We start from the raw sequence: 56,388 nt of genomic DNA, 5'->3' as shown, positions 1-56,388 counted from the left end.
GGGGCCTTGCCCTTCGGCACGCGGGCCTCGAACAGCTCCTGCACACGCGGCAGACCGGTGGTGATGTCGTCACCCGCGACACCGCCCTGGTGGAAGGTGCGCATCGTCAGCTGCGTGCCGGGCTCACCGATGGACTGGGCGGCGACGATGCCGACGGCCTCGCCGACGTCCACCAGCTTGCCGGTGGCCATCGAGCGGCCGTAGCAGACCGAGCAGACCCCCACGCCGGACTCGCAGGTCAGGACGCTGCGGACCTTGACCTTCGTGACCTTGGCGGCGAGCAGCTTCTCGATCGCCGGGTCGCCCAGGTCCGACCCGCGAGCCAGCACGATGTTGCCGTCGGCGTCGGTGACGTCCTCGGCGGTCGTGCGGGCGTACACGCTGGTCTCGACGTACTGGTGACGGATCATCCGGCCGTCGTGCAGCACCTCGGCGATCGGCATCTTGACACCGCGCTCGGTGCCGCAGTCGGTCTCGCGGACGATGACGTCCTGCGAGACGTCGACCAGACGACGGGTCAGGTAGCCCGAGTCGGCGGTGCGCAGCGCCGTGTCGGCCAGACCCTTGCGAGCACCGTGGTTGGAGATGAAGTACTCCAGCACGGACAGGCCCTCGCGGAAGTTCGCCTTGATCGGGCGCGGGATGTACTCACCCTTGGGGTTCGACACCAGACCACGCATACCGGCCAGCTGAACGACCTGGGTCATGTTACCGGCCGCCCCGGACTTCACGATCGTGCTGATCGAGTTGTCCTCGGGGAAGTTGGTCTCCATGGCCTCGGCGACCTCGTCCTTGGCCGCCGTCCAGACCTTGACCAGCTCGGCGTTGCGCTCCTGGTAGGACAGCGCACCTCGGCGGTACCGCTTCTCGACCTGGTCGGCCTTGGTCTCGTAGCTGTCGAGGATCTCGGTCTTGTTCGGCGGCACGACCACGTCGGTGATCGACACGGTCACACCGGAACGGGTGGCCCAGTGGAAACCGGCGTCCTTCAGCTTGTCCAGCGTCTGGGCGACGGTGACCATCGGGTACCGCTCGGCGAGGTCGTTGACGATCGCGGCCTGCTTCTTCTTCGGCAGCAGGTCGTCGACGAACGGGTAGTCCTCGGGCAGCAGCTCGTTGAACCAGACGCGGCCCAGCGTGGTCTCGGCGATCCACTGCTGACCCGGCTCCCAGCCCTCCGGCATCTGCTCGGCGTTGGGGACGAGGTCCCGCAGCCGGATCTTGACCTTGGCCTGCAGGTCCAGCACGCCGCGGTCGAAGGACATGATCGCCTCGCCGACCGACGAGAACGCGAGGCCTTCGCCCTTGGCGCCCTCGACCAGGCGGGTCAGGTGGTACAGGCCCGTGACCATGTCCAGACGCGGCATCGCCAGCGGCCGGCCGGAGGCCGGCGACAGGATGTTGTTGCTGGACAGCATCAGGACCCGGGCCTCGGCCTGGGCCTCGGCCGACAGCGGCAGGTGGACCGCCATCTGGTCACCGTCGAAGTCCGCGTTGAACGCCTCGCAGACCAGCGGGTGCAGCTGGATGGCCTTGCCCTCCACCAGCTGCGGCTCGAAGGCCTGGATGCCGAGGCGGTGCAGCGTGGGAGCGCGGTTGAGCAGCACGGGGTGCTCGGCGATGACCTCTTCCAGCACGTCCCACACCTGCGGGCGCTGGCGCTCCACCATCCGCTTGGCGGACTTGATGTTCTGCGCGTGGTTGAGGTCGACCAGCCGCTTCATGACGAAGGGCTTGAACAGCTCGACGGCCATTTCCTTCGGCAGACCGCACTGGTGCAGCTTCAGCTGCGGGCCGACGACGATGACCGAACGGCCCGAGTAGTCGACTCGCTTGCCCAGCAGGTTCTGGCGGAAACGACCCTGCTTGCCCTTGAGCAGGTCGGACAGCGACTTCAGCGGCCGGTTGCCCGGGCCGGTGACCGGACGTCCGCGACGGCCGTTGTCGAACAGCGCGTCCACGGACTCCTGCAGCATCCGCTTCTCGTTGTTGACGATGATCTCGGGAGCACCGAGGTCGATCAGTCGCTTGAGGCGGTTGTTGCGGTTGATCACGCGGCGGTACAGGTCGTTGAGGTCGGAGGTCGCGAAGCGACCACCGTCGAGCTGCACCATCGGACGCAGGTCCGGCGGGATGACCGGCACGCAGTTGAGCACCATGCCGCTCGGGTCGTTGCCGGTGGCCTGGAAGGCCGCCACGACCTTGAGCCGCTTGAGGGCGCGCAGCTTCTTCTGGCCCTTGCCGCTGCGGATGGTCTCGCGCAGCGACTCGGCCTCGGCGCCGATGTCGAAGTTCGCCAGCAGGGTCTGGATGGCCTCCGCGCCCATGCCACCGGTGAAGTACTCGCCGTACCGGTCGTAGAGCTCGCGGTAGAGCGACTCGTCGGCGATGAGCTGACGAGGCTCCAGCTTGGTGAAGGTGTCCCAGATCTCGTCGAGCTTGTCGAGCTCGCGCTGCGCGCGGTCGCGCAGCTGCTTCATCTCGCGCTCGGCGCCTTCCTTGACCTTGCGGCGCTGGTCGCTCTTGGCGCCCTCGGCCTCGAGCGCGGCCAGGTCGGACTCGAGCTTCTGGGCCCGGGCCTCCAGGTCGGCGTCGCGCTGGTCGGCGACCCGCTTGCGCTCGACGCTGATCTCGCTCTCGAGCGTGGACAGGTCGTTGTGCCGCAGCTCGGTGTTCACACCGGTGATCACGTAAGCCGCGAAGTAGATGATCTTCTCGAGGTCCTTCGGGGCCAGGTCCAGCAGGTAGCCCAGCCGCGACGGAACGCCCTTGAAGTACCAGATGTGCGTGACCGCGGCGGCCAGCTCGATGTGGCCCATCCGCTCACGACGCACCTTGGCGCGGGTGACCTCGACACCGCAGCGCTCACAGATGATGCCCTTGAAGCGGACCCGCTTGTACTTGCCGCAGTAGCACTCCCAGTCCCGGGTCGGACCGAAGATCTTCTCGCAGAAGAGCCCGTCCTTCTCCGGCTTCAGGGTTCGGTAGTTGATGGTCTCGGGCTTCTTGACCTCGCCGTACGACCACTGGCGGATGTCGTCGGCCGTGGCGAGGCCGATGCGGAGTTCATCGAAGAAGTTGACGTCAAGCACGTCGGGTCTTCTCCCTTGGTCGAATGGTGCTTCCCCCGGGTGCCACCGGTTGAAGCAAGTGCCAGGTTGGGTCGGTCGCCGGCCCGCGGGACTGAGCCCGCGGGCCGGCGGCGAGGGTCAGTGCGCGATGTCGTCCACCGACGGGTTCTCGTTGCGGGACAGGTTGATTCCGAGGTTCGCGGCAGCCCGCTCCAAGTCCTCGTCCTCGGTGTCGCGCATCTCGATCGCGGCGCCATCGCTGGAGAGCACCTCGACGTTCAGGCACAGCGACTGAAGCTCCTTCAGCAGCACCTTGAACGACTCCGGGATACCCGGCTCGGGGATGTTCTCGCCCTTGACGATCGCTTCGTAGACCTTGACGCGGCCCACCACGTCGTCGGACTTGATCGTCAACAGTTCCTGCAGCGTGTAAGCCGCACCGTAGGCCTGCATGGCCCAGCACTCCATCTCACCGAAGCGCTGACCACCGAACTGCGCCTTACCGCCCAGCGGCTGCTGGGTGATCATCGAGTACGGGCCGGTGGAACGGGCGTGGATCTTGTCGTCCACCAGGTGCGACAGCTTGAGGATGTACATGTAGCCGACCGCGGTCGGGTACGGGTACGGCTCACCGCTGCGGCCGTCGAACAGCTGGGCCTTGCCGTCGCCGCCGACCATCCGGTCGCCGTCGCGGTTCGGCTTCGTCGAGCTCAGCAGACCCGTGATCTCTTCCTCCCGCACACCGTCGAAGACGGGGCTGGCGGTGTTGGTCCCGGGCTCGACGTCGAGCAGCTCCTCCGGCAGGCGCTTGGCCCACTCGGCATCGGGGTCGATCGTCCAACCGCGCGAGGCGATCCAGCCGAGGTGCGTCTCCAGCACCTGGCCGATGTTCATCCGTCGCGGAACACCGTGGGTGTTCAGGATGATGTCGACCGGGGTGCCGTCGGACAGGAACGGCATGTCCTCGGCGGGCAGGATCTTGCCGATGACGCCCTTGTTGCCGTGGCGGCCGGCGAGCTTGTCGCCGTCCTGGATCTTGCGCTTCTGCGCGACGTAGACCCGCACCAGCTGGTTGACGCCCGGGGGCAGCTCGTCGTCGTCCTCGCGGTTGAACACGCGGACGCCGATGACCTTGCCGGTCTCGCCGTGCGGCACCTTCAGGGAGGTGTCGCGGACCTCGCGGGCCTTCTCGCCGAAGATGGCGCGCAGCAGCCGCTCCTCCGGGGTCAGCTCGGTCTCGCCCTTCGGCGTGACCTTGCCGACCAGGATGTCGCCGCCCTGGACCTCGGCACCGATGCGGATGATGCCGCGCTCGTCGAGGTCGGCCAGCACGTCGTCGGAGACGTTCGGGATGTCCCGGGTGATCTCCTCGGCACCGAGCTTGGTGTCGCGAGCGTCGACCTCGTGCTCCTCGATGTGGATCGAGGTGAGCACGTCGTCCTGCACCAGGCGCTGGCTCAGGATGATGGCGTCTTCGTAGTTGTGCCCCTCCCACGGCATGATCGCCACGAGCAGGTTCTTGCCCAGGGCCATCTCGCCGTCTTCGGTGCACGGTCCGTCCGCGATGACCTGCCCGGCCTCGATCCGGTCGCCCTCGTTGACGATCGGCTTCTGGTTGATGCAGGTGCCGTGGTTGGACCGGGAGAACTTCTCCATCCGGTACGAGCGGCGGCTGCCGTCGTCGGCCATGATCGTGACGAAGTCGGCGGTCAGCTCCTCGACCACACCGGCCTTCTCCGCCGTGATCACGTCACCGGCGTCGACCGCGGCGCGCAGCTCCATGCCGGTGCCGACCAGCGGGGACTCGCTGCGCAGCAGCGGCACCGCCTGACGCTGCATGTTCGCACCCATCAGGGCGCGGTTGGCGTCGTCGTGCTCCAGGAACGGGATCATCGCGGTCGCGGCGGAGACCATCTGCCGCGGCGAGACGTCCATGTAGTCGATCTCGGTGGGGGCGAGCAGCTCGACCTCGCCGCCCTTGCGTCGACCCAGGACCCGCTCGTCGACGAAGTTGCCGTCGTCGTCGATGACCGCGTTGGCCTGCGCCTTGACGTAGCGGTCCTCTTCGTCCGCCGTCAGGTAGTCGATCTGGTCGGTGACCTGGCCGTCGACGACCTTGCGGTACGGCGTCTCGATGAAGCCGAACGGGTTGACCCGCGCGAACGTGGCCAGCGAGCCGATCAGACCGATGTTCGGGCCTTCCGGCGTCTCGATCGGACACATGCGGCCGTAGTGCGAGGGGTGCACGTCTCGGACTTCCATGCCGGCGCGCTCACGGGACAGACCGCCCGGGCCGAGCGCGGAGAGACGACGCTTGTGCGTCAGACCCGCGATCGGGTTGGTCTGGTCCATGAACTGCGACAGCTGCGAGGTGCCGAAGAACTCCCGGATCGCCGCCGTGATCGGGCGGATGTTGATCAGGGTCTGCGGCGTGATCGCCTCGACGTCCTGCGTGGTCATCCGCTCGCGGACGACGCGCTCCATGCGCGACAGGCCGACGCGGACCTGGTTCTGGATCAGTTCGCCGACGGTGCGCAGGCGGCGGTTGCCGAAGTGGTCGATGTCGTCGACCTCGACCGGGATGTTGTCGCCGGCGTCCTCACCGCGAGCGGGCATCTCCATCTCACCTGCGTGCAGGCGGACGAGGTACTCGATCGTGGTGACGATGTCCTCTTCGGTCAGCACGCCGGTCTCGTAGGACTGCGAGAGACCGATCTTCTTGTTGACCTTGTAGCGACCGACGCGGGCCAGGTCGTAGCGCTTCTCCTTGAAGAACAGGTTCTCCAGGAGGGTCTGCGCGCTCTCCTTGGTCGGCGGCTCGCCGGGGCGCAGCTTGCGGTAGATGTCCAGCAGCGCCTCGTCGGTGCCGCCGGTGTGGTCCTTCTCCAGGGTCGCCATCAGCGTCTCGGAGAAGCCGAAGCGCTCGCGGATGGCCTCGGTCGACCAGCCCAGCGCCTTGAGCAGCACGGTGACCGGCTGACGGCGCTTGCGGTCGATGCGGACACCGACGGTGTCGCGCTTGTCGACGTCGAACTCGAGCCACGCACCGCGGCTCGGGATGATCTTGACGCTGAAGACGTCCTTGTCGGTGGTCTTGTCGACCGACTGGTCGAAGTAGACACCGGGGGAACGCACGAGCTGGGAGACGACGACCCGCTCGGTTCCGTTGATGATGAAGGTGCCCTTGTCGGTCATCATCGGGAAGTCACCCATGAACACCGTCTGGCTCTTGATCTCGCCAGTCGAGTGGTTGGTGAATTCAGCCGTGACGAACAGGGGCGCAGCGTAGGTCATGTCCTTGTCCGTGCACTCCCCGACGGAGGCCTTGACCTCGTCGAAGCGCGGATCGGAGAAAGACAGCGACATCGATCCGGAGAAGTCCTCGATCGGGGAGATCTCGCTGAGGACCTCCTCAAGACCACCAACCGGGTTGTCCTCGCCGGCGTCGACCCGGCGCTGGAACCAGGCCTCGTTACCGACGAGCCATTCGAAGGACTGGATCTGCAGGTCTAGCAGGTTCGGCACGTTCAGCGGTTCGCGGATGTTCGCGAACGAGACCCGCTTGGGTGCCCCAGGGATCCCCGACGTGTAGTTGGAAGCTGCAGAGACCTTGGTCGCGCGGGAGACTGCCAAGATGCGTCCTTCCGGGACTCTGAACTGGCTACAGCCATGCTCACCGCAAAAAGCACGCGTCAGGCAAGCGCGCAGATCGCTAGCACAGCTGTCAAGGGTGCAATGGCGCCGACCAGCCTACGGTCCAGTGCGGGCAGACCAATAGGAGGGCAGCGCAAAGTAGCAGTCTAGCCGGAAGGACGCCAGCTGTCGAGGGGGCCCACCGATGGCGGCCCAGCCTCGCGTTGAGGACCAGAGTGAACCCGCACGCGCTTTCAGTCAAGAGATCACCGATCGATCACTCTCGTGGCGGAAAACACGATCACTTCACGTGAGCACCGAGGGGTCGATTTAACCTGGTCAGGGGCATTTGATCATCCCATGTGGCACTTCGATCAAGCCCTCAGCGAACCCCCTCCGATCGGCTCTTGACAACCTTCTGAACGCCTGGCCCGGACCACAGAGGAGGGACGCGGAACGCGCTCCCGAACAGCCCGGAGTCACCGCGGATCGCGCCGGACCGCGCCGGCGGCGGTCGACCGGCACCCGAAAGGGGCCATTGCGAGCCGCTCACCCCTTCCGCGACGCACGACACACAATTCACTCGCGCCCCGAGAGCCCCAATTCGCGCACCTCTCGATTGGAGTCACCCCAGAAGGGAGCGAGCGAATTTCACGCGAAGCTCTTTCGCGATCTTGAAAACATTGGTCCATGCCAATTCGCGAGACCACCCGAGACCACTCGTGCGACTCCCGCAATCTGGAAACGCGCGTTCACGTACGACTACTCTGAGTATCCCCAGTCGGCTTGACCTGGACGGCCGTCGCCCGAACGTCGTAACGCTTCGGGGCTCATCATCGACACCGGGCGAACCCCCGCGCGGCTTGACCACATCGAGACCCCGAGATGCCGCAAACATTCCCCTACGGGGCTGAAGCCGTCGCGCAGAGCTAGTAGTTTCTTCGATCGAAGCTCTGCAAATGCATCCAACGGGGGGATGCGTCACCTCTGGGGGCGATCCCACCCAGTAACGCATGGGCTACTCGACAATTACCTCCGCCGGTAACGTGAGACGACCACCGGCTCCCCGACCGGTGCCCGGCAGGCCACAGGAGAAACGACCGATGACAGACGATGCAAACCGCGCGAGCGAACGGTTCCGCGGGCTGCAGCGTTGGACCGGCGGCAAGGACCAGAGCGGCCCTCAACCCCCACAATCCAGTTGGTTCGCCCCGGAGGACGACGGCGACGCCAGCGCGGACGCACCGGGCGCAAGACCGGGCGGTCCGCACACCGGGACCAACCCGGGTGTCGGCGGTGGGCCCGCCACGGGCGGCCAAGCCCCGGTCGGACCGCGATCCGGCGGCCCCAAACCCGGAGGACCCGAGCGTCGCAGCGCCGAGCAGCGCTACGCCGACGCCATCGCGGCGATGAACCAGATCGTCACCACGCTCGACTTCAGCAACCTCGGCTGGGTCACCGAGGTCTTCCGCACCACCGCGGGCGTGCTGCGCGAGGACGACCCCGCCCGGGCGGGCGTGCTCAACAACCTCGGCAGCGCCGCGCAGCTCACCCACGTGCGCAGCCGCGAGCTCGCCGACCTCGAAGACGCCATCGGCTACTACCGCGCGGCCACGACCTCCGCGCACTCCGGCGACCGCGACCGCATCCTCTACTACTGCAACCTCGCGCTGGCGCTGACCGACCTCGCGGGCAAGACCGGTCAGGCGCAGCTCGCGGCCGACAGCGCGCAGGTCGCGCGCGAGGCCGTCGAGAAGACGCCCAAGCGCGATCAGCGGCGTCCGATGGTGCTGCTGCGCTTGGCGAACGCGCTGAAGCTGCACGCCCAGCTCGCGGACTCGGCGGATTCCGACGAGGAATCCATCGCGGTGTTCCGGGAGGCCGCGCGGATCTCCCCGGCCAGCGACGCCACCACCTCCGAGCTGCTGATCAACCTCGGCTCCGCGCTGATGCGCCGGTACCAGCGCAACGGGGATCCGGACGATCTCGACGAGGCCATCCGGCACCTCTCCGCCGGATCCGGCGCGCTGCCCGACGGCGACGCCAGGCGCGGCGGCCTGTGCCGGTACGCCGAGGCGCTGCGGCTGCGCTTCCAGCGCAACGGCGACCTGACCGACCTCAACTCCGCGCTCAACGAGCTGATCGGCGTCCTCGGCGTGCTCGAAGGCGGGAACCTGCAGCTGGGGCTGGCCGTCTGGCAGCTGTCGGCCGCGACCGCCGAGCACGTCGACGCCACCGGCGAATCCGGCCAGCTGCGCCGGGTGCTGCGGCCGATCACCCCGGCCGTGCGCGCGCTGTCCGCCGACGACACCCATCGCTCCCTCGCGCTGGGCGGGTACGCGATCCTGCTGCGCAGGCACTACCTGCACGGCGGCGAGGCCAAGGCACTGGACACCGCGGTCACGGCCGGCGAGGCGTCCGTCGAAGCCGCGGCGCCCTCCCAGCGCGCGCGGATGATCACCGCGCTGAACACCAGCCTCCTGGTGCGCTACGAGCACGGCGAGAACCGCGACGACCTGGATCGGGCCGGCGAGCTGGCCCGCGAAGCGGCGAAGTCCTCGGAGACCGAGACCCAGCACATCGCGTGGGTCCAGCTGGGCGCGGTGCTGGCGCACCGGTTCAAGCACGCCGGGCGCACGCAGGACGTCGAGACCGCGATCGAGCTGTTCGACCAAGCGCTGATCGCCATGCCCGACAGCACCCCGGGGCGGGCGGCGGTGTCCATCCAGCTCGGCCGGGCGCTGCAGTCCCTGCACCAGCGCAGCGGGCGTCGGCGGTACTACCGGTGGGCGCGCAAGGTGCTCACCGAAGCCGCCGCGCAGACCAACGCGCCCGCCGAGCAGCGGCTTCGGGCAGCCGCGCTGGCCGGCCGCATCAGCGCGCAGGAGCAGCGCTGGTCGGAAGCGCTGGAGTCGTTCACCACCGCCGTGGAGCTGCTGCCGCTGATGACCCGCGGCAAGCGGGTCGTGGCGTCCCCGAGCGCGCAGCAGCGGTGGGCCTCGATCGTGGCCGACGCCGCGGCGAGCGCCATCGAGGCGGGCGAGCCGGACAAGGCGGTGGAGCTGATCGAGCACGGGCGGTCGGCGATACTGGCCGACTTCCTGCCCAGCGGTGGCGAACTCGGCACGCTGCACCGCGACCACCCTGACCTCGCCGACGAGATCGTCCGGCTGCGGCGGTTGCTGGACCGCCCGGCGGAAGATCCCGACCTCGGCGACGCCGACGACCGGGTTCGGCTGGCCGACGCCTGGACCGCGCTGATCCACGAGGTTCGCGAGATCCAGCCGGGGCACCTGCGGGTGCAGCAGTTCAGCCAGCTCAGCGGGGTCGGCGGCGATGGGTCGGTGGCGATCGTCAACCTCAGCCGGTACCGGTCCGACGTGCTGGTGATCTTCGGCGGCCGGGTGCTGACCGTGCCGATCCCGCACTCGACCCCGGAGAAGGCGAGCGAGCAGGTCCTCTCCCTGCTGACCGCCGCGCAGCACGACGACCACGCGGCGATGGCCGAGGTGCTCGACTGGACGTGGGTGCGGCTCGTCCGGCCAGTGCTGGACCGGATGGGATACCTCAACACGCCGGCCGCCGGTGCGCGCTGGCCCCGGGTCTGGTGGAGCGCGTTCGGCGCGGCGGCCTACCTCCCGCTGCACGCCGCGACCGCGCACGCCGGCGCCTCGGCGCTGGATCGCGTGGTCTCGTCGTACACGCCGACGCTCGGGTGCCTGCTGCGGGCCCGCACCCGACCGGTCCCGAACGGGGAGGCGCTCGTGGCGGCGGGATCCGCGGTGCAGGTCTCGCGCGAACTCCCGCCGCAGAACCAGGTGCTGGCGCAGTACTGGCCGAGCGCCGAGATCGTCTCGACCGAGAGCGCGAGCGCGACCGACGTGCTGCGGATGCTGCCGAACTACCCCTGGGTGCACGTCTGCGAGCCGAGCTCGCAGTTCCCCGCGCAGCCCGCCGCCGGGATGCTGCTGGACCGCGAGGGCCAGCGGCCGCTCGGACTGGTCGAGCTCGGGCAGGTCGCGCTGGACAAGGCCGAGTTCTGCTACCTGGGCCAGGTGGCGACCGCGGCGGATCATCCGACCTCGGCGGCGCTGTCGCTGTGCTCGGCGCTGGCCTTCGCCGGGTTCACGCACGTCGTCGGCACTCTGTGGGAGGTCGAGGCGAACAGCGCGGTCGAAGCGCACGCGGACTTCTACGGGGAGGTCTTCGGGTCGAACGGCTACGGCACGGACGGTGCGGCCTACGCGCTGCACAACGCGGTCCGCGAGCTCCGCAACGCCCACCCCGACAAGCACGCGATCTGGAGCGCCCACACCCACGTGGGCCCCTGACCTCGCAAAATCCCAGTTCTAGATGTGATGTCCGGGGAGGTCTGGTCGGTGGGGTGGGGAAGTTTTCATGAAAACTTCCCCACCCCACCGACCAGACCTTTCTCGTGGCGCTAGGGGGCCCGCCGGGAGCTCCCTTCATGCGGAAAGCCCCTCGCCCTGGGTTGGGCGGGGGGCTTTCTGCTGGGGTTCCGCTCCGGGTCAGCGGAGGGTGAGTTGGGTGATCTTCCACTTGTCGCCCTGCTTCTCGGCGCTGACCGAGAGCTGGGCGGGGCCGATGTTGGACTCACCGGTGTTGGCGCGCATGGCGTGCTGATCGACGAAGACGAGGACCTCGGCCCTGTCGCCTTCGAGGTGGGTCACCGCGCTGTTCTTGGCAGTGGTGGTGACGATCAGCTGCTGCTGCGGCGCCTGCTGCTTGACCAGGGCGAACAGCTCGTTGTACTTCTGCACGGCCGAGCCGACAAGGAGGTCCTTGGCGGCGTTCTCGGTCTTGGCCGTGTCGTTGAAGTCGTAGGAGAAGAGCTTCTCGATGCCCTCGCTGATCTGACCGTTGACCTCGCTGGTCTCGCCCGCCGAGGTCAACGCCTCGTTCGCAGCGGACCCGGTGTTGTAGGTCGCGTAGGTCGCGACGCCGAAGAAGATCGCCAGCGCGGCCAGGACCGCGGTCGCGCTCCACAGCACCCAGGAGGAGCCGGTCTTGCCGGAGTCCTCCTCGGACTTCGACTCAGCGGCGTCCCCGGACTCGGACTCGGCGCCGGACTCGGATTCGGACTCGGACGTCGAGGACTCCGCGACCGAGGGCTCGGGCGCCGAAGTCGCAACGGCCGCAGGCTCAGACGCCGAGGTCTCCTCAGCGGCAGGCTCGGCGACCGCGGGCTCGGCGGCGGAGTCGGACGAAGCCGGCCGCTCGTCCGCAGCGGCCTCGCCGGCCTCGGCGGACGCGGGCTCCGCCGCCTCCGGCGCTGCGGCCTCAGCGGTCCTGGCTTCCTGCTCGGTCGCCGCGGTGCCGTTGACGTGCTGGTCCTCCTCCGGCTTCGCCGCCTCGGTCGAAGCTGACGAGGCGGTGGGCTTGCGCAGGCCGGCCACCTTCGGCCGGCGGGCCGCTGGCTGCCGGTTCGTGCCGGAACGGCGGTTGGTTGGCACTGGCTCTACTCCTCGAATCGCTTTCGGGTCTCGCCGTTCAGCCGACCGGGACGGTGCCCAGTCCGCTGATCTTCCAGACGTCGCCCTCACGCGTGAGTTCGGCCTGGTAGCGATCCTGCTTGTTGGCCGGGGGCTGGCCTTCCACAGTCACCGTGATCTGCATGACCGCGATCATCCTGGCCTTGCCCGCGTTCTCGTCGAGCTCGACGATGCCGGCGTCGAGCACGCGGGCGGTGGTGGTGCTCTTGGCCTGCTGGATCCGGGTCGCGTAGTCCTTGCGGCCCTTCTTGACCTCGTCCCGCAGCGGGCCGGTGGAGTTGTCCTCCCACCGCTGCAGACCGCGGTCGATGTCCTTGTGGTCCAGGGTGTTGAAGTTGACGATCGCTTCCTGACCCTGCTGCAGCGCCTCGTCCCGAGTCTCCGCGTAGGCGACCGAGGAGTTGTTGATGGCCATCACCCACAACACCCCGAGAACCAGGGCGCAGACCAGACTCACCACGAACAGCACCAGCGACAGCTTGGGCCGCCGGCGAGCGGTGTCGGCTTGAACGGTCACGTGTTGCCTCTCTTACTGCCCGGGTGCGTTCTGCGCGCCGCGCACTGAGATGTCACTGCCCGGAGGCTCAGCGCAATGCGCGTCCTTGTTCAGCGGGGCCGGACTCATGTCGTTGCCGGCCCGTTCCGGTGTTCCCTCATACCCCTTCGTACACGGCATCGGGTCGAAGAGGTTGAGCACCAGTCCGAAGTGAGCCGTGCCATCCCCGGGGACGACGGTGTTGGACACCGCGACCTGCGCCGGATAGCTGACGAACAGCTGCTCCATGCCGTCGGTGTGCGACGACAGCAGTTGCGAGGTCGTGGTCAGGTTCGCCAGCAGCGGCCCGATCCGGGGGTTGTCCTTGATCAGCCCGGAGAGCTGCACGGCGGCCGGGGGCGCCTTCTGGATGACGCCGCGCAGATCGCCGTCGGAGCGCTCCAGCGACTGCGACAGCAGGTTCAGGTCCTTGCTGAAGGACTTGATGGCCGAGCCCTGGTCGTTCTGCGTGCCGAGCACGGTCTTGCCGTCCTCCAGCAGCTGCACCGTCTGCGGCAGGTGGTTCTGGGCCTGCGTGGTGAACTCGCGCGAGGTGTCCAGGATGGTCTGCAGGTGACCGCCGTTGTCCCGGAAGGCCGTTCCCAGCTCGCTGACGACGGTGCGCAGCGAGTCCTGCGGCACCGACTTGGCGAACGAGTCCAGGTTCATCATCAGGTCCTGGACCGGGAGCGGTGTCGTGGTCCGCGATTCGGCGATGACCGAACCTTCCTCGAGGTACGGACCCTTGTTCTGCTTGGGACGCAGGTCGACGTACTGCTCACCGACCGCGGAGCGGTTGGTGACGACGGCTTCCACGTCGGCCGGGATCGAGGGCGCCTTCTCCTCGATGTCCAGCGGCACCTGGACACCGTCGGCGGTCAGCTTCAGGTCGCCGACCCTGCCGACCGGGACACCGCGGTAGGTGACCTCGGCGTTCTTGAAGACACCGCCGGTGCTCGCGAGGTTGAGCGCGACCTCGTACCCGCGGTTGCCGAAGAGCCGGTCCAGGCCCGCGTACTTGAAACCTGCGTAGCTGCAGCCGATCAGAGCGATCAGCACGAAGCCGATGATCTGGAATCGTGCTCGACGGGTGAGCATCAGTCGTCACCTCCGAACAGCCAGCCCAGCACACCGCCGCCGCTTTCCTTCGGCTTCGGCTGGGGAGGTGCGGGTTTCTGGGGCTGTTGGGTCTCGCCGTTCAACGGGAGCGGCAGACCGTCGGGGACCGGCAACAGCGGCTGACGCGACCGCCCGAGGTTGTCGACGATCGTGCTCAGGTTCAGGTCGACCTTGAGGTACAGGTTGGTGTAGTCGCTCTTCCCGATGCCTTCGACCGCGTTGTCCGGGAACGGGAAGGTGACGAGGGTTTCCAGCGACTTCGGCAGCGTGTCGCCGGCCGCGGCCAGCTGGTGCAGCGTCGGCGCGAGCTGGTTGAGGTCGTGCACCAGGTCCTCGTGCGACTTGTCGACGACGTTGGTCGCCACGCCGGAGAGCTTGTCCAGCGACTGCAGCATGGTCACCAGCTGGCCGCGCTGCTCGTGGAGCACCTGCAGCCCGGGGCCGAGGTCGTTGAGCGCGGTGTCGATGCTGCCGCGCTGCTCGTTGAGCTTGGCCGAGAGCCGGTTGACGCTGTCCAGGGCGCGCACGATGTCGTTGCGCTGCGCGTCGAGCCCGGAGACCAGTTCGTCGAGGTTGTTGAGCAAGCCGCGGATGTCGGACTCGCGCCCGCTCATCGCCTTGTTGAGCTCCTTGGTGATGTCCTGCAGCTGGGAGACACCACCACCGTTGAGCAGCAGCGACAGCGCGCCGAGGACCTCTTCCACCTCGGGGTTGCGGTTCGAGCGGTTCAGGCCGATGGTCGCGCCTTCGGTCAGCCGCCCGGAGGCCGCCTGCGGGGGCGCGGCCAGCTCGACGTACTTCTCGCCCAGCAGGCTGGACTGGCGCAGCCGGGCGACGGAGTTGGCGGGCAGCTTCACGTCTCCGTTGAGGGTGACCGTCACCTCGGCGTCCCACGTCCCGGGCGCCAGCACGATGTTGGAGACCCGCCCGACCGCCACGTCGTTGACCCGGACGCCCGCGTTGGGCACCAGGTCGAGCACGTCGGTGAAGCGGACCTTCACGTCGTAGGGGTTGCTGCCGACGTCGGCACCGCCCGGCAGCGGCATGTCGTACACGCCGCGCGAGGAGCAACCCGACAGCGCCAGCAGGCCGACCGCCGCGACCGCACCGACCTTGACGGCCGACTTGCGGTTGACGACGGAACGCACGAGCCGGGTCATCGAACCGGGCCGCATCACTGGCCACCTCCAGCGGGCTGAAGTCCGTTGGTCAGCGGCAGCGGCAACGGCGGGAGCTTGCCGTTCTGCACCGCGTTGAGGGTTTGGGCCAGCGTCGGCAGCTTCTCGGTCCCGCCCAGGACCGGTCGCAGCGCGTCGCAGGCCGTGCTGACCTCCAGCGGGACCTCCTTCGGCGTGCTCTGGTCGAGCAGCTTGCAGACGGAGACCAGCGGGGGCTGGTTGAGCTCGTTGAACATGGCGCGCTGGTCGAGCGTTCCCGAAGCACCGTTGTAGGTGTTGTTCAGGTTGCTCATGGCCAGCGGCGCGTTGGTCAGCGACTCGTTGAGCGCGGCCTTCTGCTTGACCAGCACGGCGGCCACGTCGTGCAGCTGGCTGACGTTGGACTGCACCTGAGAGCGGTTGTCCCGCACGAAGGTCTCCACCTTGCCCAGCGCCACCGACAGCTCGGCCAGTGCCGCGCTCATGTCGTTGCGCTCACCGGCGAGGTGGCTGCTGACCTCTTCCATCTGCGAGTTGAACCGGCGCATCTGGCCGTCGTTGTCCGCGAGCATCCCGGTGAACCGCTGCAGGTTGTCGACCGTCTTGAACAGCTCGTCGCTGTTGCCCGACAGCGTCGTGCCCGCTTCACCGAGGTTGCGCAGGGTTTCCGACAGCGCCTTGCCGTTGCCCTCCAGGTTGGCGGCACCGGTGTTGAGCAGGTCGGTCAGCGCGCCGTTCTTGTTGGCCCCGTTGGGTCCCAGCGCGTTGGTGAGGTCGTTGAGGCTCCGGTAGATGTTGTCCAGCTCAACCGGCGTCGCGGTGCGATCGGCGGGGATCACCGCGTCGTCGCCGAGCTTCGGGCCTCCCTTGTAGACCGGAGCGAACTGCACGTACCGGTCGGAGACGATGCTGGGCGAGACCGCGACCAGGTTCGCGTTGGCGGGGATCGCGGTGTCGCGGTCCACGCTCATCGTGATCTTGACCTGCTTGCCCTGCGGCGTCACCTCGTCGATCGTGCCGACCGGGACGCCGAGGATGCGCACGTCACCGCCCGGGTAGAGGCCGACCGCCGCGTCGAAGTAGGCGGTGACCTTGCGCTCGGCCGCGCCGTAGAACAGCCACCAGCCGCCGACCGCGCCGAGCAGCACGACCACGATGCCGACGGTGAGGACCTTGGCCAGCGTCGAGCCCTTCGAGGGTGCGTTCGTCATTGCTTGCAACCCTCCTGGTTGATCGGCCCGACGGCGGGCGGGAGCAGACCGCAGATGTAGGTGTCGAACCAGCGGCCGTTGCCGAGGACGTTGGAGAACAACCTGGTGAACGGGGCGAAGGTGTTCAGGCTCCGGTCCAGGTTCTGCTGGTTGCGCTGCAGCATCTTGGTCACCTTGTCCAGCTGTTCCAGCGTCGGCCCGAGCTGCGCCTGGTTGTCGTCGACCAGCCCGGTCAGCTGCTGGGACAGCTCCTGGGTGCCGGTCAGCAGCGACGAGATCGACTCCCGGCGGGCGCGCAGCTCCTGGAGCAGCAGGTTGCCGTCGGAGAGCAGCTTCTCGAAGTCCTCGTTGCGGTCGGCGAGCTGCTGGGAGACCTGCGTGGTGTTGTTCAGCAGGTGCTCGATCTCCTCGTCCCGCGACGAGATCGTCTTCGAGAGCTGGGACAGACCGTCGAGGGCGCCGCCGACCTCACCCGGCGTGTCCTTGAACGTGCTGGAGAGGGTTTCGAAGCTCTTCGCCAGCTGCGCCGTGTCGATCTGGTCGACGTTCTTGGACAGGTCGCTGAACGCGTCGATGACGTCGTAGGGCGACATGGTCCGGTTCAGCGGGATCGGCTGGTCGTTGTCGAGCTCCTTGGAACCCTGCGGGTCCAGCGCCAGGTACTTCTGGCCGAGCAGCGTCTTGACCTTGATCGCCGCGGTGGTGTGGTCACCGATCTCGGCGTCGTTGACCCGGAAGCTGACCAGCACGTGGTCGCCTTCCAGCTCGACGTCGGAGACGGTGCCGACCTTGACGCCGGCGACCCGGACCTCGTTGTCGGCCCGCAGCCCCGCCGCCTCGCTGAACTGGGCGGTGTAGGTGGTACCGCTGATCAGCGGCAGCCGCTCGTAGTTGGCGACCAGCAGGAACGCCACCACCAGCACCAGGATGCCGGCGATGCCGATCTTGAGCGGGTCGCGCTGGGAGTAGGAAGTCATCGCTGGCACCTCGGCTGGGTCACCGGCGCGAGCGGCAGCGGCAGGTTGATGTTGCCGACGCCGACGTTTCCGGAGGCCTTGCACATGTAGAAGTTGAACCACGACCCGTGGGAAGCGGTGCGGCTCAAGCTCTCCAGCTTGTTCGGCATGTTGTGCAGCACCCGGTCCACAAGCTGCTCGTTGTCGTTGAGGTTCTTCGACAGGTCGCCGAGACCGGCGATGTCCTGCTGGAGACCCGGCCTGGCGTCCTGCAGCAGATCCCCCGTGGTGTTGGTCAGCCCGTCCAGGGCCGTGATCGCGCTGCCGATGGAGTCGCGGTCCTCGGCGAGCCCGGACACCACCTGCCGCAGCTGACCCACCAGCTCGGAGAGCCGCTGATCACGCGCGTTCACGGTGTCCAGCACGCCGTTGAGGTTGGTGATGACCTCGCCGATCACCTTGTCGCGGGAGGCGATGGTGGTCGTCAGCGAAGCGGTGTGCGACAGCAGGCTCTCCACCGTGCCGCCCTCGCCCTGCAGGACCTGGATGATCTCGTAGGACAGCTTGTTGACGTCCTCCGGCGACAGCGCCTGGAACAGCGGCTTGAAGCCGCCCAGCAGCACGGTCAGGTCCAGCGCGGGCTTGGTGCGCTCCTGCGGGATCATGCCGCCCTCGGGCAGGAACCCGCCCTGGACGGTTCGGCCCGCGGCGCCGCCGGAGCCGGCGGGCGTGGCCCCCTGCTCCAGCGCGATGTAGCGCTGTCCCACCAGGTTCCGGTACTTGATGGTCGCGGTCACCGAGGACGGGAGCTTCCGGTCGGCGACGTTGAACTTCACCTGGGCGACCTTGTTGTCGACCAGCTCGATGTCCTCGACCTCACCGACCTTGACCCCGGAGATCCGCACCTCGTCGCCCTCGTTGAGGGCGGTGGCGTCGGTGAACCGCGCGGAGTAGGAGGTCGCCGAGCGCAGGTCCTGGTTCGCGATCGTCATGATCAGCAGGCCGGAGGCCAGCGTGGTGACCACGACGAAGATCATGAACTTGAAGAGCGGTCCGCGAATGCTGATCCCGTTCATCGGTAGCTCACCTCCGCACCTCGCAGCACCGGTCCGACCAGCAGGCCGCCCCAGTCGGGAACCTCCGAGGAGGGACGTCCCAGGGCAGGCGCCAGCACCGTGGCCACCATGTCGCGCTCAGCGGGCGAGTTGACCCACTGCGTCGCGGTACCGGCCGGCGCCGACTGCGGGCTGGTGCTCGCGGCCGGGTTCAGGCCACCGGTAGCCGGGCGGGATGCCGGCGGCGGCACCGAACCGTCCTTGAACGGGCCGTCCGGCGGGTATTCCGGCATCGGGTCCAGGTGCTCCATGAAGTTGTAGCAACGCGGTCCGCGCTTGTCGGCGAACTCCGGCTCGTCCTGGTTCGGCTCGTACTTGCCGCGGTGCGCGGCGATTTCGAGCGTCACGTGCAGGCCCGGCTCGTTCGTTCCCTCGCCGAACGCCTTGCGGATGCGCGGGACGTACTCCGCCATCTCGCCCAGGAAGCAGGGGAACGACGACGAGTACTTCGACAGCACGTCCAAGGTCGGCCGCTGGGCGTCGGCGAGCTGGATGATGTTCTTGCCGTTGGCGTTGAGGAACGTCGTCAGGTCGCCGGACGTCGTGGTCAGCTGCCCGGTCATCTTCTGCAGGTTCTGCTTCTGGTCCACCAGGGTTCGGGCCGTGGTGGAGAAGTTGTCCAGCGCGGAGATGATGTCCGGTGCGGCCTGCTCGTAGGTCTGCGCGACCCCGACCAGCTCCCGCAGGTTGTCCCGCAGGTCCGGCACCGACGGGTTGAGACCGTCCAGGTAGGTGTTGAGCTGCGACAGCGTGTCGCCGACCTGGTCGCCGCGCCCGGACAGGGCGTGGTCCAGCGCGTTGAGCGTGGACGCCAGGTCCTGGGGGTTCACGGCCTGCAGCACCGGCATCGTGTCGGCCAGCACCGTTTCCAGCTCCAGGCCGGCGCGGGTGCGGTCCTGCTCGATCACCCCGCCCGAGGCGAGCGTCTTGGACGACGGGTCCTTGGGCATGTCCAGCGCGACGTAGCGCTCGCCGAACAGGGTGCGCGGCAGCAGCTGCGCCGAGACGTTGGACGGGATCTTCTCCGCCATGTCCGGCTGCAGCGCCAGGTGCAGCTCGGCCCCCTTGCCCGTCGACTCCACCTTGACGACGCGGCCGACGATCATGCCGCGGACCTTGACGTCGGAGTCCGGCAGCAGCTGGTTGCCGGTGGAGGCCGCCTTGAGGATGACGTCCGAGGAGGCCGTGAAGGCCTTGTTGTAGAACGCCAGGCACAGCACGACGAACATGACCATGCTCATCAGCAGCGCCAGACCCATGACCCTGCGCTTGACCGTGGTGACCGCTCCGCGCCCGCTCATCCCGTGATCCGAACGGTCGTGGTGGTGCCCCAGATCGCGAGGCTCAGGAAGAAGTCGAGCAGCGCGGTGGTCACGATCGCGGTCCGCACCGCGCGTCCCACCGCGACACCGACACCGGCGGGGCCGCCGCTGGCCCGGTAGCCGTAGTAGCAGTGCGTCATGATCACCACCACGCTGAAGATCAGGACCTTCCCGAAGGACCACAGCACGTCCTCGGGAGGCAGGAACAGGTTGAAGTAGTGGTCGTAGGTGCCCGCCGACTGCCCGTAGAGGTAGACGGTGACGCCCCGGGCCGCGACGTAGGAGGTCAGCAGGCCCAGCACGTAGAGCGGGACGACGGCGACGAAGCCGGCCATCACGCGGGTGGTCACCAGGTACGGAAGGCTCGGCACGCCCATGACTTCCAGCGCGTCGATCTCATCGGAGATCCGCATCGCGCCGAGCTGCGCGGTGAAACCGGAGCCCACCGTCGCCGACAGGGCGAGACCGGCCACCAGCGGCGCGATCTCGCGGGTGTTGAAGTACGCCGAGATGAAGCCGGCGAAGGCCGAGGTGCCGAGCTGGTCGAGGGCCGCGAAGCCCTGCAGGCCGACGACCGTGCCGGTGAACAGCGTCAGGCCGATCATCACGCCGACCGTGCCGCCGATGACGGCCAGGGCGCCGCTGCCGAAGCTGACCTCGGCCAGCAGGCGCAGCGTTTCCTTGGCGTAGCGGGTGATGGCCCTCGGAATCCACGCCAGCGAGCGGATGTAGAACGACATCTGGTCACCCAGGTCGTCCAGCATCTCCACCGGCCGTCGGGCCACGCGCTTGGCGCGCTGCGAGATCGTCACCATGTTCCCATTCCCCTGGCGGCCATCACATTCCCTTTGGCGGGACCAACTGCATGTACAGCGTCGTGAGGATGAAGTTCACCGCGAACAGCAGCAGGAACGTGATCACGACCGACTGGTTCACGGCGTCCCCGACGCCCTTCGGACCCGGTGGTGGGTTGAGGCCGCGGAAGGCGGCCACCACACCCGCCAAGAAGCCGAAGATCAGGGCCTTGAGCTCGCTGATCCACAGGTCCGGCAGCTGGGCCAGCGCGTTGAAGCTGGCCATGTACGCGCCTGGCGTCCCGTCCTGCATGATCACGTTGAAGGTGTAGCCACCGACCACGCCCACGACGCTGACCATGCCGTTGAGCAGCACGGCCACCAGCATCGCGGCCAGCACCCTGGGCACCACGAGGCGCTGGATCGGCGAAACGCCCAGCACCTCCATCGCGTCGATCTCGTCGCGGATCTTGCGCGACCCGAGGTCGGCGCAGATCGCCGAACCACCGGCACCGGCGATCAGCAGCGCCGTCACGATCGGGCTGGCCTGCTGGATGATCGCCAGCACGCTGGCGGCACCGGTGAACGACTGGGCGCCGATCTGCCTGGTCAGCGATCCGAGCTGGAGCGCGATGACCGCGCCGAAGGGGATCGAGACCAGCGCGGTCGGCAAGATCGTGACGCTGGCGATGAACCAGCACTGCTGGATGAACTCGCGGATCTGGAACGGTCGCGAGGGCATGGCCCGCACGATGTCCATGCCCAGCGCGAACAGCTTGCCCGTCTGGCGCAGACCACCGGCACCGGGGAACTGCACCCGGGACGCGCTCACTGCTCACCCCGCTTGCGTCCGAACCAGCGACGACGACCGCCCGCGGGTTCTTCCTCCGCCTGCAACCCGCCGGGCCACACCGGTTCCTGCTCCTGCTGGCGCGGGTGCGGCGAAGGCCGCTGCTGCTGCGCCTGCTGGGGCTGGGCCGGCTGCTGCGCGAACTGCTGCGGCGGCTGCTGAGGTGCGGCCTGCTGCTGCGCGAACTGCTGCGGCGGCTGCTGCGGGTTGGCGACCTGCTGCGGTGCCTGCTGCTGCGGTGCCTGCCGCTGGGGAGCCGCCTGCTGCTGCGGCCACGAACCGGTCGCGGGTGACTTGAACCCGTAGAGCGCCAGCTCCTCCGGAGTCAGGCTCTTGAGGATCTCCTCCTGCGCGGTGGGATTCAGCGAGCGCAGCTGACGCAGCACGCGGTCCTTGCGGCGGTGCACGGCGGAGCGGTCCGGCAGGCCGGGGCTGACCTCCAGCTGCGGCATCATCTGCGGGACCTGAGGCCGACCGTGCTTGGCCAGCTCGGCCTCCACCAGCGCGGTGTCCTTCTCCTCGCTCATGCCGATCGGGCCGTCGGGCCGGCCGTTGAGGAACTGCACCACCACGGGCTCGTCGGAGGTCAGCAGGACCTCGCGCGGCCCGAACATCACCAGGTTGCGGCGGTAGAGCATGCCGATGTTGTCCGGCACGGTCCGCGCGGTGTTGATGTCGTGCGTGACGATCAGGAACGTCGCGTCGATCTGCGCGTTGAGGTCGACGATCAGCTGGTTCTGCACCGCGGTCCGGACCGGGTCCAGACCGGAGTCCGGCTCGTCGAACAGGAGGATCTCCGGGTCGAGCACGAGAGCGCGGGCCAGACCCGCGCGCTTCTTCATACCGCCCGAGATCTCACCGGGGAGCTTGTCCTCCGCGCCGATGAGACCGACCATCTCCATCTTCTCGAGCACCACGTTGCGGACCTCGGTCTCGCTCTTGCGGGTGTGCTCGCGCAGTGGGAAGGCGATGTTGTCGTAGAGGTTCATCGAGCCGAACAGCGCGCCGTCCTGGAACAGCACGCCGAAAAGCTTCCGGACCTCGTAAAGATCCTTTTCCGAGCAAGTGCAGATGTCAGTGCCGTTGATGACGACCTTGCCCTCGTCCGGCTTGAGCAAACCCACCAGCGACTTCAGGAACACCGACTTGCCGGTGCCGGAAGGCCCGAGCAGCACGCTGATCTCGCCCTGAGGCAGATTCAGCGAGACGTCCCGCCAGATGGTCTGCGGGCCGAAGGACTTCGAGAGCCCATCGACAACCACCTCGACGCCCATCCGAACCTCCGCGTCCTCGATTACACCGATTCCGGGGACGTAATCCATCCCCGGAGAAGCACCCTCGCACACGTGACGCGCCTAACGAAGGTAGTTGGCGTCACACCTATGCAACGAGCTCGACGCAGCAGGGTTACTCATGAGTTCACCACAAATCAAGGATCCTTCTCGGATACGTCCGAAAAAAGGTCCTCGTTTCCGCGCAAAGGAAAAGAGAACGGGCACCCGCAACAGCGAGTGCCCGTTCTCTCACAGCGAGTCAAAGACTCCAGCGACTTCGGAACCTGTTTTGCGAACCCGTAGCGAGCGGCACGACCGCGAGCCGTGGAGCCCGCCTTCGCACCGCCGCGGGGTCAGGTCCCGCTACCCGGACCGCCGGGCGAGATGCCCAGCGGCCGGGCAGGGAGTCACTTGACGGAGACGGTGGCGCCGGACTCTTCCAGCTTGCCCTTGGCCTCTTCGGCCTTCTCCTTGTCGACCTTCTCCAGGATGGCCTTCGGGGTGCCCTCGACGAGCTCCTTGGCCTCCTTCAGGCCCAGGCCGGAGACGATCTCGCGGACGACCTTAATGACCTGGATCTTCTTGTCGCCGGCGCTCTCGATCACGACGTCGAACTCGTCCTGCTCCTCAGCCTCGGCGGCCTCGCCACCGGCGGCCGGGGCGGCGGCGACCGCGGCCGGGGCGGCGGCGGTGACGTCGAAGGTCTCCTCGAACTGCTTCACGAACTCCGACAGCTCCAGGAGGGTCATCTCCTTGAAGACGTCCAGCAGCTCGTCGTTGCTCAGCTTCGCCATGTCGGCGTTCCTTTCTGCTCAGTGCCCGGGCACCGTCGGTATCCGGGTAAGGGGGTTTCGCGCGAAAGACCTTCCACAGGCCCACATGGGCGGCGCGCTCCGCGCACCGTCCACTGCGGACTGCGGGGAGCCTTACTCGCCCTTCTTCTCCTGAAGGGCGGCGGCCATGCGAGCCACCTGAGACGCCGGCGCGACGAACAGCGCGGCGGTCTCGCTCATCTTGGCCTTCATGGCACCGGCCAGCTTGCCCAGCGTGACTTCGCGCGAGTCGAGGTCAGCGATGCTGTCGACCTCGGACACGGACAGCGGGCGGCCGTCCATGTACCCGCCCTTGACCACCAGGTTCTGGTTGCCCTTGGCGAATTCCTTGATCGCCTTGGCCGCATCGACCGGCTCGCCTTCGACGAAGGCGATCGCGGTCGGGCCGACGAACAGGTCGTCGAGGCCCTCGACGCCCGACTGCTCGGCGGCACGCTTGACCAGCGTGTTCTTCGCGACACGGTAGCTCACGTTCGAACCGAGTGCGCGGCGCAGCTCAGACAGCTGAGCCATCGAGAGCCCGCGGTACTCGGTCACAACGGCAGCGGTGGAGTTGGTGAACTTCTCCGAGATCTCGCTGACCGCATCGACCTTGTCGGACTTCGCCATGTCGCCTCCTCTCTGTTTCCGACTGTGGCTGACCCATCCAGTCGGTCCTGAGACGACAAAACGCCCCGGCGCAGGGCAGCACGGGGCGTGAAAATCGGTGCGCGCGCGACAAGACACGCGCGACCAGCCTCGTCCCTCCTGCGCAGGCCGCCCGCATCTCACGGGACCTTAGTTCCTCCTCGCCCGTCGCCGAGCGGTGAGGAAGACCAGCGGTCTTGGGTGGAACCTCGACAAGAGTACTCGACCCCGGAGGGGCGCTTCCACCGGCCCCCATCTCCCGGCATCATGTGTGCGTGGCTGATCAGCGGGAACCGCGTTCCGACAACCTGCCCGAGATCGTCGACGCCGAAGTCGTCGAGATCGCCGAGCGCGACCGGTCGCCGGAACCGGCTCCGCGCGGCGACGCTGCGAAAGCGGCTGCCGACCCGAGCTCAGCGGACCCGGAGTACCAGGAGTTCTTGGAGTTCAAGCGGTTCAAGGAGTGGCAGGCCTCCCAGGGCGGCGGCACCGGCGCGCCCGCGCCCGAACCGGAGAAGCCTTGGTGGAAGAAGGCTCTCGGCGCGCTGCGCTACAAGTGGGTCCGGCGGATCATCTACGTCCTGGTCGCCCTGCTCCTGCTGAACCTGGCCTACGACCACTACTTCGGCGATCGCGGCGGTTCATCGGGCGGCGGCACCGGTGGCAGCGCCCCGGCCGACACGGTGCCCATGACGGCGCAGAACCCGCAGCAGGCGATTCGCAGCGTTCTCAACTACCTGCGGGCGGAGCCGCCGGAGCAGGCGTGCGCGCTGTTCAACGCCGAGGGCCGGAACGGTTTCGCCACCGCCTACGGAGCGCCGGACTGCGAAAGCGCGGCTCGGGGACTGCACGCGAAGATCACCGATCCCAACTCGTACGCGAATCCCAAATTCGCCCACGACGCCATCGTGGAGAGCGGACCGGACGCCCAGGTTCCGGGTTGCCGAATCCAGGTCCGGGGCGGCCCGGAACTCGGAACGTTCAAACTCACCCGAACTCCGCAAGGCGGTTGGACCATCTCCGCATACGCCCTGACGTCTTCCGCCTGCCCCTGACCGGACCTCAATTCCTGAGAAACCGGGAATTGCCCCTCAGCGGTAATCGCTCCGCCACTCGCCGTCACATTTCGGCGAGTGGCGGTTTCTCGCCAGAACCGACCGGGCAAATGGGATATCGATCATGGCCCGTTCTCACTTCACCCGACCCGTGAATGCGAAAGAGGGCGAACGCTCGGTGAGCGTTCGCCCTCTTTCGAAGGGGTTCGGGTCAGGAGGCGGCCGGCGCGCGCGTGACGGCCGGGTCCACCGGGATGCCCGGGCCCATCGTGGTCGTGAAGGTGACCTTCTTCAGGTACCGGCCCTTCGACGCCGACGGCTTGGCGCGCAGGATCTCGTCCAGCGCGGCCACGTAGTTCTCCACCAGCTTCTGGGTGTCGAACGACGCCTTGCCGATGATGAAGTGCAGGTTGGCCTGCTTGTCGACGCGGAAGTTGATCTTACCGCCCTTGATGTCCGCGATCGCCTTGGTGACGTTCGGGGTGACGGTGCCGGTCTTCGGGTTCGGCATCAGACCGCGCGGGCCGAGAACCCGAGCGATCTTGCCGACCTTGGCCATCTGGTCCGGGGTGGCGATCGCCGCGTCGAAATCGAGCCAGCCGCCCTGAATGCGCTCGATCAGGTCCTCGGAACCAACCGCGTCCGCGCCGGCGGCCTCGGCCTCAGCGGCCTTGTCGCCGGTGGCGAACACGATGACGCGGGCAGTCTTACCAGTGCCGTGCGGCAGGTTCACGGTGCCGCGGACCATCTGGTCTGCCTTGCGGGGGTCGACGCCCAGCCGCAGAGCGACCTCGACGGTGGCGTCATACTTGACCTTGGTGGTCTTCTGGGCCAGCTCGGCGGCTTCCGACGGGGTGTAGAGACGCTCCCGGTCGATCAGCTCGGCCGCCTGCTGGTATGCCTTGCTGCGCTGTGCCATGTCTGTCCTAAGTTCAGGTTGGATCAGTTGTGGTTGGTCAGGCTGCGCATGAGCCCTCCCACGACCTGCGCGCGCCGGTCGAACCGGCAGCGGCTCAGGCTTCGACCGTCAGGCCCATCGAACGAGCAGTGCCGGCGATGATCTTCGCGGCCTGGTCGATGTCGTTGGCGTTGAGGTCTTCCATCTTGGTCTGCGCGATCTCCTTGACCTGCTCCATGGAAACCTTGCCGACCTTGGACTTGTGCGGCTCGCCGGAGCCCTTCTGCACACCAGCGGCCTTGAGCAGCAGCTTCGCGGCCGGCGGGGTCTTCAGCTTGAAGTCGAAGGACCGGTCTTCGTACACGGAGATCTCAACCGGCACGACGTTGCCACGCTGGGCCTCGGTGGCCGCGTTGTACGCCTTGCAGAACTCCATGATGTTGACGCCGTGCTGACCCAGCGCAGGGCCGACCGGCGGAGCCGGGTTGGCTTGGCCGGCCGAGATCTGCAGCTTGATGATCCCTGCCAGCTTCTTCTTCTTGGGCGGCATGTTTGCTTCCTGTGTCTTCGCTATCCGGTTGCTCGGCACCGCCGGAAGGCGGCACCGAATCTGGCGAGACCACGAGACGGTGGAATCGCCCCTGCTGCGCGGGTCCTGCCAGATCCACGCGCAGCCCGCCGCGCTCCCGCAGCCGGGAGAGCGGTCAGAGCTTGGAGACCTGGTCGAACGAGAGCTCGACCGGGGTCTCGCGGCCGAAGATCGACACCAGCACCTTGAGCTTCTGTGCGTCGGCGTTGACCTCGTTGATGGTGGCCGGCAGCGTTGCGAACGGGCCGTCCATCACCGTGACGGACTCGCCGACCTCGAAGTCGACCTCGACCGCAGGCTTGGTGGCCGTGGCGGTCTGACCCGCAGCAGCCTTCTTGCCTGCTTCCGGCTTCTTCTCCTCGACCTGCGGTGCGAGGAACTTCAGCACGTCGTTGATGGTCAACGGGGACGGCTTGGAGGTGGCACCGACGAACCCGGTCACGCCCGGCGTGTTGCGCACGGCGCTCCACGACTGGTCGTTGAGATCCATCCGGACCAGGATGTAGCCGGGCAGCACCTTGCGCTGCACCATCTTACGCTGGCCGTTCTTGATCTCGGTGACCTCTTCGGTCGGCACCTCGACCTGGAAGATGTAGTCCTCGACGTCGAGCGTCTGAGCACGGGTCTCGAGGTTGGTCTTGACCTTGTTCTCGTAGCCCGCGTAGGAGTGGATCACGTACCACTCGCCGGGGGCGCGGCGCAGCGCGGCGCGCAGCTCCTCGACCGGGTCAGCTTCCTCGGCTTCAGCCTCGCCGGACGCGGCCTCGCCGTCAGCGGCCTGCTCGGCGTCGTCGGCGTTCTCCTCGGCGGAGTCGGTCTCCGGGGAATCGACTGCGCCGGCCTCTTCAGCCTCGACGTCCACGGCCTCGGCTTCGGCAGCCTCGGGCTGCACCTGCTCCTCGGTGAGGCCGGTGGCTTCCTGGGAGGTCTCCTCGTGCGAGGTCACAGTCGGTCTCGCTTCCTCTCGTGCGTTGCGTGCCGGGTCGTCGTTCCGCCTCCGGCACCACTTGGGCGGGACCGGAGGTTCAGCCAGCGCCGAACAGCCAGCCCACGCCCTTCGCGAAGAGCACGTCCACACCGGCGACGAACGCCACCATGATGCTGACGAACACCAGCACGACGAGCGTGTAGGTCATCAGCAGCTTGCGCGTCGGCCAGATGACCTTACGCAGCTCGGCGACGACCTCGCGCAGGAAGCGCCCGATCTTCCGGAACGGCGAAACCCGACCTTGCCGACCGTCCCGCGAGGGAGTCGGCCGACCCTTCGACTCAGTTGTGCGCGCCGAATCGGAACCCGATTCGGAGCGGGCGGAAGCACGACGCTCGCGCCGCGCCGCGGCGCTGGACGGGCGTGCGTTCTCGCGCGCACCGTCCTGGCCCTGCTCGCGGTCCTCGCTCACGACCATCCTCCGCTCACCGTCGCATCGACGCAGGGGTGACAGGACTTGAACCTGCAACCTGCGGTTTTGGAGACCGCTGCTCTGCCAATTGAGCTACACCCCTCTGCGGCCCGTGAAGCCCGACCGCAAAGTCGGGACGCCCTTCACCAGCCCTGAAACTCAGGTTTCAAGGTGCTCAGGCATCCCAAGTTCGAAAGTGTACGGCACGCGGAGAACGCTCTTCCAACGGCACCCCCCGTGTTGGCGAGAACACGACTTCGCCGCTGGTGAGCCGAGCGCTTCCGCAGGTCACTCGGGCAGGCGGACCGTCGCCGAAGCGCCGCCCAGCACGCCCTGATCGGCCGCGGAGGCGGTGATGCTGATCTTCACCGTGCCGTCGTCGTTGATCTTGGCGACCTTGCCGCTGAGCTTCACCAGGGCCCCGTCCGCGTCGTCCGGGACGACCACCGGCCGCGTGAACCGCACGCCGTAGCGCACGATCGCGCCCGGGTCCCCGGTCCACTCGCTCACCAACCGCCCGGCGACGGCCATCGTGAGCATCCCGTGCGCGATCACGTCCGGGAGCCCGACGTCCTCGGCGAACCGCTGGTTCCAGTGGATCGGGTTGAAGTCGCCCGAAGCCCCCGCGTAGCGGACCAGGTCGGAGCGCTCCAGCGGCACGCTCAGCGGCGGCAGCTGGTCCCCGACCTCGATCTCCGACAGCTTCACGTTCACGCCTCGGCTCCCCTCACCACGAGCATCGACGTAGCGGTGCACACGCTCTCGCCGTCCGTCGTCGCGATCTCCGCGCGCACGGTCAGGAAGTCGTTGCCCGCACGGGCCCTGATGTCATCGACGTGCGCGACCGTCACCAGCCGGTCGCCCGCGCGGATCGGCCGGTGGTGGACGAAGTCCTGCTGGCCGTGCACCACCCGGCTGTAGTCCAGGCCGAGCTGCTCGTCGCCCACGATCTGGTCCTGCGCGGCCATCGAGAGGATCACCGCGAAGGTCGGCGGGGCGATGACGTCGGGGTAGCCGGCGGCCTTGGCCGCGTCGACGTCGTGGTGCAGCGGGGAGTCGCCCTTGATCGCGCGGGCGAACTCGCGGATCTTCTCCCGACCCACCTCGTAGGGCTCGGTGGGCGGATATTCACGTCCGATGAATGACTGGTCGAGCGGCACGGGCGAAGGCTACTAGGTCCGAGCGAGATCGGCGCCGGCCGCTTTCCCGGACCCGACCCGGAACCGGGGACGAGAAGAGCCCGCCCCCTGCTCGGGGACGGGCTCTTGAAGGCGTTCGCGAAGGAACCGCTGGGGTCAGCGGGTCTCCTTGTGGAGCTTGTGCGTGCCGCAGTTCATGCAGAACTTCTTCATCTCCAAGCGGTCCGGGTTGTTGCGCCGGTTCTTGTTGGTGATGTAGTTGCGGTTCTTGCACTCCTCGCACGCCAGCGTGATCTTGGGTCGAACGTCGGTGGCGGCCACGGGGGTGCCTTTCTCTCGGTCGTAACAGGTCGGTTCGCTGGAGAGATCCTTGCGAACCCGTGACTGGTAGCGGTGGCCGGACTTGAACCGGCGACACAGCGATTATGAGCCGCTTGCTCTACCGACTGAGCTACACCGCCATGCCGAGGCCGCGGTGTGCACCGGTTGCCTCAAGCGACGCAGGATATCCCACGCAAAACAGCCACAGCACCCAGTTTACCGAGCACCGCGGCTGCCTTTCGAGCCCCAATACGGAATCGAACCGTAGACCTTCGCCTTACCATGGCGACGCTCTGCCGACTGAGCTATTGGGGCGTGCCCTTGCGGAGCGATTAGAACTTTACACACCTGCCGAACCCCTCTGAAACGGGGGGTGCGGTTTCGCGAAAACGCAGGTCACGGCCGCCCTTTCAGGCCACAGTACACCGGATCGGGCGAATTCGGACATCAGTGCAGGAGTGTGAGCACGGTCTCCTCGCGGCTGCCCCGATCGCGCTTCGTGCGGGCCTGCAGCCAGGCCTCGAAGCGGTCCTCGGACAGCGGGCGGGAGATCAGGTAGCCCTGGGCCACGTCGCAGCCCATCCCCACCAGCTGATCGCGCGCGGCGTCGTCCTCGACGCCCTCGGCGACCACGGCGAGGTCCAGGGAGTGACCGAGCTCGACGATCGTGCGGACCACCGCGAGATCGCTGAGATCGGTCCCCATGCCCAGCACGAAGCTCTTGTCGATCTTGACCTCGTCCACGGGCAGCTGCCGCAGGTAGGCCAGCGACGAGTAGCCGGTGCCGAAGTCGTCCACCGCGAGCACCACGCCCATCGCGTGCAGCCGGCGCAGGACCGGCAGCGACCGCTCCTTGTCGGCCATCACGCTGGACTCGGTGAGCTCCAGGGTGAGCAGTTCCGGCGGGATGTCGTGGCGTTCGAGCGCTTCGGCGACCCGGTCCGGGAAGGTTTCGTCCGCGAGGTTGCGGACCGACAGGTTCACCGCCACCGACATCCGCAGCCCGCGGTCGAGCCACTGCCGGATCTTGATCAGCGCGCATTCCATGACGAACGCTGTGAGCGCGTCGACCAGGCCGGTGGCCTCCACCAACGGCACGAACTCGTCGGGATCCAGCCGCCCGTACTCCGGGTGCGACCAGCGCACCAGCGCTTCCGCGCCGACGACGTGGCGCTCCGGGAGCGAGACCTTGGGCTGGTAGTGCACCTCGACCTGGCCCGTGTCCAGCGCCTGCCGGAACTGGGTGACCAGCTGGAATCGGCGTAGGAAGACCTGGCCCATGGCCGGGGCGTAGCAGCGCACCTCGTCCTCGCCGTTGCGCGCGGCCCGCACCGCCACGTCGGCGTGCTGCAGCAGCGTGTCGACGTCGGTCTCGGCCTCACCGTCGGCGGGCGCCGAGGAGGCGTAACCGGCAACTCCGGCCGCTTCGACGACTATCCGGTCCAGCGGGTAGGACATGGCGATCACTTCGCACACCCGCAACGCCACCTGGTGCGCCTGCTCCTCGGTGTGATCGAGCAGCAGCACCGCGAAGGAGTTGGCCTCCAAGCGGGCCAGCGGGGCGTCGCCGAGGGCTTCCCGCATCCGCTGTCCCGCGGCGACCACCATGCGGTCGCCCCAGGTGTAGCCGAGGGCCTCGCTGACCGTGGTGAGCAGGTCGAGATCGACCCGCAGCACCACCGCGGCGCGGCCGCTGCGGAGTTCGTCCCCGGAGATCTCGCGGAAGCCGGTGCGGTTGAGCAGGCCGGTCAGCGGATCGTGGTAGGCGTCGTGGCGCAGCCTGGCCAGCAGCCTGCGGTTGTCCATCGCGGTGGCCAGGTGGCTGGCGAGCGTGTGCAGCAGCCGCACGTCGGCGCGGCCGAACCCGCGCCAGCGGCTGACCCGGTCATGCACCTCGACGGCGCCGAGCAGCTGGCTGGCCCCGCGCAGCGGGACGACCAGCGCCTCGTAGGCGCCGCGCTGCCGGAGCACGCGGCGAACCTCCTCCGGCGCTTCGAGGGTCCGGAAGGAGCGGACGTGGCTGCCGGGGAGCTGCAGCAGCGGGTCGTCGCGCAGCGCGTCCGGCGCCGCCTCGATCGCGGCGTCCGGGAGGCCTTCACCCGCGACGAGCGTGGTGACCTCACCGCGCGGGTCCAGGCGCAGCCGCAGCACGACCCGGGTCGCGTTGAGCTGCTCGCGGATCCGCTCCGCGACGGGCTCCCACTCGCCGACCGGAACGGCCTGCTCGCCGACCGGGTCGGGCGCGGTCGGCGCACCCTGCCCGGAGCGGGCCACGCTGAGGCTGACGTCGCTGAGCGCTTCCAGGTCGCGCTGCTCGCGCAGCAGGTCGGAGTAGGCGCGGTAGAGACCGATCACGGCGACCGCGACGAGCCCGACCAGCAGCCAGCCCCACGGGGTGCCGATGGCGACCTCGTAGGCGATCAAGCCGACGGAGGTGTTGAGCAGGCCGACCGCCAGGGTGCGCGCGGCCAGTCGCGCGCCCGCGGCGACCTTCATCGCGCCGCCGAGCACGGTCAGCGCCGCCAGCGCGAAACCGCAGCTGATCAGCGGCGAGGTCAAGGTGCCCAGGACGGGTCCGAACCAGTCCGGGGCGACGCCGGCGAGGGCCTGGTTGACCGCGTTGGCGACCGCGAACGGGACCGCGATCTCCAGGCACAGCACGCCCGCGTTGTAGACGACGTGGGTGGCCGCGCGCCTGCCCACCTGGGCGCCGAGCCCGGCCAGCAGGTTCGCCGCGAGCACCACCTCGAAGGGCGCGGTGAGCAGTCCGAGCAGCAGCGGGATCTCGGTGAAGGAGATGGTCCAGCCGACGCGCTTGACGTCGACGTCGATGGTCAGCTGCTCGGCGAGCAGGAACCCGACGGCCAGCAGCGGACCGATGAACAGCAGCTCGGGGGTGTAGCGCTCGTGCAACCCGCCGGAGGTCAGCAGCGAGACGCACACGCCCGCCGCGAGCACCACGAAGGAGAAGATGCCGAACGTCCGCCGACGCACCGGATCGACTTCGGCTCTGACCGGTGGCCTGGTGGCTTCAAGACCGGGCTGCGGATCAAGGGAGCGGTGACGCTCGATCATCCACGCTCCTCCCGCTGGCGATACGGCCGTACCACATATGTGCGTACGCCGATCGTGACTGACAAGAGCACCGTTGGCCAGGGTCGAATGGACCTCCGAGCCCACTCCGGATGCACGCATCAGATGAGTTCAACCGGCGGGTGGCGCGAACCCTCTTCCCCCGACGACCTCGCTGACCTGCGGCGTTTTCGCCGAGCGCGCTGAGCGACAGAAATGCTTGTGCTTCTGACGGCTGAATCGCAACTTTGTGAGGATCACCGCAGCAACATCAGATCGCCCTCACGGTACGTGTTCGATTCCGCCACACGAAGTAGTCATTGAAGATCGAATTCGTCCAGGAAGTCACGCACCGCACGGTCCAGGTCGGCCAGACCGGACTCCTCGACGGGCAGGTGACCGGCTCCGCGCAGCGCTGCGGACCTCCTCGGCGCGGCGATCCGGCGGAAGAACTCCTCGGACAGCAGCGGGGGCGTCCAGTGGTCTTCGTCGGGGTGGGCGAGCAGCAGCGGGGTGCTCGTGAAGCGCTCGGGCGGAACGGCGGGCCCCGTGGCCAGGCAGCTGCGGGCGAAGCGCAGCGAGATCCAGCCGCCGCCTGCGAGCTCGTCGGCCCACACGAGGTTGGCGAACTGGCTCTGGTTGGCGGCGGCCGCGATGTTGACCATCCAGTGCACCGGGACACGCACGGCGGACAGCGGTTCCCGCACCAGGGACAGCAGACCGGCCCAGCGCGCCATCTCGGGTCGCGCGGCCAGCACCCGCCTGACCTCGTCCCGGCTCGGGTCGGCGAGGCAGGTCGCGATGACACCGTCGACCCGGGTGGTCGCGGCGACGTCGTAGGCGAGGCGACCACCGGTGCTCACCCCGAGCAGCACGACCGGTCGCGAGTCCCGCGCCTGCTCGCGCCGGACGAGGTCGCGGGCGCAGGCCACCCAGTCCGAGTACTTCGCGCCGAGCAGCGCCGTGCCGGTGAGGCCGAATCCGGGCAGGTCGGGTGCGATGTACTCGAGGTCGGCCAGCGCGGGCAGCCTGCCGTAGGGCGCGAGCATCCGCCCGTAGGTTCCGACTCCGTGCAGCGCGATGACCTTGGCGGGCGCGTCGGGCCGGTCCACGCGGTCGACGTGCACGTCCAGGCCGCGCCACCGCCACCGCTGCTCCTCGGGGGCGTTGGCGGCGCTCAGCCGCAGCGCGCCCGGGAAGAACGCCTGGTACCGCTGCCAGTGCAGGTGGTCGTGGTAACCGGGGCCGACGTCGGTGCCCGATCCTGGAGTCGATGGAGCGCTCGAAGGCACACCCCGAACATACGTAGTCGGAGCGACCGCGCGCATCGGGCGGGCACGCACCACGATCGACTACGAGCCCTGGCGCTTGATCCGGACGACCTGGCCTTCCAGGTCCAGCGGCCCGCGACCCTCGGATTCGCGGTCGTCCTCCTTGACCACGGCGTGGTGCGCGAGCTGTTCGAGCTGGTGCCTCGCCCCTGGGTTGAACAGGCCCTCGACACCCAGCACCGACGCGCCGACCGTGGCGCGCTCGGGCGCGTACGAGTGCGCGCGCTCGGAGTCCCGCAGCGCTTGCCGCCGCCGCGCACGTCCCACCCGGTCGATGGCCATGAACCACGCTAACCCGGCGAAGCACCCGGAGCACCGTCAATCGGCCGCGACTAAGGGGGCGTTTCAGAGTGCGGCGGAGCCGTTGCCTCAGGTGTGGGACTCAGCCCCGCACCGCCGCGGGTTCTCACACGTCGTCTGGCGAGTACGCCGCGACGCCGTGTATTGGCATACAAAAGGAGTGGCGCACGGAGTCCAGACGGCGTGTGAGGTTCCGCCACCCGCACCGCCAAGCAACGCGAGACCGCAAGAACCCCTAAGGTCAGGCCCGTGCAAGATCCGTACTTCGTGCAGGTGGACACGGCGGAGCTCGCGGATCTCACGCGAGCCCTGGAGCTGCTGGACGCCGAAGCACCGCTCAACCACCGCTACCGCAAGATGCTCACCGAGTCCCGCGAGCAGCTCGCCGCACCCCAGATCCGCCTCACCCAAGCCCGAGGCCTCGCGAAACGCCTCATGGTGCTGATCAAGGCAGCGGGCCCGGAGTTCCCCGGAACCCTCACCGCGGACGCCCTCGACACGCTGAAGGCGGGCGAGGCGCAAGCCAACGACCTGGTGTTCCGCCCAGAGGAAGCCTGACGCCGACCCCACCGAAGATCCCCGCCGAGCGGACTGTATTCTTTTTCCCGCAAGCCAGCGCAGCTGGTGCGCACGCCGGGTTGCCCGAGCGGCCAAAGGGAGCTGACTGTAAATCAGCCGGCATTGCCTTCAGAGGTTCGAATCCTCTACCCGGCACCCAGTCAAAACGGCCCCCTGACCAGCTACTAAGCGGTCAGGGGGCCGTTTCGCGTTGTCCGGCTGTGTACGGCTCCCACCGGCTCAGTACGACAGCTTCTGGACAATGTCTGGACACACCCACTGCGGCTTGACCGGTCGGCAGCACAGCGACGTCCGCGAGCTGAGCCGCAGTCCTTTCGGGCGCGGGCGTCACGTCGGAGACGAATTACGTCAGCGGGCACCCATCCGATATGCGGGGTGCCTCCGCCACCATCACCGAGCCGGACGCTGTAGCGGACCCCGGCAACCCATGAGCGCATGAGCCCGTCGAGGTCTACAACCACGCGGTTTGCTCACCCGGGGAAGGACACGGATCCGGCGGGGGCACGGGAGAGCCGGCCGAGGTCCACCCACACACCGGCGGCGAGCGCGAGCGGCACGATGAGCATGGGTCCGGCGTGGCCGCGCGAGTCGGTGAGACAGGTCGGGCGCCGACAGTTGCGAGTGCGCGCGAGTGGCGATCAACAAGGCGGTGGCGGTCGACGTATGGACGCGCCGGTGAGCGCAAGCACTGATCAGGTCGGGACGATGGTCTCGATCCACGCGGCGGCGTCACCACCGAAGCTCAGAACGCACTGGCGGCCTCGCGGGCTGAGCGCGACCCGCGCAGGCGTTCGCCGATACTCCCGCCACGCCTGCACCCGCACGAGTTCCAGCTCGACCAGCCGCCCCACTAGGTATTCCAGTTCGCCGGGCATTAATTTGTCCCCGGCAGTTTCGCCCAGGAACTCCAGGGGATCCGGCCCATGAGCCTGATCCGCCAGCCACAGCAGGAAAGCGCTGCTTGTCACATCACTCTCACCCATGCGTCCGGAGTACCACTCCCGCGCGCGGCACGGGCTCTCCGCCACTCCGCAGCCACCCAGGCGAGGGATCAGCCTCTCGCTTTTCGTTCCGCTCACAGCAAACCCGAACGGAATTCCTGTTCTCTTAGGCTAACCTTCGTTGCACAGCATACGAATTACGAATCCCTGGTTTTTCGAACTATTTTCGGTCGGCGCCACCCCGAATGGATTATGTAGCGGCTGCTTTACCCGAAAAGAGGTGTCACTCGTTGCGGGGGTTGGTGTTGTGTATTGAAACCGTCCCGGCTCCCGCACAGTCGGAGGGGCTCGGAATGCCGGTGGCCCGTCGAGGGGCCGGGCCAACGGCATTCCGCCCACCCCGACGAGGAAAGGGTGACCTACTCGTGTCGCACACCCCCGAATCCGGTGATCCCATCGAATTCCTATACCAATCCCGGGATTTCGCACAGTTGGCGGCGTCGCGGGCGGCGTCGCTGCCTGCTGAGGAGCTGCGACCAGAGTTGGCCGCTTACGGCCCGGTGATCACCAGCACCTTGGACGAGCTGTATTCCCTGCTCGACACGCTGTGGGACGCATCGAGCGGAGCACCGGTGAGCGCGCCCGAGATCGCCCAGCTCTCCTACGTGCAGCACGCCTTGGGTGTCGTGGTTGTGATCGCCCGCGCATGAGTCACCAACTCGATCTCGGATCACACGATCGTGGATAAGCCGGATGTGAGTCACACGGCCGGGAAAACACGGCATTAGGTTCATTCCTCGACGAGGATTTCCGACGTTCCATCCTCGTTGTACGTCCTGGGTGCGCTGTGTCGGTCCAGGACGGTCAGCAGGGCCCGATGAGGGGCGGGACCTGGGGTTGTTCCGAGCCGTGCCCGCGCGTGAGTCTGGGGCGGTGGAACAACGTGGCGAGGCGCTCCGCGCCCGTGCCTGGCGGAGTGGGGTGCCTCGCCCCCGAAAAGGATCGTGGTGCGGGGGCGCCCGAGGCGGCTCCCGTACCTCCATCCTGCTCGGATCACGGACAAGTCGTTGCGTGGGAGGAATGGGGCGGGCGCCCCTCGACCAACGCCCGCCCCGACTCAGCAGGACCCCTCGACGCCCCGCCCATCACACATGCCGTGTCACCCCAGTTCAGTAGACATGTGCGACGTGAATAGTCTGGTTTGCGGAGTGCCTAGGTGTTGTGCCCGAGTGCCGCCCCGAGCCGCTGACGCGCTGCCTGTTCCCCACCATCGAGACACTTCGCGTAGACCCGCAGAAGAACCCCAACGCTGTGTCCTGCCCACTCAGCGACCCTGGTCGGCTCCACTCCAGCGTTAAGCCAGGTCGACACTGCTGCGTGTCGCAGGTCGTAAGGGCGTCGGGCGAGCGGTGACCGCAGCACGCTCGGTTCAAACGCTTCCGTTCGAGCCTTCGCCCATGTCCGTCCGTAAACGGTGCTGGACAACCGGCCCCGATTCCGCCGCCCCCAGAACAACAGCCCGTCCGGGCCGACCCCGTAGCGCTCAAGGTGGCGGTGCAGATGCTCGGTCAGCTCAGGAGTGCACGGCACGCTACGCCCGACCTGATCCTCACGGTGCTTAAGCGAGCGTTCTTCTCCCGCACTCCCGCTATCCGTGTACACGCCCGAGACTTCGGGACTTGCCTTCTCAAGGACGATCTCTCCCCACCCACTTTCCGGGAGCGACAGGTTCCGCTTCCGGAGATTCGTGGCTTCTTCGGGGCGCAGAGCCGCGAAATACATGAGGGCGAAGAACGCCGTCAGCCTTGGAGCGATCTCGTCCACGGCCAGGATCAGCGTCCGAGCCTGGACCGGGTTGACCACGGACCGGCGGTCAACCTGCTTCAGCTTGACGCTTGCTCGCTTCACGCGGACCTCGTCCATGGGATTCTCGTCCAGTAGTTCCTTCTCAAGGAGGTAGCCAATCGCGTCCCGAAGGGCCGTCCTCCGCAGGCGGATCGTGTCCTGGGCTGCACGCTCTCCGTCTTGCCTGCGCTCCAGCCCTGCCAAGAGAGCGCGCAAAATCTCAGGGTCCGCGAGCTCAGACACCTTGCGGCTGTGAGCGGTCAACCATGACTCCGACGCAGCTGGGGCGTCGGCTTCACGAGTAGTCGGGTTGAGCGAACGGCGCAGAACTCGGTACAGCGACTTCGGTCCCTCCTCCCACTCGTCGGTCAACATCGCGGCCGAGACCGACACCATGCTGTCGATCAGGGATTTCCGAGACTTCGGCGCCAACTCTGTCCACTTCATGTCGATGAAATCCTGCGCGAACTTGAGCCACGGCGGGTTCGGGGAGTCCTTCATCAACATCCGCACCGGAAGGCCGGTTTCGAAGTCGAACGCTTCACCTTGGCGGGCGGCGCTGACCAACTGAGACCTGAAACTGTCCGCCTGCGTCGAGTTCTTGAAGGACTCTGTGTGCTCCGCGCGCTCGCCGTTCGGGCGCACGGTGTCCCAACGAACCTGGTAGCTGGTGACCTTCCCCTTCGCGTTCTTCCGACGCCGAATCGAGTAGATCTGAGCCTTGTACGTCGTCTTGCTCATGCGCACTCCCCTTCCAGGACGCTGAGCCAGTTCTCGAAAGCCGCGCGTCGAATGCGCAGCGAGCCGTTGGGGAGGCGCACGCATGCCGGCGCCCTTCCCTTCGCCCGCCAGTCATTCCAAGTGGACCGCGAGATCTGAAGCTCTCGGCAGAAGTCCTCAACGGTCATCCAGCTACCGATGCGCTTGCCTGCACCGGCGGCACGACCTCCGAATTGCGAGTCCTGAGCGTTGGTCATGCGATCCCCCTGGTGTTGATGACGCGTGGGGTAACTGACCCGTCCGTGCCGGTTCGGGTCCTCAGCGACAGGAATGGGCGCGTAGCGCGTTTCCATGTCTTGGTTCCTCCCCTGGTCGGGCACGTGCGTGCCCTGCCCGCGCTATGCGGGCTGGTGGGTGCGGTGGGTCTACGGAAGAAACGGAAGAACGGAAGAAGTCCGTGCATTCAGCGGGTGACCTGTGGTTTTGGTGGGTCGACTTCTTCCGGGGTGGCTACGGAAGAACTACGGAAGAAGTCGGGTGCGGGGACTTTTTCCGCACTTCTTCCGTATAGGGTGCGGAAGAACTCGCGGGGTTGTCTGTGCTGGTCAGGGTGGTTCGGCTGGGGGTTGTTCCGTTTCTCCGTTTGTTCCGTAGGACTGGCGGGCCTGGGGGCGGAGGGTGAAGCGGGTTCCGGGTCGGCCTCGGCCGCTGGCGGTGCGGGTTTCCTGGGTGACGATGCCGTCGCGGATGAGCAGGGCGAGGGTGTCGAAGGTCTGCTCGGCCGTTTTCTTGTTGCGTTTGGCGAAGAGGTTGTAGACGTCGGATTTGCTGCGGCCGGTCTCGCCGGCTTCGGCGAGCCAGGCCATGAGGCGTTCGACTTCTTCCTGGTCGTCGAGTTGGCCGTAGAGCCAGTGGATGGATTCCTCGGTGTAAGCCCACAGCGCACGGGCCGCGTGCAGGTGCTCGGCGTCCACGGCCTGGCTGCCGTCGATGAGGGCGTAGACCAGCGCGAGGCGCGGGATCATGGGCCGTCCACGGGCCAGCAGTGCGGTGACCGGGCCGTCCGGTCGGGGGCGGGCGAGTTCGCGGTAGATCGGCTCCCACACCTCGATCGCGGCCGGCGTGAACGGCACCTCACCGAGCCCGGAGAGCTTGCGCAGGCGGTCGGCGAGTTGGCCGGCGAGGTCGGTGACCATGCCGTCGGGGAGGTTGCCGCCCTCGGGGAGCAGCTGGGTGCGGCGGCTGGCCACGATGAGCATCCGGTTAAGCCCACCGCCGAACACCTCGGCGCTGGTCATGCGCTCGCGCAGCTCGCGCGGGGTGACGTGGCCGATGACGGTGATGCTGGGGTCGGTGGCGGTGACCGGGTTGGAGCGGGTGACCGATTGCAGGCTCTTGCCGTCCCAGGCCTCCCGCAGGGTCATCGACAGGGTGTTGCCCGAGCGCTCGAACTGGGCCAGCACCTTCGCGTACTCCTCCTCCACGACCAGTAGCCGCCGGTCGGCGCGTGGGGTGATGTCTCCGGTGTCGTCGTCTTTCTCGTCGGCAACCTGCTCAATCAGCCCCTCACCCGAAGACAGGCCCCGGACCGTTTTCAACGGCCAGTCGGTGGTCTTGGCGACCTCGCGGAACAACCGCTCGATGACCGCCTGCGCCGTGCCCTTCGCCCCGTCCGAGGTCCGGCCGGTGATCAGCGGCCACACCCGACCGGGATGGACGCAGTTGGCGCGGTAGAGGTAGGAACCAGTGCCCACCCACGCGCCGAAGCTCGACAGCAGGATCGCCAGCAGCGCCGCCGGATGAGCCTCGGTCGTCGGGGCGACCTCGCGGACGATGCGCCCCGCGGTGCCCTGCAACGCCGCAGGAGCGAGGTTGGGAAACCCGACCACCTGCAATGGGGTTTCGTCCTCACCGGCCGGCGTCGGGAACGGCACCACCCGGCCACCCTCGTCGGCCTCCTGGTGGAGGTGTTCTGCGCCGGTCATGCGGCCCTCCGGTACTCGATCACGTCGGTGACGTCCGGGGTGGTGTCACGCTGCCAGCGGGCCAGGTCGGCGGCCAAGCGCTGCCACAGGTCCACCAGCTCATCGCTGGGCTCGACCAAGGCGGGCAGCTGCTCGACCGAGGCGGTTTCGGCGGCCTGGGCCAGGCGCTGGGCGTGCTCGCCGACCGCGCGGCGATAGGCGGCTTCGAGAACCGCGGTGCGCAGGAACCAGCCGGCCTCCGGCCACGGCGCTTGCTGGTAGGTCTCAAACACCCACATCGCCACGCTGTGCACCTGATCCGCTGTTGCCAGCAGGCCACGACGGCGAGCCTCGGCAACCAACACCTGCGGGCCCGGCGGGATCCCCGCAGCGGTGACCCGCACGGCCAGCTCGAACACCACCTCCCGCACGCCATGACCGGCATCGGTAGGGCGCATCCCGGCCAGCAACTCACGGGCACGCTCGGCGGAGCAGCACATCAGGCAGCCCAGAAACGTCCGCACCGGGTCGAACTCGGTGTCGCCGTAAGGGTTCTCCAGCTTCGGCACGATCGGCCCTCCTTCGCTCGGGTTCGTCATGGCAGGCACCTCGTCAATGGCGGTGGTGGTTGGCGCGGTGGATACGGCGAGCGGCGTTGATGACCCGGCGGCCGGCACGGAGACGGAGTCCGGTGCCGCTGCAGGGCCGGCAGAGGCGGATGGCGCGCAGGAACGGGGAGCGCAATTTGCCGGTGCCTCGGCAGGTGCGGCAGGCCTTGAAGGGCCAGAACCAGCACGTCACGCCGTAACCGAACGTGGCCAACACGATGGCGAGGAGCAGGACGGTGCTAGCGGGGTCGGTGGGGGTCACAGGTGGCCTCCAGGGCTGTTTTTGGGCGCACTGGCCCACGCGCCTCTAGGGGCTAGGGCGCTGGTGAGAACAGGAGTGGGGTTCTAGCGGGGTCTCTAGACCTAGAAGGCCGGTCGTCTAGGTCTAGAGACCCCGCAGGGGGCTAGCCGGAGCCCTCACGGCGGTTACGGTCCGCGACTTCTTCGGCGATGTCGGCGCGGGTGATGCCGATGCGGCTCGCGCCCTTGCCTTCGCTGGTGCCCCACACCTGAGCCGTCCGGACGCCGTGCCGCTTGAGCGCGGCGGTCAGATCGGCCGACTCGCGATAGGTGCCGTAGACCTCCGGCCTGAGCTCGTAGAGCCGAGCGATGACCCGCTCGTTCCAGACCTTCTTCTCGGTCTCGCCGACCACGGCCAGGATGTCTTCAAGCAACGTGTCCTTCTTGGACACCGACTCCTCGACGTCCTGCACCTCGCCGATGGCGTGACCGGTCAGCGTTCCGGCCTGCTCGCGCAAGGTGCGGGCGTAGGCAGCGACCTTCTCCGAGGCCGGACCATCCAAACCGGCCACGGTGCGCACGATTTGGGCGTCGGAGCCTTCACCGACCAGGTAGCCGATGCCCTTGTCCGCCCACGCGAACGTCGTCGCTCGGACGCCCTGCTTGTACTTCGAGGTGCCCAGGACCATGTCGTTTTCGGTCTGGCCCTGCACCTTCAGGCAGAACCGCGTCGAGACGTTCGCCGAGATGCCAGTGGGCAGGCTCTTGGCGTCGGGGCGCTGGGTGGCGAGCATGATGATGATTCCGAGCGCGGGGCCGCGTTTGACGAGGTCGGTGCAGATGGCCTCGAATTCCTCTCCGTGGTCGGGGTGCTCGAACCACACCTGGCACTCATCCACCCCGATCACGATCGGATGCAGCCCGAGCGACGTCTTGCCCGCGAGGTCAGGGGTGACCTTGTTCTCCGGCGCGAACCCCTGCTTGGCCAGGTCCCGGATGAGCTTGGCGCGGCGGCGGAGCTCGTCGCGGAGTTTCCGCAGGTCACTAATAGCCTTCTCGATCTCCTCGTCGTCATCGCCGACGCCGTGGGCGTGGGTGACCTTCTCCAGGGGGTCGAGGTCGCCGGTGCCCTTGAGGTCGTAGGTGTGCAACTCCGCCCTCGGGTCCAACGCCGCGATGAGCAGCAGCTCGCGCAGGGCGAAGGTCTTGCCCATGCGCGGAATCGCCCCGATCGCCACCGAGGTGAACATCAACCGCAGATCGACCCACCGTCCACGCTGATCGGTACCGAAGGGCTGCGGCTGGAATAGGTCGACCTTGACGCCCTTGCGCAACGCCCACGCAGGCTGCTTGGCCTTGCGCATGTCCTGATCCCCCACCCACAGGATCAACCGAGCCGCGTGCTCGGAGTTGTCGGCCTCGGGCCAGACGCATCCGAGGGGGCGGCGGAGACCGGAGGCGAGCTTTTCGCGGCGGTCCATGATGTCCCCGACTGTCACCCCGTGCGGGAGATCCACATCCGCGCGCCAGCCCTTGCCGTCACGGGAAATGGGCTTGGGGAATCCGATTCCCTCCCCGCCCTTGCCCATGGCCTGGTTGATCCCCGAGATGCCCAGGGCGTTCAGCGCGATTTCGACGGCGTTGCTGGTCAGCTTCGGCACCTTCGTCGCCTCCACCGCCCGCGAAGCGATCTGCTGATCCGCCGGAGCACCCAACCACCCCACCGCGCCCAGAGCGCCGGCCACGATCGCGTACTGCACCAGCTCCGGCAGAAAGGCCCGACCGAGGAAGAACGCAGCCAGCGCGGCCGCGCCCAGGCCCACGGTGGCGTAGACCCGTCCCCGCACCCGGCTATCACGCTGGCTGGACAAGCGGAGGTATTCGGCGGCGTCCGCGCGGTCAGCGGCAGCATGGCGAACGGTTCGGCCTTCGGCGTCGGTCACCCACCGCAGAAACCCACGCAGTAGCCGCAAGGTGCCTTGTGGAACGCGGATCAGGATGCGGGCGAGGTAGACCGGGCACCGCACCGCGTGGAAGGCGAACGTGTGGCCGGCGTAGCCCACCGCCCACTTCGCGGTCTCCCGGAACTCCTCCACGCTGCTCGCCCAGCCAGGCAGGACCGGTTCCCGCTTCTCGTGGCGGATCAGGCTCGACCCGGCCTTGACAGACTGGTCCCCGTCGACCCGTTGAGCCTGGTCGGTGTCGTCCTCGTCGTCGACGATTTCGCCGTCGATGACCTGGTGCTGCGTCTCGCCCTCGTCGCGGGTCTGGTCGGGGTTGAGGCGTTCGGAGGGAAAGCGCAACACCCGCGCCTGTTCGCTGTCCTCGTGCGCCTGGTGCTCGTTGTCGTCGGACTTGGGGGTCTGCGGCTGTTCGGTCATCGCTGCACCTCCCGGTGGTTGTCGCGGATCAGGTGGGCCAGGCCCGCGCCCATGCCGAGCACGGCCACGGGCAGGCAGGCCACAGCCGCGGTGATGAGCCAGGGGGCGGAGGTCATGCCGGCGGCCTTCATCAGGTGGAACGCGATCTGCCCCAACGCCCCCAGGGCGAGCGAGCCGAGCGCGGAGTACTTCGCGAACCTGCGGGCCTTGGCCGGGACCTGGCCGGAGAGCCACACCCGCAGGGCGTAGGCCGCGTAGGTCTCGACGCCGATCGGGAGTGTGATCGCGGTGTTGATCGCGAACCCATCGGCGATGCCGGGCAGGGGGTGGACGATGCCGAACCCGGTGAGCTGGCCGAGTCCGACCCAGCCGGACCAGATGGCCACGAAGGCGGGCAGCGCCAGCAACATAACCGGCCACACCGCTACCGGCCTCGACGGCGGCTCGTTAGTGGGTTTGGCCCGGTCTGCGACGGGCGTGATCGGCTCGGATGGGTCTTCGCGCTCGGGCTCTGGCTGCTCCGCCGAACCCTGATCAGACTCGGCGACCGGTTCCACCTCGGCGGACTCGATCTCGGTCCTGGTGGGTTCGGCGTCGTGGGTTTCGGTGGTCGGGGCGGGTTCGGTGACGACGTGCAGACCGGCCGGGTTGGCAGCCTTGCCGGGGGTCTCCTCGGCGAGGCGGGACAGGAGCTCGCGAGCCTTCGGCGCCCCGATCCGCATCTCCGCCATCAGCTGGTTGCGGCTCGGCGTGCGCCCCAGGTCAGCGACCAGCTGGCGGGCCTGCGGCAGCAGATCAGCGACCGGTACCGGATAGGCACTCTTCGCGGTGGTCATCGGCCCACCCCCACAGGAAGTCGCGGAGCCGGAACCCACGAGCCCAGCCGATCGACGATGGCCATGACCAGGCGCAGCACCACACCCAGACCGAACAGCCCCACGCCGAAGGTGCGGGCAATCCCGGAAGCCACCGCGAGGGCGAAGAGCACGACCAGCGGCAGGACGGTCACGACGGTGACCCGCAACAGGCCGGCCACAGCCAGCAACACCAGTGGCAGCACCACGAGGACAAACAGCTTGATCAGCAGGTACAGCGCGCTCATCAGCAGGGTCTTCATCGCACACCCCCAGAGGGGTTGGTGGCGATCGCTAGCATCAGAGATCTCCTTACGGTTTGTTGATCGGTGGGAGACCCGGCCCAGCAGTTGGTTTGGCGACTGGCCTGCTGGGTCGGGTGCATCAAAAAGCCCACGTGCTCTCGCCGTCGTCGACACGCTCGGCAGCCCGAGACAGGGCCTCGGCCATCAAGGCGTCGTTGCGGTGATCGGCCCAATAGGCCTCATCCCGCGCCGCACACGGCCCGTACCGCTCGACGTACTCCCGGGCCTGCCGATCGCACCGCAGCTCGCGCCGCGTCTCCTCCGACGCGCTCGCCTCGGCCGTCTCCTCGGCCGGCGCTGCGGGCTCGACCTGCAAGGGCTTGCCGGTGATCTGGGAACGCCACGGACCCTTCTGCCCCTGAAGGCCCCTGCGCTCCATCTCCAGATAAGCCGCCGTCGGGACCTCATCAACGTGCGGCGGAGGCGCATCGATCTCGAAGCGGAACGCACCGCACTCGCACGTCCACCGCACCGTCACCTCAGTGACCTGCTCACCACGACTCGGCTTGTGCCCCAGGCAGGTCAGCTCACGCCGCCTCCTGGCACCCCGAGAACCGTCCTCGATCGACCACGACATCCGCCGCTTGGACAGCAGCCAATTCATCAGCCCGTTCACGCCGCCTCCCCGGAATCCGCATCGGTAGTGATCAGCCGCAGCGCAGCGCCGGCCTCGCGACGCTCGTAACGACGCAGCCGCGTGCGCTCCCCCGAACCCAGCTCCGACCACGCGAACGGCGTGACCGGCAGCTCGCCCAACTCCTCGGCGATGACCTGCTCCCAGTAGGTCTGCACCGCCTGTTGCCCAACCTCGTCGAGCTCTGCCTCGCAGAACGCGAGCTCACGCCCGAGCGAGTTGACGTTGGGGTAGTTCATCTCAACCTCCGGATGTTCTAGAACTTCGATGATGTTCTGTAACTTATGGGCTGGGCGTTCCACTGTCAACCGGATGTTTCAGAACATCGAGTACGCTGATCGCATGCCCGCCAACGACGCTCGCGAGGACAAGCGCCCGGCTAGCCGGCGCGTCGCTGACGCCCTACGAGGGCGGATCGACGCCGGCGAATTCGGCCCGAAGGAGCAGCTGCCGCCCTACCGGACTCTGGCGGCGGAGTACGGCGTCGCCCTGGGCACTGCCATCAATGCCGTGAAGTTCCTCCGCGACGCCGGCGTTGTGAAGATCCGCCCCAATGCCGGGGCCTACGTCCCGGATGCTTCGGAACAGATGGACGTCGTTGCGGAGCTCAAGCGGACTCGTTCGCAGCTGGCGAGCCTCGGTGAAGCTGCGCAGGAGATGAGTTCGACGATTAGGACCCTCGAAGCGCGCCTGGCGGACATCACCGATCAACTGGACGAGAGCCAGTAGCGACCGCCGGCCCCCGAGCCGGCCAGTCATGCCATCAGTCCTTGGAAGAACTGTGCCAGGCCGTTGACCAGGGCCAAGAAGAGCTCGAACGCTCCCTTGACCCAGACCGCCGAATCCGCCGGGTGCTTCACGACCAGGACCAGTACCGCGAACGTGATCGCCGCACCGATGAGCTTCGGCATGAAGCCGCCGCCGGCCTGAACTCCGGGGATCGTCTGCTTAGCCATGACTTCCTCCTACGTGGAACCGGCATTCAGAGAACTCGGCTGTTCCCTGTCGCCGTTTCCGTTGTCATGACTCAAGAATCGCCGCCGCGAAGCTGACACATCAGTGCACAAGTACGGGCACATTTGCGCACTGGGGGCACATGCCGTGTGCCTCGTGTGCCCCCTACCTGCCCGCTGGCATGTTTTACTACCCGGCGGGGAGGCGTGATCATGGCCGCGAAGGAACCGAACCGTCGACTAGCTGCGCTGATGCGCGAGTCTGGCCTGACCAACAAGGGCCTGGCCAAGCGCATGACCGACCTCAGCAACATCGATGGCGGCGACCCGATCTCCCCCACGCACACCAACGTCGACAAGTGGCTGCGTGGCGAGACGCGTCGCCCCAAGGCCCGCACGTGTCACGTGCTGGTCAGAGTGCTCTCCAACGCGCTCGGGCGGCCGGTCACCGTGGACGACGTCGGGTACGGGGAAGTGCCGGCGGAAAACGTCGACGACACGCTTGAGTACCCGGAGACCCTGTCTGATTCGGTAACCACGCTGACGCGCCTTGCGGAGTTCGACCTCCGGCCCAACGGGCAGGCGGACAAGCTGCTCGTCGTCCCGGCAGCCTGGAGCAATCTCCTGGTCAAGTGGATGTTCGGCAGCGATGGCGAGAAGTCAACGCCCGTGGAACCACGGCCTATCAGCGAGTTCGACGTCCAGGCCGTGAAAGACGCGACAGCGATGTTCGCCAACTACGACTACCGCTACGGCGGGGGACGGCCTAAGCCCCTGGTCGCGCAGTACTTGGAAAGCGAAGTGCTCCCGTTGCTGCCGCACGTGCAACCGCACACTGAACTGGGACGACGGTACTTCCAGGAGGTCGCAGCGCTTACCAGGTTGGCGGGATGGACCTGCTACGACACCGGCCAGCATGCCCTCGCGCAGCGGTACCTTCATCAGGCGTTCCGCCTGGCCAAGGCTGGCGGTGACCGAGCATTGGCCGGCCGCATTCTCGCTGGCATGAGTCACCAAGCCAACTTCCTCGGCTATTACGAGCAGGCCGTACACCTCGCTCGCGGTGCAGCTCAGGGCGCACGCGGGCAGGCCACGCCTACGGCGATGGCACTCTTCCATTCGATGGAGGCTCGCGCGCTCTCTTCACAGGGCAACGAGCAAGAAGCGACCGCAGCGATGCTGGAAGCGGAGAAGTGGCTCAGCTCCAGCAACCCCGACGACGATCCGGAGTGGATCAGGTACTTCGACGTCGCCGAGCTCAACGCCGAGTTTGCCCACTGCTTCCGTGACCTCGACAAACCCGATCTCGCTACCGAGCACGCGGCCAAGTCCATTGAGGTCTCTGAAAGCCTGTACGTCCGCAGCCTCTCCTTCTGCCGCACCGTGCTCGCCACGTCATACCTCCAGGCCAACGAGGTCGAGCAGGCCGTCACCGTCGCCCGCGAAGTCGTCGACACCGCCGCCGGCCTGAAGTCCTACCGCGTCAACTCCTACCTCGACGAGTTCCGGCAACGCCTACGTCAGCACTCCGACTCACCAGTGGTCGCTGAGTTCGAGTCGCACGCCAGCACGCTGGAGTAAGGCCCTCGAATTCACAGAAATCAGCCCGCGCACACGGTGCCGAATGTGATCATCACCGTGTGTTGAGCTCGAACGCACGCGGGCGTGGCCGTGTCGGTTGGCGAGTGTGGCTCGGGGCCGGCATGGCACTCGGCGCCGTCCTGATCTGGATCCCGCAGCCGGTCTACGACGCTGTTGGAAGCTTCATGCTGGCTCAGTGGCGGATGCTTTTGACCGGCCTCGTCGCCATTGCCCTGGCGGGCATCACCGGTTCGACCGTTGCCACACTTAGGCGACCGACACAGGTAGCGGACTCCGACGACGAGGCGAAACCGCTCTTGCGGGAGATGCCTGAATGGGCGATTTGGGTCGGCATGGCAGGCCTCGTGGCGATCGGGCTACTTGCGACCTGGTGGCTGGTCACCACGTACGGAAGCGGCGACGCAAAGACGATCGAGCAGAACAGGATCAGACTCGAAGCCATCAAACTCGCAGCCAGCGTCGTCGTCGGGACCGGCAGTGTAGCCGCACTATTACTAGCCGCCCGGAGGCAGCGAGTGAGCGAGTTGGACCTCCTGCAAAGAGACCGAGTGGCCGACATCAACCGTCACGATGCAGACGAGCGCCGCGCGACCGAGCTATATACCGCCGCTGCAGAACAGCTCGCGTCCGACAAGGCACCAGTACGCATGGCCGGGATGTACGCCCTCTCACGGTTGGGCGAGAGAAACGGGAACCTAAGAAAGACGATCATCAATCTCCTCTGTGCTTACCTACGTATGCCTGAGACAAGCATGGGCGAGAACGGGTCACCCTCCATGACTGCGCCGGATCATCAGAAGGACGGCGACACGCCCCAGCGCCTCGAAAAATCACCGCAACCGCTAGTACTCGACCTGGCTTCAGCACCGCTCGCCGCGCTGAAATCGCTAGCACCGGACTTGTCTGCGCAGCAACAACAAGAGCATCAAGTCCGCCTCACAGCGCAACGCCTACTCGCACAGCATCTTCGGCCAAATAGAGGCGAAGATGGAAATCCCAAAAATCCCAGTTTCTGGCCGGACATGGACATCGACCTAGCCGGCGCCAGCCTGCACGAGTGGGATTTTTCGGACTGTGAAGTGCGCAGTGCCGATTTCGCCTTTTCTCAGTTTCATGGTGACGCTTTGTTTAGTGGAGCGCAGTTCCAGGACGCCGCCTTCTTTAGCATGGCACAGTTCCACGGCTATACCTCGTTCGACGATGCACAGTTCCATCACAGCGCCTGGATCGATGGTGTGCAGTTCAACGATGCAACGACGTTTACCAATGTGCAATTCCACCACCTCGCCTTTTTTGGGGTTGCACAGTTCCACTACGGCACTCCGTTCGACAATGCGCAGTTCCACCGCAGCGCCTCGTTCGAAGGTACAGAGTTCCACGGCCACGCCTCGTTCCGACTTACGCAGTTCAACCAACCCTTATTCGACGGTGCACAGTTCTACAAGGGCGCGATATTCGATAATGCGAAATTCCATTTTGCCAGTTTTGGCAATGCTCGGTTCCACGGCCAGGCCTTGTTTAGCGGTGTGCAGTTCTATAGCCGAACACAGCTCGGCAAGGTCCTGTTCGATGAGCAACCCATTTTCGAACGTACCTGGGTGCGATTCACCGAGATAGAAGAGAAATCTGAATCCACGTGGCCGGCTGGGTGGACGGTGAATGACGTAGATCGCAACGATGGCCGAGAGAGTAGCTGGGCGCAGTTGGCGCGTCTTCGTCGCGCGCCCGAAAAGGCAGTTGAGAGTTAGAAAGTCCGCCACTGTCGTGGGCGTTCGGGATCGTGGAGATCTCTGATCCGTTTGTGAACCTCATTGTCGATTTCAGAGGACTGTCCGAGCTGCTGAGCTAGCCAAGTGGTCATGTTGAGCTCTCTGATCGCTCGAATTACCTGAAACCCCTCCCACTCAAGCGGGTCGAAGCCGTACGCCTTGACATACGCGGCATATTCATCGTCGCTAACCCAACCGAGAGCGCGATAGCGCACGGCCTCCACGCTGGCGTCCCACTCGCGCGGGCCCCAGCAGAAGTCCTCGAAATCAATGACCTTGACCGTGCCGTTTCGGTCGCGCATCAGGTTGGCCTTGTGGAAATCGCCGTGCACCGGCCCGAACCCCAGTCGGAAGTTCAGGCCGGCGAACTGCTCGTCGAGCTCATCCTTCCGACCGCTGAGGAAGCCACGTTCATCCTCGGAGAGGACACCACCGATTGCCTTGAGGCGGCTTTCAACCTTCGGCATGGGCTCGAAGAACGGCAATGCGAGGTCAGAAGGCTCCGGGATGGAGTGCAAGCGCCGCAGCACCTCGCCCAGCTCGCCGGAGCTGACCGGCTCGTCGCTCTCTTCGATGAACTCCCAGAACGTCACGACGAGATCCCCAACCGTAACGAACTCGCGGTCGGTCGGCGCAAGCTGAGCTGCGGGGAACTGGTGTGAGGCGAGCCAGGTAGCAATCCGCGCCTCTTTACGGCCGGCCGTGATCGACCGCCCCACACGCGCAATGATTGGAGCGGAGGTGAGGCGGAACATCGCGTTCTCGCCCATCCGCACTAGCTCAGCGCCAGTGCAGTCGACGCCAGCGTCCTCGCAGGCGGTCTCCAGAACTTGTCGGGTGGTCTGCGGCGTAAACGTCGCGTTCTCCATCAAGCGCTGCTCCTCCTCGGCTCGCCCAGCAGGCTACGGGCAGGTCGCATGGCTGCCTAGGCGACATACGAGGCTTCCACATGCCAGGAAGCCATCGTGTTCTTACAAGCGTTCTCATGGACGGCTAATAGCGTCGTGGACGGCTTAGAACCAGCTTCTCCGCATTGGGGCTCCGCTTTCACGCGAGGCGATGCAGGTCGGCGGACCCCGTGGTAGATCCTCGGTTACCCGCTCGCACCCTTCTCGCTTGCGGCCAGAGCCGACGGCTTCGCCCCCTCCGCGCAGACCGAAGCCTGGTGTATCGGGAGCGCCAGACGGTGCGCGCTGCGCACATGCCAATCGAGCGCATCCAGGCCCATCGAGCCGAGACTCACCAAGACTCGTCCACACCGCTCCCCTCTGACTGGGCAGACGTACCACTCCCGCTGGTCGATCAGAACAACTTCAAGCTCCACCTCGTCCACCCCAAATCGGACAACCGTGGTAATCGCGTTATTCGTGGCGGACGCGAGTATAGAGCCTGATCAGTGCATGCATGGCAGATGATGAGCGTTCACTCGAAGGGACGCATACGGTCCGATTCGTGGCAGACGAGCTACTCACGTCAGGTCAGGTCGCGAAGCGTCTCGGAATCAACCCGAGCACGCTCGCCCGCTATGTCCGTGAAGGAAAGCTCAAGCCGGCCGTGACCCTGCCCAGCGGACACCACCGATGGACCTGGGAAGACGTGCTCGAACAGCTAAGGGCTCAACAGGGCGAGAACTAGCCGGGCTTTACCGGGGAGTCAGGGCGTGAGCGGGTACCCACCACACGTGCCGTACGCCGCCAGCTCCAGGCATCACGCCTCGTTGAATTCGGATGCGAACCTCTCCCCACCAGCGGCCGCCGGTGTCTCGTCGCCAGGCGACCAGTTCACCTTCAACGATCGCGGTCATGTCCCAGCCTTCGGGCAATACTGAGCCAGACTCTGCAGGTCGGATGGCGAACACTGCGGAGAGATCCACTCGCACAGGGACCGGCGGGCGCCGTTCCCTGTCGTCACCCCGCCGTGCGGGTGGATGAGCTTGAACGCCTTCGAACACGTGGTCTAGTATTGCCGATGTGTGCCACGACAGCACACTCGTTCACCGAGGTAGGGGAAGTACCGACGGCGAACACGACAGCGCCCCGCACCACCTGACCAAGGCGACGCGGGGCGCTTCATAGTCCGCTCGCCCCTTCTGCCTTCACCCGGTTTCACGCTGCTCAGCGGTACGCGCCTGACGAGCTTGGTCGAGGCTGACCCGCAGCGCTTCCGCAAGGTCCGCAGCTTCCTGCGTGCGGGGCTTCGGAACGGCGAGCTGGCGGTTGGTGAGCTTGGCATCGATCAGCATCTGCAGGGCCTCGCGTGAGTGGTCCCGGTAGGCGGTGGGGTCGAAGGTCGCGTTCGAGAGCGACAGCACCAGCTGTTCTGCCATCCGCTGTTCCTGCTCGCGGGGCTGCGGAGCCTGGTCGGTGAGCCATCCGAAATCCGGTTCCCGCACCTCATCCGGCCACAACAGCGTCACCAGGCTGATCCCGGGGTCGTAGGGCCGCAGCAGAGCTAACCGTTCGCGGGTCCGGATCGCCACCCGACCGAGCCCGACGTGACCAGTGTCAGTCATGGCGTCGCGCAGCAGGCTGTAGGCGCCGAGTGCGACCTGGTGCGGCTGCAGGAAGTACGAGCGGTCGAACAGGATCGGATCCACCGCGTCGGCCGGGACGAACTCGGCCACCTCGATGGTGTGCGCGCTGGGCAGCGGCAACTCCGCCAGCTCGTCCTCGAACAGCACGACCATGCGGCCGTCGGGGAACTCGTAGCCCTTGGCGATCTCCTCCCACGGCACCCGGCGGTCCTCCGCGGTGCAGACACGCTCGTGGCGCACCCGTGCCCCGTCGGTTCGGTGGACCTGCCGGAAGCTGATCGAGCGCGACTCCGTCGCCGCCGCCAACCCGACCGGGATCGCCACCATCCCGAAACTGATCACACCGTTCCACAGCGTTCTCATAGCGCCAGCCTGCGCCCAGCCGGCAACGCCCGCCCAAGGCCTTTCGCCCCTTAACGCCCCGACGCCATCCACCGACACTGAACCCCGCCTGCCTGGGCGGGCGGAAGGACGGTCAGGTCGCTGGCCACCCATCAGTCCACTGACATCGACGATGACCCGCCCCCAGGCAGGCCCAAACGATTTTCACCGGGGAGGGCGTCATGGCCAGAAGCAGTGACCAGCATCGAGAGGCCGCCGAGAGCTACCTGGCAAGGGTCGAAAAAAGGATCGGCTACGACGAGACAGTGCAGCGCGACCTCATGCTCGCCCAGGTGCACGCAACACTCGCTCTGGCCTCGGAGGACCGCGCGCAGACTTACAGTTTCCCGTCGAAACCGGGGCTCGCCGGAAAGCGCGGAGGGCATGACCGCTCATAGTTCCTCGCGCAGGTTCCCGAGCAGCGCCCTCACAGCAGCTGGGTAACTCGTTCGGGAGAACACCACTGCAGGACGATGGCTGCGTGAACGAAATCGAACGGGCTCGCCTGCGTGCAGCCAGCAGCATCCGATCTCTTGAGCACTCACCTGTGCTCAAGAGAAACGGACGGATGCCCTTCCGCGGTGCCCGACACCTGCCACTGCCACAGCCCGCCCTGAGGGCTTTTGCGGACCCGCTCTGGCCAATGTCTGGACACGATCCGGCGATCAACCTCGTTTCTGCTGGTCAGATGCCTTGCGGCCGACGGGCTGTAAATCAGCCGGCATTGCCTTCAGAGGTTCGAATCCTCTACCCGGCACAAGCAGCAAAAAGACCCCGTGACCAGCGGTCACGGGGTCTTTGCTTTGCGGTCCGGCAGTGGCCGGTGCCGTGCACACGCCCGACCGCATCCGGCTCTGCTCAGGGCTGGCGGCCCGCAGTGAGTGCTCCGGTTGTCGCGCACGCCGACAGCACAGCCGATCAGGTCACCACCTTGGTGCAGGGCCGGATGGTGCTGGGCTTTCCGGTGCGGCCGACCGCGTCATGATCGTGTGCTCCGGCCATTGCCCACGTCAGGACTGCGTTCTCGCACGCGGATTGTGCACGGCGCAGCGCCGGTCGGGGTGCTCCAGCAGAGCGGTGTCGGCCGACAGCAGCATGGCGCCGAGGTGTTCAGCAGCAGCGAGATACGCCGCGTCGTAGGCGCTCAGGGCGTGCCGCAGTTCCCACACTCGCTCGCCGATCTCGGCCAGGGCCACCAGGTCGAGATCGAGCTCGGCGAGGGTGCGCCGGGCGGTGAGCAGCGCCGGGGAGTCCTCGCGCAGCGAGATCTTGCGCAGCACCGAAAGCACCTCGATGGGCAGGTGCTGCGGGCCGGCCAGGACCTCGGCGTCAGCCAGGGCGGTCAGGGCGGGTTGCTGGCGGGGCCCGGGCAGCAGGGCGTCGATGAGCACGGAGGCGTCGACGACGACGGTGCTCACCGATCGACCTCGCTCTCGTGCTCGGCTGCCCGACGGGAGTCGAGCTCGTCATGAGCGTTACGCAGCGCGCGGACCTCGGCCACGGCGTCAACGTCGAGGGAGGAGTCCCCGCTGGAGCCGACCGCCCGCAGCAGCGCCCGGTTGCGGGCGGTGCGCGCTCGCTGGTGCACCAGCTCACCGACGAGCCGGTTCAACGACGTGTCCCGCGCGGCGGCCTCGGCCTTCAGGGCCGCGACGTCGTCAGGATCGAGGTCCCGGACGGTGATCGTGGTGCTTTCCATGCCCCCACCCTACCGCGGAACAGCAGAAAGTGATGCTAGATCTGCAGCCACAATCCGCATCCATAATGCGCACCGCGCCCCCAGGTGGGCGGGGTCAAGCCCGCGGACTGCGCCGAGAACCTGCGGGCGTGACCTCCAGTGCAGCGGCATCATTCGTCTCGGCCGGGGCTCAACGCTGGGACAGGACCGCGAGGGGCCGTTTCGCGTTGTGCGGGCGGGGCCGGGGAACGGCTTCTGGACGACGCCTGGTCACAGCTGGGGCTTTCCACTCCTGCGCATGAGCGCCGTTGGACCAGGGCAGTTCGCCTCTGCCCGCTGCGGAACGCGCGATCGACGCTAGGAACGTCCGCCTCCGCGGCCGTCGCTGCGGAAGCGCACCCACGAGCGCTGGGGTCGTCAGAGCGCGCAAGTGACCGCTACAGCTCTTCCACAGATTTTGAGCAGGAACGCCTCGGAAGGAGTGCGCTATGCGATTTCCGCGCTTCCGCATCTTCACTTGGGTCATCCTCGTGATCAACGCGATCTTCCTCATCTGGATCATCGGGGGAATCTCCACTCCGACCAATCCGACGGACACCGCGGCCAACGTCGGCGTGGCCATCGGCGTCGGGCTCATCATCGGGTTGTGGGTCGCTGCCGATGTCATCCTCGGCGTCCTGTGGCTGATCACGAAGCCCAAGACCCGTGATTGCCCGGCGTGCGGTCGCGCGGTCAAGCGTGGCCAGACGCAGTGCGGGCATTGCGGGTACGACTTCGCGCAGTCCACGCGGTTCGCCCACGACGAGCAGGACCCCGCAGCCATGCCCGAGGCGCGACTCCGCGGCCACGACACGCGACCTCGCCACCAGTGATCGCCGACGAAGCACCATGACCGGATGAACATCTCGTTGGTTTCTCTCGTTGTGGACGACTACGACCGCGCAGTTGAGTTCTTCGTCGGGGTTCTGGGGTTCGAGCTGGTGGAGGACTCGCCGTCGCTGACCAACGACGGGCGCAGCAAGCGGTGGGTCGTGGTGCGGCCTCCGGGCGGGCAGACCGGGATGCTGCTGGCCGAGGCGGACGGAGACGCGCAGCGGGCCGTCGTCGGGAACCAGACCGGGGGTCGCGTGGGCTTCTTCCTGCAGGTGGACGACTTCGACGCGCAGTACCGTCGGATGGTCGAGGCCGGGGTGGAGTTCCTGGAGGAACCCCGCAGCGAGCCCTACGGGCGGGTGGTCGTGTTCCGCGACATCGCGGGTAACAAGTGGGATCTGCTCGGACCCCGGTAGCGTGTTCCGGCAGACCTGAACAGCGGCTCAACCGGGAGGTAGTGAAGGTGGCAAACCCGTCGTTCGACGTGGTCAGCAAGGTGGATCACCAAGAGGTGGACAACGCGCTGAACCAGGCGGCCAAGGAGCTCGCCAACCGGTTCGACTTCCGCGGCACCGGGACCAAGATCTCCTGGTCCGGAGAGGACGCCGTCGTCCTGGAGTCGGAGACCGAGGAGCGCTGCAAGGCCGCGATCGACGTCTTCAAGGAGAAGCTGATCAAGCGGAACATCTCGCTGAAGGCCCTGGACATGGGCGAACCGGCGAGCTCCGGCCAGATCTACAAGGTCAGCGGCAAGATCGTGCAGGGCATCTCGCAGGAGATCGCGAAGAAGATCTCCAAGAAGGTGCGCGACGAGGCCCCCAAGGGCGTTCAGGCGCAGATCCAGGGCGACGCGCTGCGCGTGTCCGGCAAGAAGAAGGACGACCTGCAGGCCGTCATCTCGCTGCTGAAGTCCTCCGACTTCGACGTGGCGCTCCAGTTCGAGAACTACCGGTAGCGGCCTCGGGCAGTTTTGGTCCGAACCGCCCATGATCGATGTCCCTTTTGCCCGGACAGTTCGGACCAAAACTGCCTAACTCCCGCACCGCCCTGGCGGGAACCCGACTGAGAGCTGCGTGGATGCCCGGATCGGGTGTCACCCGGATACGCTCGTGCTCGTGCCCGGAGCGGGCGTGCCGCGCCGGTTGATCGGGAAGGTGCTTTGTGAAGGGGATCGTGCTGGCAGGCGGCAGCGGAACTCGGTTGCACCCGCTCACCCAGGCCGTGTCGAAGCAGCTGCTCCCGGTCTACGACAAGCCGATGATCTACTACCCGATCTCCGTGCTGATGCTGGCCGGGATCCGCGACGTGCTGCTGATCTCCACGCCGTCCGACCTGCCGCTCTTCCAACGCCTGCTGGGTGACGGATCGCAGTTCGGCCTGAACATCTCCTACGCCGAGCAGCCGCAGCCCAAC

53 protein-coding genes and 4 tRNA genes (2 of these 57 only partly in view) are annotated in these 56,388 nt (G+C 67.1%); 14 read left to right on the top strand and 43 right to left on the bottom strand.

The window, feature by feature from the left end; genetic code table 11:
- Both ACYVF3_RS08140 and rpoB read right to left on the bottom strand, forming a co-directional pair.
- Positions 1-3,092, bottom strand: the 5' portion of a protein-coding gene (locus tag ACYVF3_RS08140) for a DNA-directed RNA polymerase subunit beta' (RefSeq protein ID WP_461153565.1). It extends 820 nt beyond the left edge of the window; only the first 3,092 of its 3,912 coding nucleotides appear in the window; the start codon lies at positions 3,090-3,092; the stop codon falls past the left edge of the window.
- A gap of 117 nt (positions 3,093-3,209) precedes the next feature.
- A complete protein-coding gene (gene rpoB, locus ACYVF3_RS08135; protein ID WP_461153564.1) occupies positions 3,210-6,704 on the bottom strand; it encodes a DNA-directed RNA polymerase subunit beta in 3,495 nt (1,164 codons plus the stop codon).
- Positions 6,705-7,807: 1,103 nt separating this feature from the next.
- Between rpoB and ACYVF3_RS08130 the strand changes: the two genes are divergently transcribed.
- Complete coding sequence (locus tag ACYVF3_RS08130; RefSeq protein ID WP_461153563.1) at positions 7,808-11,035, top strand: CHAT domain-containing protein; 3,228 nt, start codon at positions 7,808-7,810, stop codon at positions 11,033-11,035.
- Positions 11,036-11,233: 198 nt separating this feature from the next.
- On the opposite strand, the gene ACYVF3_RS08125 is transcribed toward ACYVF3_RS08130, so the two are convergent.
- From ACYVF3_RS08125 to rplJ, 13 genes are all read right to left on the bottom strand, one after another.
- Positions 11,234-12,178, bottom strand: coding sequence for a hypothetical protein (locus tag ACYVF3_RS08125; protein WP_461153562.1), 945 nt, complete (start codon positions 12,176-12,178; stop codon positions 11,234-11,236).
- Between the two features lie 37 nt (positions 12,179-12,215).
- Positions 12,216-12,734: a nuclear transport factor 2 family protein gene (locus tag ACYVF3_RS08120; protein WP_461153561.1), complete on the bottom strand. Its 519-nt coding sequence runs from the start codon at positions 12,732-12,734 to the stop codon at positions 12,216-12,218.
- Positions 12,735-12,746: 12 nt separating this feature from the next.
- Positions 12,747-13,850 (bottom strand): MlaD family protein, encoded by a 1,104-nt coding sequence (locus tag ACYVF3_RS08115; protein ID WP_461153560.1) that lies wholly within the window; start codon positions 13,848-13,850, stop codon positions 12,747-12,749.
- Positions 13,850-15,046 carry an MCE family protein gene (locus ACYVF3_RS08110; RefSeq protein WP_461153559.1) on the bottom strand — a complete coding sequence of 399 codons (1,197 nt, stop codon included), beginning with the start codon at positions 15,044-15,046 and terminating at the stop codon, positions 13,850-13,852. The genes ACYVF3_RS08115 and ACYVF3_RS08110 overlap by 1 nt, the downstream gene beginning before the upstream one ends.
- Positions 15,046-16,239, bottom strand: a complete 1,194-nt coding sequence (locus ACYVF3_RS08105; protein WP_461153558.1) for an MCE family protein — start codon at positions 16,237-16,239, stop codon at positions 15,046-15,048. The genes ACYVF3_RS08110 and ACYVF3_RS08105 overlap by 1 nt, the downstream gene beginning before the upstream one ends.
- Positions 16,236-17,216 (bottom strand): MCE family protein, encoded by a 981-nt coding sequence (locus ACYVF3_RS08100; RefSeq protein WP_461153557.1) that lies wholly within the window; start codon positions 17,214-17,216, stop codon positions 16,236-16,238. Before ACYVF3_RS08100 ends, ACYVF3_RS08105 begins: the two co-directional genes overlap by 4 nt.
- A complete protein-coding gene (locus tag ACYVF3_RS08095) occupies positions 17,213-18,271 on the bottom strand; it encodes an MCE family protein (protein ID WP_461153556.1) in 1,059 nt (352 codons plus the stop codon). The genes ACYVF3_RS08100 and ACYVF3_RS08095 overlap by 4 nt, the downstream gene beginning before the upstream one ends.
- Positions 18,268-19,611: an MCE family protein gene (locus ACYVF3_RS08090; protein ID WP_461153555.1), complete on the bottom strand. Its 1,344-nt coding sequence runs from the start codon at positions 19,609-19,611 to the stop codon at positions 18,268-18,270. Before ACYVF3_RS08090 ends, ACYVF3_RS08095 begins: the two co-directional genes overlap by 4 nt.
- On the bottom strand, positions 19,608-20,447 hold the full coding sequence (locus ACYVF3_RS08085; RefSeq protein ID WP_461153554.1) for an MlaE family ABC transporter permease: 840 nt from the start codon (positions 20,445-20,447) through the stop codon (positions 19,608-19,610). The genes ACYVF3_RS08090 and ACYVF3_RS08085 overlap by 4 nt, the downstream gene beginning before the upstream one ends.
- 22 nt (positions 20,448-20,469) lie before the next feature.
- Positions 20,470-21,258, bottom strand: coding sequence for an MlaE family ABC transporter permease (locus ACYVF3_RS08080; RefSeq protein WP_145741381.1), 789 nt, complete (start codon positions 21,256-21,258; stop codon positions 20,470-20,472).
- Positions 21,255-22,550, bottom strand: coding sequence for an ABC transporter ATP-binding protein (locus ACYVF3_RS08075; protein WP_461153553.1), 1,296 nt, complete (start codon positions 22,548-22,550; stop codon positions 21,255-21,257). The genes ACYVF3_RS08080 and ACYVF3_RS08075 overlap by 4 nt, the downstream gene beginning before the upstream one ends.
- A 407-nt stretch (positions 22,551-22,957) precedes the next feature.
- On the bottom strand, positions 22,958-23,344 hold the full coding sequence (gene rplL, locus ACYVF3_RS08070) for a 50S ribosomal protein L7/L12 (protein WP_461153552.1): 387 nt from the start codon (positions 23,342-23,344) through the stop codon (positions 22,958-22,960).
- 132 nt (positions 23,345-23,476) lie between these two features.
- The gene (gene rplJ, locus ACYVF3_RS08065) at positions 23,477-23,992 is read right to left on the bottom strand and encodes a 50S ribosomal protein L10 (protein WP_461153551.1); all 516 of its coding nucleotides are present in this window, start codon (positions 23,990-23,992) and stop codon (positions 23,477-23,479) included.
- Positions 23,993-24,285: 293 nt separating this feature from the next.
- Here rplJ and ACYVF3_RS08060 point away from each other — a divergent pair, with 293 nt between their 5' ends.
- Entirely contained in the window at positions 24,286-25,065 is a 780-nt protein-coding gene (locus ACYVF3_RS08060) for a hypothetical protein (RefSeq protein WP_461153550.1), read from the top strand.
- Positions 25,066-25,276: 211 nt separating this feature from the next.
- Here ACYVF3_RS08060 and rplA read toward each other — a convergent pair whose 3' ends face one another.
- The 13 genes from rplA to ACYVF3_RS07995 all read right to left on the bottom strand — a co-directional run bounded on the left by rplA (position 25,277) and on the right by ACYVF3_RS07995 (position 34,097).
- On the bottom strand, positions 25,277-25,984 hold the full coding sequence (rplA, locus tag ACYVF3_RS08055) for a 50S ribosomal protein L1 (RefSeq protein ID WP_461153549.1): 708 nt from the start codon (positions 25,982-25,984) through the stop codon (positions 25,277-25,279).
- Positions 25,985-26,078: 94 nt separating this feature from the next.
- A complete protein-coding gene (rplK, locus tag ACYVF3_RS08050; RefSeq protein WP_145741368.1) occupies positions 26,079-26,513 on the bottom strand; it encodes a 50S ribosomal protein L11 in 435 nt (144 codons plus the stop codon).
- 154 nt (positions 26,514-26,667) lie between these two features.
- Positions 26,668-27,498, bottom strand: coding sequence for a transcription termination/antitermination protein NusG (gene nusG, locus ACYVF3_RS08045; RefSeq protein ID WP_461153548.1), 831 nt, complete (start codon positions 27,496-27,498; stop codon positions 26,668-26,670).
- 79 nt (positions 27,499-27,577) lie between these two features.
- Positions 27,578-27,952, bottom strand: a complete 375-nt coding sequence (gene secE, locus ACYVF3_RS08040) for a preprotein translocase subunit SecE (protein WP_145741365.1) — start codon at positions 27,950-27,952, stop codon at positions 27,578-27,580.
- A 30-nt stretch (positions 27,953-27,982) separates the two neighbouring features.
- Positions 27,983-28,055 (bottom strand) — tRNA-Trp (locus ACYVF3_RS08035).
- Between the two features lie 185 nt (positions 28,056-28,240).
- Positions 28,241-28,666, bottom strand: a complete 426-nt coding sequence (locus ACYVF3_RS08030; protein ID WP_461153547.1) for a MaoC family dehydratase — start codon at positions 28,664-28,666, stop codon at positions 28,241-28,243.
- Positions 28,663-29,112, bottom strand: coding sequence for an FAS1-like dehydratase domain-containing protein (locus ACYVF3_RS08025; protein WP_461153546.1), 450 nt, complete (start codon positions 29,110-29,112; stop codon positions 28,663-28,665). The genes ACYVF3_RS08030 and ACYVF3_RS08025 overlap by 4 nt, the downstream gene beginning before the upstream one ends.
- Positions 29,113-29,247: 135 nt before the next feature.
- Positions 29,248-29,412 (bottom strand): 50S ribosomal protein L33, encoded by a 165-nt coding sequence (rpmG, locus tag ACYVF3_RS08020; protein WP_132621563.1) that lies wholly within the window; start codon positions 29,410-29,412, stop codon positions 29,248-29,250.
- Positions 29,413-29,476: 64 nt separating this feature from the next.
- Positions 29,477-29,552: transfer RNA gene (locus ACYVF3_RS08015), tRNA-Met, on the bottom strand.
- Positions 29,553-29,654: 102 nt separating this feature from the next.
- Positions 29,655-29,727, bottom strand: a tRNA-Thr gene (locus ACYVF3_RS08010).
- Positions 29,728-29,859: 132 nt separating this feature from the next.
- Complete coding sequence (locus ACYVF3_RS08005) at positions 29,860-32,487, bottom strand: putative bifunctional diguanylate cyclase/phosphodiesterase (protein WP_461153545.1); 2,628 nt, start codon at positions 32,485-32,487, stop codon at positions 29,860-29,862.
- Between the two features lie 314 nt (positions 32,488-32,801).
- A complete protein-coding gene (locus ACYVF3_RS08000; protein ID WP_461153544.1) occupies positions 32,802-33,776 on the bottom strand; it encodes an alpha/beta hydrolase in 975 nt (324 codons plus the stop codon).
- Between the two features lie 60 nt (positions 33,777-33,836).
- The gene (locus ACYVF3_RS07995; protein WP_461153543.1) at positions 33,837-34,097 is read right to left on the bottom strand and encodes a hypothetical protein; all 261 of its coding nucleotides are present in this window, start codon (positions 34,095-34,097) and stop codon (positions 33,837-33,839) included.
- 267 nt (positions 34,098-34,364) lie between these two features.
- Here ACYVF3_RS07995 and ACYVF3_RS07990 point away from each other — a divergent pair, with 267 nt between their 5' ends.
- Positions 34,365-34,673: a hypothetical protein gene (locus ACYVF3_RS07990; RefSeq protein WP_461153542.1), complete on the top strand. Its 309-nt coding sequence runs from the start codon at positions 34,365-34,367 to the stop codon at positions 34,671-34,673.
- Positions 34,674-34,747: 74 nt separating this feature from the next.
- Positions 34,748-34,829, top strand: a tRNA-Tyr gene (locus ACYVF3_RS07985).
- A 557-nt stretch (positions 34,830-35,386) separates the two neighbouring features.
- Here ACYVF3_RS07985 and ACYVF3_RS07980 read toward each other — a convergent pair.
- Positions 35,387-35,677 carry a hypothetical protein gene (locus tag ACYVF3_RS07980; RefSeq protein WP_461153541.1) on the bottom strand — a complete coding sequence of 97 codons (291 nt, stop codon included), beginning with the start codon at positions 35,675-35,677 and terminating at the stop codon, positions 35,387-35,389.
- 383 nt (positions 35,678-36,060) lie between these two features.
- Between ACYVF3_RS07980 and ACYVF3_RS07975 the strand changes: the two genes are divergently transcribed.
- Positions 36,061-36,345 (top strand): hypothetical protein, encoded by a 285-nt coding sequence (locus ACYVF3_RS07975; RefSeq protein ID WP_461153540.1) that lies wholly within the window; start codon positions 36,061-36,063, stop codon positions 36,343-36,345.
- A gap of 502 nt (positions 36,346-36,847) precedes the next feature.
- Here ACYVF3_RS07975 and ACYVF3_RS07970 read toward each other — a convergent pair.
- The 9 genes from ACYVF3_RS07970 to ACYVF3_RS07930 all read right to left on the bottom strand — a co-directional run bounded on the left by ACYVF3_RS07970 (position 36,848) and on the right by ACYVF3_RS07930 (position 45,425).
- Positions 36,848-38,221 carry a tyrosine-type recombinase/integrase gene (locus ACYVF3_RS07970; protein WP_461153539.1) on the bottom strand — a complete coding sequence of 458 codons (1,374 nt, stop codon included), beginning with the start codon at positions 38,219-38,221 and terminating at the stop codon, positions 36,848-36,850.
- The gene (locus tag ACYVF3_RS07965) at positions 38,218-38,553 is read right to left on the bottom strand and encodes a helix-turn-helix transcriptional regulator (RefSeq protein ID WP_461153538.1); all 336 of its coding nucleotides are present in this window, start codon (positions 38,551-38,553) and stop codon (positions 38,218-38,220) included. Before ACYVF3_RS07965 ends, ACYVF3_RS07970 begins: the two co-directional genes overlap by 4 nt.
- Before the next feature lie 252 nt (positions 38,554-38,805).
- Positions 38,806-40,185, bottom strand: coding sequence for a YfjI family protein (locus ACYVF3_RS07960; RefSeq protein ID WP_461153537.1), 1,380 nt, complete (start codon positions 40,183-40,185; stop codon positions 38,806-38,808).
- Positions 40,182-40,763, bottom strand: a complete 582-nt coding sequence (locus tag ACYVF3_RS07955) for a hypothetical protein (protein WP_461153536.1) — start codon at positions 40,761-40,763, stop codon at positions 40,182-40,184. Before ACYVF3_RS07955 ends, ACYVF3_RS07960 begins: the two co-directional genes overlap by 4 nt.
- A gap of 413 nt (positions 40,764-41,176) precedes the next feature.
- On the bottom strand, positions 41,177-43,393 hold the full coding sequence (locus ACYVF3_RS07950) for a cell division protein FtsK (protein ID WP_461153535.1): 2,217 nt from the start codon (positions 43,391-43,393) through the stop codon (positions 41,177-41,179).
- A complete protein-coding gene (locus ACYVF3_RS07945; RefSeq protein WP_461153534.1) occupies positions 43,390-44,229 on the bottom strand; it encodes an ABC transporter permease in 840 nt (279 codons plus the stop codon). Before ACYVF3_RS07945 ends, ACYVF3_RS07950 begins: the two co-directional genes overlap by 4 nt.
- Complete coding sequence (locus tag ACYVF3_RS07940) at positions 44,226-44,510, bottom strand: hypothetical protein (RefSeq protein WP_461153533.1); 285 nt, start codon at positions 44,508-44,510, stop codon at positions 44,226-44,228. Before ACYVF3_RS07940 ends, ACYVF3_RS07945 begins: the two co-directional genes overlap by 4 nt.
- A gap of 121 nt (positions 44,511-44,631) precedes the next feature.
- Entirely contained in the window at positions 44,632-45,168 is a 537-nt protein-coding gene (locus ACYVF3_RS07935) for a hypothetical protein (protein WP_461153532.1), read from the bottom strand.
- Positions 45,165-45,425 carry a hypothetical protein gene (locus ACYVF3_RS07930; protein ID WP_461153531.1) on the bottom strand — a complete coding sequence of 87 codons (261 nt, stop codon included), beginning with the start codon at positions 45,423-45,425 and terminating at the stop codon, positions 45,165-45,167. The genes ACYVF3_RS07935 and ACYVF3_RS07930 overlap by 4 nt, the downstream gene beginning before the upstream one ends.
- Positions 45,426-45,528: 103 nt before the next feature.
- On the opposite strand from ACYVF3_RS07930, the gene ACYVF3_RS07925 reads away from it, so the two are divergent.
- Positions 45,529-45,915, top strand: coding sequence for a winged helix-turn-helix domain-containing protein (locus ACYVF3_RS07925; RefSeq protein WP_461153530.1), 387 nt, complete (start codon positions 45,529-45,531; stop codon positions 45,913-45,915).
- Between the two features lie 26 nt (positions 45,916-45,941).
- Here the strand turns inward: ACYVF3_RS07925 and ACYVF3_RS07920 are convergent, their stop codons facing one another.
- Positions 45,942-46,142 carry a hypothetical protein gene (locus ACYVF3_RS07920; RefSeq protein WP_461153529.1) on the bottom strand — a complete coding sequence of 67 codons (201 nt, stop codon included), beginning with the start codon at positions 46,140-46,142 and terminating at the stop codon, positions 45,942-45,944.
- A gap of 210 nt (positions 46,143-46,352) precedes the next feature.
- Here ACYVF3_RS07920 and ACYVF3_RS07915 point away from each other — a divergent pair, with 210 nt between their 5' ends.
- Together ACYVF3_RS07915 and ACYVF3_RS07910 are read left to right on the top strand one after the other, a co-directional pair.
- On the top strand, positions 46,353-47,720 hold the full coding sequence (locus tag ACYVF3_RS07915) for a hypothetical protein (protein WP_461153528.1): 1,368 nt from the start codon (positions 46,353-46,355) through the stop codon (positions 47,718-47,720).
- 122 nt (positions 47,721-47,842) lie between these two features.
- A complete protein-coding gene (locus tag ACYVF3_RS07910) occupies positions 47,843-49,489 on the top strand; it encodes a pentapeptide repeat-containing protein (RefSeq protein WP_461153527.1) in 1,647 nt (548 codons plus the stop codon).
- Here the strand turns inward: ACYVF3_RS07910 and ACYVF3_RS07905 are convergent.
- Positions 49,486-50,379, bottom strand: coding sequence for a phosphotransferase enzyme family protein (locus ACYVF3_RS07905; protein WP_461153831.1), 894 nt, complete (start codon positions 50,377-50,379; stop codon positions 49,486-49,488). The genes ACYVF3_RS07910 and ACYVF3_RS07905 overlap by 4 nt on opposite strands.
- A 583-nt stretch (positions 50,380-50,962) precedes the next feature.
- On the opposite strand from ACYVF3_RS07905, the gene ACYVF3_RS07900 reads away from it, so the two are divergent.
- A complete protein-coding gene (locus ACYVF3_RS07900; RefSeq protein ID WP_461153526.1) occupies positions 50,963-51,145 on the top strand; it encodes a MerR family DNA-binding transcriptional regulator in 183 nt (60 codons plus the stop codon).
- Between the two features lie 460 nt (positions 51,146-51,605).
- Here the strand turns inward: ACYVF3_RS07900 and ku are convergent, their stop codons facing one another.
- On the bottom strand, positions 51,606-52,406 hold the full coding sequence (gene ku, locus ACYVF3_RS07895) for a non-homologous end joining protein Ku (RefSeq protein WP_461153525.1): 801 nt from the start codon (positions 52,404-52,406) through the stop codon (positions 51,606-51,608).
- Between the two features lie 200 nt (positions 52,407-52,606).
- Between ku and ACYVF3_RS07890 the strand changes: the two genes are divergently transcribed.
- Entirely contained in the window at positions 52,607-52,822 is a 216-nt protein-coding gene (locus tag ACYVF3_RS07890; protein WP_461153524.1) for a hypothetical protein, read from the top strand.
- Between the two features lie 612 nt (positions 52,823-53,434).
- On the opposite strand, the gene ACYVF3_RS07885 is transcribed toward ACYVF3_RS07890, so the two are convergent.
- Together ACYVF3_RS07885 and ACYVF3_RS07880 are read right to left on the bottom strand one after the other, a co-directional pair.
- The gene (locus ACYVF3_RS07885; protein WP_461153523.1) at positions 53,435-53,842 is read right to left on the bottom strand and encodes a type II toxin-antitoxin system VapC family toxin; all 408 of its coding nucleotides are present in this window, start codon (positions 53,840-53,842) and stop codon (positions 53,435-53,437) included.
- Positions 53,839-54,123, bottom strand: coding sequence for a hypothetical protein (locus ACYVF3_RS07880; RefSeq protein ID WP_461153522.1), 285 nt, complete (start codon positions 54,121-54,123; stop codon positions 53,839-53,841). The genes ACYVF3_RS07885 and ACYVF3_RS07880 overlap by 4 nt, the downstream gene beginning before the upstream one ends.
- A gap of 467 nt (positions 54,124-54,590) precedes the next feature.
- Between ACYVF3_RS07880 and ACYVF3_RS07875 the strand changes: the two genes are divergently transcribed.
- The 4 genes from ACYVF3_RS07875 to rfbA form a co-directional block, all read left to right on the top strand.
- Complete coding sequence (locus tag ACYVF3_RS07875) at positions 54,591-54,974, top strand: zinc ribbon domain-containing protein (RefSeq protein WP_461153521.1); 384 nt, start codon at positions 54,591-54,593, stop codon at positions 54,972-54,974.
- Positions 54,975-54,998: 24 nt separating this feature from the next.
- Positions 54,999-55,391 carry a VOC family protein gene (locus ACYVF3_RS07870; RefSeq protein WP_461153520.1) on the top strand — a complete coding sequence of 131 codons (393 nt, stop codon included), beginning with the start codon at positions 54,999-55,001 and terminating at the stop codon, positions 55,389-55,391.
- A 47-nt stretch (positions 55,392-55,438) separates the two neighbouring features.
- On the top strand, positions 55,439-55,930 hold the full coding sequence (locus tag ACYVF3_RS07865; protein WP_461153519.1) for a YajQ family cyclic di-GMP-binding protein: 492 nt from the start codon (positions 55,439-55,441) through the stop codon (positions 55,928-55,930).
- A gap of 206 nt (positions 55,931-56,136) precedes the next feature.
- Positions 56,137-56,388, top strand: the 5' end (the start) of a protein-coding gene (gene rfbA / locus ACYVF3_RS07860) for a glucose-1-phosphate thymidylyltransferase RfbA (RefSeq protein WP_461153518.1). 624 nt of this gene lie beyond the right edge of the window; only the first 252 of its 876 coding nucleotides appear in the window; the start codon lies at positions 56,137-56,139; its stop codon lies beyond the right edge, outside the window.

This window comes from Saccharopolyspora tripterygii, from assembly GCF_054778355.1.
This window is presented reverse-complemented; position numbering and strand designations above follow the sequence as displayed.

Bases quoted from the DNA above. Each gene is read 5' to 3' on its own strand.
- ACYVF3_RS08130 (WP_461153563.1), top strand. From the start codon at position 7,808: ATGACAGACGATGCAAACCGCGCGAGCGAACGGTTCCGCGGGCTGCAG.
- ACYVF3_RS08115 (WP_461153560.1), bottom strand. From the start codon at position 13,850: ATGCTCACCCGTCGAGCACGATTCCAGATCATCGGCTTCGTGCTGATC.
- ACYVF3_RS08110 (WP_461153559.1), bottom strand. From the start codon at position 15,046: ATGCGGCCCGGTTCGATGACCCGGCTCGTGCGTTCCGTCGTCAACCGC.
- ACYVF3_RS08105 (WP_461153558.1), bottom strand. From the start codon at position 16,239: ATGACGAACGCACCCTCGAAGGGCTCGACGCTGGCCAAGGTCCTCACC.
- ACYVF3_RS08100 (WP_461153557.1), bottom strand. From the start codon at position 17,216: ATGACTTCCTACTCCCAGCGCGACCCGCTCAAGATCGGCATCGCCGGC.
- ACYVF3_RS08095 (WP_461153556.1), bottom strand. From the start codon at position 18,271: ATGAACGGGATCAGCATTCGCGGACCGCTCTTCAAGTTCATGATCTTC.
- ACYVF3_RS08090 (WP_461153555.1), bottom strand. From the start codon at position 19,611: ATGAGCGGGCGCGGAGCGGTCACCACGGTCAAGCGCAGGGTCATGGGT.
- ACYVF3_RS08085 (WP_461153554.1), bottom strand. From the start codon at position 20,447: ATGGTGACGATCTCGCAGCGCGCCAAGCGCGTGGCCCGACGGCCGGTG.
- ACYVF3_RS08075 (WP_461153553.1), bottom strand. From the start codon at position 22,550: ATGGGCGTCGAGGTGGTTGTCGATGGGCTCTCGAAGTCCTTCGGCCCG.
- rplL (WP_461153552.1), bottom strand. From the start codon at position 23,344: ATGGCGAAGCTGAGCAACGACGAGCTGCTGGACGTCTTCAAGGAGATG.
- rplJ (WP_461153551.1), bottom strand. From the start codon at position 23,992: ATGGCGAAGTCCGACAAGGTCGATGCGGTCAGCGAGATCTCGGAGAAG.
- rplA (WP_461153549.1), bottom strand. From the start codon at position 25,984: ATGGCACAGCGCAGCAAGGCATACCAGCAGGCGGCCGAGCTGATCGAC.
- rplK (WP_145741368.1), bottom strand. From the start codon at position 26,513: ATGCCGCCCAAGAAGAAGAAGCTGGCAGGGATCATCAAGCTGCAGATC.
- ACYVF3_RS08005 (WP_461153545.1), bottom strand. From the start codon at position 32,487: ATGATCGAGCGTCACCGCTCCCTTGATCCGCAGCCCGGTCTTGAAGCC.
- ACYVF3_RS07995 (WP_461153543.1), bottom strand. From the start codon at position 34,097: ATGGCCATCGACCGGGTGGGACGTGCGCGGCGGCGGCAAGCGCTGCGG.
- ACYVF3_RS07980 (WP_461153541.1), bottom strand. From the start codon at position 35,677: ATGGGTGAGAGTGATGTGACAAGCAGCGCTTTCCTGCTGTGGCTGGCG.
- ACYVF3_RS07970 (WP_461153539.1), bottom strand. From the start codon at position 38,221: ATGAGCAAGACGACGTACAAGGCTCAGATCTACTCGATTCGGCGTCGG.
- ACYVF3_RS07965 (WP_461153538.1), bottom strand. From the start codon at position 38,553: ATGGAAACGCGCTACGCGCCCATTCCTGTCGCTGAGGACCCGAACCGG.
- ACYVF3_RS07960 (WP_461153537.1), bottom strand. From the start codon at position 40,185: ATGACCGGCGCAGAACACCTCCACCAGGAGGCCGACGAGGGTGGCCGG.
- ACYVF3_RS07955 (WP_461153536.1), bottom strand. From the start codon at position 40,763: ATGACGAACCCGAGCGAAGGAGGGCCGATCGTGCCGAAGCTGGAGAAC.
- ACYVF3_RS07950 (WP_461153535.1), bottom strand. From the start codon at position 43,393: ATGACCGAACAGCCGCAGACCCCCAAGTCCGACGACAACGAGCACCAG.
- ACYVF3_RS07945 (WP_461153534.1), bottom strand. From the start codon at position 44,229: ATGACCACCGCGAAGAGTGCCTATCCGGTACCGGTCGCTGATCTGCTG.
- ACYVF3_RS07940 (WP_461153533.1), bottom strand. From the start codon at position 44,510: ATGAAGACCCTGCTGATGAGCGCGCTGTACCTGCTGATCAAGCTGTTT.
- ACYVF3_RS07930 (WP_461153531.1), bottom strand. From the start codon at position 45,425: ATGAACTACCCCAACGTCAACTCGCTCGGGCGTGAGCTCGCGTTCTGC.
- ACYVF3_RS07925 (WP_461153530.1), top strand. From the start codon at position 45,529: ATGCCCGCCAACGACGCTCGCGAGGACAAGCGCCCGGCTAGCCGGCGC.
- ACYVF3_RS07920 (WP_461153529.1), bottom strand. From the start codon at position 46,142: ATGGCTAAGCAGACGATCCCCGGAGTTCAGGCCGGCGGCGGCTTCATG.
- ACYVF3_RS07915 (WP_461153528.1), top strand. From the start codon at position 46,353: ATGGCCGCGAAGGAACCGAACCGTCGACTAGCTGCGCTGATGCGCGAG.
- ACYVF3_RS07910 (WP_461153527.1), top strand. From the start codon at position 47,843: ATGGCACTCGGCGCCGTCCTGATCTGGATCCCGCAGCCGGTCTACGAC.
- ACYVF3_RS07905 (WP_461153831.1), bottom strand. From the start codon at position 50,379: ATGGAGAACGCGACGTTTACGCCGCAGACCACCCGACAAGTTCTGGAG.
- ku (WP_461153525.1), bottom strand. From the start codon at position 52,406: ATGAGAACGCTGTGGAACGGTGTGATCAGTTTCGGGATGGTGGCGATC.
- ACYVF3_RS07890 (WP_461153524.1), top strand. From the start codon at position 52,607: ATGGCCAGAAGCAGTGACCAGCATCGAGAGGCCGCCGAGAGCTACCTG.
- ACYVF3_RS07880 (WP_461153522.1), bottom strand. From the start codon at position 54,123: ATGGAAAGCACCACGATCACCGTCCGGGACCTCGATCCTGACGACGTC.
- ACYVF3_RS07875 (WP_461153521.1), top strand. From the start codon at position 54,591: ATGCGATTTCCGCGCTTCCGCATCTTCACTTGGGTCATCCTCGTGATC.
- ACYVF3_RS07870 (WP_461153520.1), top strand. From the start codon at position 54,999: ATGAACATCTCGTTGGTTTCTCTCGTTGTGGACGACTACGACCGCGCA.